Source organism: Mesorhizobium sp. WSM3868, from assembly GCF_002294785.1.
Classification (GTDB): domain Bacteria; phylum Pseudomonadota; class Alphaproteobacteria; order Rhizobiales; family Rhizobiaceae; genus Mesorhizobium.
In genome coordinates this window covers 112231-166277 of record NZ_NSGB01000012.1, presented here as the reverse complement: position 1 = coordinate 166277, position 54047 = coordinate 112231, and the positions used below count along the sequence as shown (strand labels likewise).

At 63.6% G+C, this 54047-nt stretch carries 65 protein-coding genes (2 of these 65 only partly in view); 25 read left to right on the top strand and 40 right to left on the bottom strand.

The genetic code is table 11. From position 1 onward, the window contains the following. The 4 genes from CK221_RS20010 to CK221_RS19995 all read right to left on the bottom strand — a co-directional run. Positions 1-163 carry the 5' end (the start) of an ABC transporter ATP-binding protein gene (locus tag CK221_RS20010; RefSeq protein ID WP_245430689.1) on the bottom strand. Its footprint begins 1610 nt before the window's first position, so only the first 163 of its 1773 coding nucleotides appear in the window; it begins with the start codon at positions 161-163; the stop codon falls past the left edge of the window. Further along, positions 160-1185: a glycosyltransferase gene (locus tag CK221_RS20005; protein ID WP_095778965.1), complete on the bottom strand. Its 1026-nt coding sequence runs from the start codon at positions 1183-1185 to the stop codon at positions 160-162. Before CK221_RS20005 ends, CK221_RS20010 begins: the two co-directional genes overlap by 4 nt. Before the next feature lie 112 nt (positions 1186-1297). Continuing rightward, on the bottom strand, positions 1298-2410 hold the full coding sequence (locus CK221_RS20000; RefSeq protein WP_095778964.1) for a glycosyltransferase: 1113 nt from the start codon (positions 2408-2410) through the stop codon (positions 1298-1300). Next, complete coding sequence (locus tag CK221_RS19995; RefSeq protein WP_095778963.1) at positions 2410-3561, bottom strand: acyltransferase; 1152 nt, start codon at positions 3559-3561, stop codon at positions 2410-2412. The genes CK221_RS20000 and CK221_RS19995 overlap by 1 nt, the downstream gene beginning before the upstream one ends. A gap of 588 nt (positions 3562-4149) precedes the next feature. Between CK221_RS19995 and CK221_RS19990 the strand changes: the two genes are divergently transcribed. The 3 genes from CK221_RS19990 (at position 4150) to CK221_RS29885 (ending at position 6922) form a co-directional block, all read left to right on the top strand. Further along, on the top strand, positions 4150-5028 hold the full coding sequence (locus CK221_RS19990) for a DMT family transporter (protein WP_245430688.1): 879 nt from the start codon (positions 4150-4152) through the stop codon (positions 5026-5028). Between the two features lie 234 nt (positions 5029-5262). Further along, on the top strand, positions 5263-5841 hold the full coding sequence (locus CK221_RS19985) for a hypothetical protein (RefSeq protein ID WP_348628407.1): 579 nt from the start codon (positions 5263-5265) through the stop codon (positions 5839-5841). Between the two features lie 592 nt (positions 5842-6433). Then, positions 6434-6922 carry a hypothetical protein gene (locus CK221_RS29885; RefSeq protein ID WP_095828736.1) on the top strand — a complete coding sequence of 163 codons (489 nt, stop codon included), beginning with the start codon at positions 6434-6436 and terminating at the stop codon, positions 6920-6922. 182 nt (positions 6923-7104) lie between these two features. Here CK221_RS29885 and CK221_RS19975 read toward each other — a convergent pair whose 3' ends face one another. Together CK221_RS19975 and CK221_RS19970 are read right to left on the bottom strand one after the other, a co-directional pair. Next, positions 7105-7749 carry a response regulator transcription factor gene (locus CK221_RS19975; RefSeq protein ID WP_066992920.1) on the bottom strand — a complete coding sequence of 215 codons (645 nt, stop codon included), beginning with the start codon at positions 7747-7749 and terminating at the stop codon, positions 7105-7107. Beyond that, positions 7746-9146: a sensor histidine kinase gene (locus tag CK221_RS19970; protein WP_067321944.1), complete on the bottom strand. Its 1401-nt coding sequence runs from the start codon at positions 9144-9146 to the stop codon at positions 7746-7748. The genes CK221_RS19975 and CK221_RS19970 overlap by 4 nt, the downstream gene beginning before the upstream one ends. A gap of 558 nt (positions 9147-9704) precedes the next feature. On the opposite strand from CK221_RS19970, the gene CK221_RS19965 reads away from it, so the two are divergent. Next, entirely contained in the window at positions 9705-9887 is a 183-nt protein-coding gene (locus CK221_RS19965; protein WP_095778960.1) for a hypothetical protein, read from the top strand. Between the two features lie 17 nt (positions 9888-9904). Here CK221_RS19965 and CK221_RS30350 read toward each other — a convergent pair whose 3' ends face one another. Together CK221_RS30350 and CK221_RS19960 are read right to left on the bottom strand one after the other, a co-directional pair. Next, entirely contained in the window at positions 9905-10063 is a 159-nt protein-coding gene (locus CK221_RS30350) for a hypothetical protein (RefSeq protein WP_164747355.1), read from the bottom strand. A gap of 445 nt (positions 10064-10508) precedes the next feature. Beyond that, positions 10509-10751 carry a hypothetical protein gene (locus tag CK221_RS19960; RefSeq protein ID WP_143749072.1) on the bottom strand — a complete coding sequence of 81 codons (243 nt, stop codon included), beginning with the start codon at positions 10749-10751 and terminating at the stop codon, positions 10509-10511. On the opposite strand from CK221_RS19960, the gene CK221_RS19955 reads away from it, so the two are divergent. Genes CK221_RS19955 through arsC form a run of 3 tightly spaced genes read left to right on the top strand, consistent with a single transcriptional unit; the run spans position 10737 to position 12189 of the window. After that, complete coding sequence (locus CK221_RS19955; protein WP_067321941.1) at positions 10737-11087, top strand: metalloregulator ArsR/SmtB family transcription factor; 351 nt, start codon at positions 10737-10739, stop codon at positions 11085-11087. The genes CK221_RS19960 and CK221_RS19955 overlap by 15 nt on opposite strands. Then, on the top strand, positions 11084-11782 hold the full coding sequence (locus tag CK221_RS19950; protein ID WP_095778958.1) for an MIP/aquaporin family protein: 699 nt from the start codon (positions 11084-11086) through the stop codon (positions 11780-11782). The genes CK221_RS19955 and CK221_RS19950 overlap by 4 nt, the downstream gene beginning before the upstream one ends. Then, on the top strand, positions 11779-12189 hold the full coding sequence (gene arsC / locus CK221_RS19945) for an arsenate reductase (glutaredoxin) (RefSeq protein ID WP_095778957.1): 411 nt from the start codon (positions 11779-11781) through the stop codon (positions 12187-12189). The genes CK221_RS19950 and arsC overlap by 4 nt, the downstream gene beginning before the upstream one ends. Before the next feature lie 178 nt (positions 12190-12367). Here the strand turns inward: arsC and CK221_RS19940 are convergent, their stop codons facing one another. Next, positions 12368-12550 (bottom strand): hypothetical protein, encoded by a 183-nt coding sequence (locus CK221_RS19940; RefSeq protein WP_066992937.1) that lies wholly within the window; start codon positions 12548-12550, stop codon positions 12368-12370. 204 nt (positions 12551-12754) lie between these two features. Here CK221_RS19940 and CK221_RS19935 point away from each other — a divergent pair, with 204 nt between their 5' ends. Both CK221_RS19935 and CK221_RS19930 read left to right on the top strand, forming a co-directional pair. Then, positions 12755-12904 (top strand): hypothetical protein, encoded by a 150-nt coding sequence (locus CK221_RS19935; protein ID WP_095778956.1) that lies wholly within the window; start codon positions 12755-12757, stop codon positions 12902-12904. Between the two features lie 166 nt (positions 12905-13070). Further along, positions 13071-13343 (top strand): PilZ domain-containing protein, encoded by a 273-nt coding sequence (locus tag CK221_RS19930; protein WP_095778955.1) that lies wholly within the window; start codon positions 13071-13073, stop codon positions 13341-13343. 20 nt (positions 13344-13363) lie between these two features. Here CK221_RS19930 and CK221_RS19925 read toward each other — a convergent pair whose 3' ends face one another. The 6 genes from CK221_RS19925 to CK221_RS19900 all read right to left on the bottom strand — a co-directional run bounded on the left by CK221_RS19925 (position 13364) and on the right by CK221_RS19900 (position 20043). Next, complete coding sequence (locus CK221_RS19925; RefSeq protein ID WP_095778954.1) at positions 13364-14242, bottom strand: arginase family protein; 879 nt, start codon at positions 14240-14242, stop codon at positions 13364-13366. 300 nt (positions 14243-14542) lie between these two features. Further along, positions 14543-14827: a photosystem reaction center subunit H gene (locus tag CK221_RS19920; RefSeq protein WP_095778953.1), complete on the bottom strand. Its 285-nt coding sequence runs from the start codon at positions 14825-14827 to the stop codon at positions 14543-14545. A gap of 100 nt (positions 14828-14927) precedes the next feature. Next, a complete protein-coding gene (locus tag CK221_RS19915; RefSeq protein WP_067321922.1) occupies positions 14928-15251 on the bottom strand; it encodes a DUF2934 domain-containing protein in 324 nt (107 codons plus the stop codon). A 97-nt stretch (positions 15252-15348) separates the two neighbouring features. Continuing rightward, positions 15349-16458 (bottom strand): mandelate racemase/muconate lactonizing enzyme family protein, encoded by a 1110-nt coding sequence (locus CK221_RS19910; protein WP_095778952.1) that lies wholly within the window; start codon positions 16456-16458, stop codon positions 15349-15351. Next, a complete protein-coding gene (locus CK221_RS19905) occupies positions 16458-18896 on the bottom strand; it encodes an FAD-dependent oxidoreductase (RefSeq protein ID WP_095778951.1) in 2439 nt (812 codons plus the stop codon). Before CK221_RS19905 ends, CK221_RS19910 begins: the two co-directional genes overlap by 1 nt. 148 nt (positions 18897-19044) lie before the next feature. Further along, positions 19045-20043 carry a L,D-transpeptidase gene (locus CK221_RS19900; protein ID WP_095778950.1) on the bottom strand — a complete coding sequence of 333 codons (999 nt, stop codon included), beginning with the start codon at positions 20041-20043 and terminating at the stop codon, positions 19045-19047. 393 nt (positions 20044-20436) lie between these two features. On the opposite strand from CK221_RS19900, the gene CK221_RS19895 reads away from it, so the two are divergent. Further along, positions 20437-20631, top strand: a complete 195-nt coding sequence (locus tag CK221_RS19895) for a DUF3606 domain-containing protein (protein ID WP_095778949.1) — start codon at positions 20437-20439, stop codon at positions 20629-20631. Between the two features lie 189 nt (positions 20632-20820). Continuing rightward, a complete protein-coding gene (locus tag CK221_RS19885; protein WP_066992962.1) occupies positions 20821-21078 on the top strand; it encodes a helix-turn-helix domain-containing protein in 258 nt (85 codons plus the stop codon). 248 nt (positions 21079-21326) lie between these two features. On the opposite strand, the gene CK221_RS19880 is transcribed toward CK221_RS19885, so the two are convergent. Continuing rightward, complete coding sequence (locus CK221_RS19880; RefSeq protein ID WP_095824617.1) at positions 21327-21545, bottom strand: hypothetical protein; 219 nt, start codon at positions 21543-21545, stop codon at positions 21327-21329. Between the two features lie 239 nt (positions 21546-21784). On the opposite strand from CK221_RS19880, the gene ligD reads away from it, so the two are divergent. Continuing rightward, positions 21785-23554: a DNA ligase D gene (gene ligD / locus CK221_RS19875; protein WP_095778948.1), complete on the top strand. Its 1770-nt coding sequence runs from the start codon at positions 21785-21787 to the stop codon at positions 23552-23554. A 289-nt stretch (positions 23555-23843) separates the two neighbouring features. Here ligD and CK221_RS31090 read toward each other — a convergent pair whose 3' ends face one another. Further along, positions 23844-23966 carry a hypothetical protein gene (locus CK221_RS31090; RefSeq protein ID WP_259979811.1) on the bottom strand — a complete coding sequence of 41 codons (123 nt, stop codon included), beginning with the start codon at positions 23964-23966 and terminating at the stop codon, positions 23844-23846. Between the two features lie 44 nt (positions 23967-24010). Next, positions 24011-24199 carry a DUF3606 domain-containing protein gene (locus CK221_RS19870; RefSeq protein WP_095778947.1) on the bottom strand — a complete coding sequence of 63 codons (189 nt, stop codon included), beginning with the start codon at positions 24197-24199 and terminating at the stop codon, positions 24011-24013. Between the two features lie 212 nt (positions 24200-24411). On the opposite strand from CK221_RS19870, the gene CK221_RS19865 reads away from it, so the two are divergent. Then, positions 24412-24921 (top strand): DUF892 family protein, encoded by a 510-nt coding sequence (locus CK221_RS19865; protein WP_095778946.1) that lies wholly within the window; start codon positions 24412-24414, stop codon positions 24919-24921. 51 nt (positions 24922-24972) lie between these two features. On the opposite strand, the gene CK221_RS19860 is transcribed toward CK221_RS19865, so the two are convergent. The 4 genes from CK221_RS19860 to CK221_RS19840 all read right to left on the bottom strand — a co-directional run bounded on the left by CK221_RS19860 (position 24973) and on the right by CK221_RS19840 (position 26823). Next, the gene (locus tag CK221_RS19860; protein ID WP_095778945.1) at positions 24973-25260 is read right to left on the bottom strand and encodes a DUF982 domain-containing protein; all 288 of its coding nucleotides are present in this window, start codon (positions 25258-25260) and stop codon (positions 24973-24975) included. Between the two features lie 21 nt (positions 25261-25281). Next, positions 25282-25581: a DUF982 domain-containing protein gene (locus tag CK221_RS19855; protein ID WP_095778944.1), complete on the bottom strand. Its 300-nt coding sequence runs from the start codon at positions 25579-25581 to the stop codon at positions 25282-25284. A 342-nt stretch (positions 25582-25923) separates the two neighbouring features. Beyond that, positions 25924-26229: a hypothetical protein gene (locus CK221_RS19850; protein WP_066992982.1), complete on the bottom strand. Its 306-nt coding sequence runs from the start codon at positions 26227-26229 to the stop codon at positions 25924-25926. 363 nt (positions 26230-26592) lie between these two features. Then, positions 26593-26823, bottom strand: a complete 231-nt coding sequence (locus CK221_RS19840) for a hypothetical protein (RefSeq protein ID WP_066992985.1) — start codon at positions 26821-26823, stop codon at positions 26593-26595. A 325-nt stretch (positions 26824-27148) separates the two neighbouring features. Here CK221_RS19840 and CK221_RS19835 point away from each other — a divergent pair, with 325 nt between their 5' ends. Further along, positions 27149-27481, top strand: a complete 333-nt coding sequence (locus CK221_RS19835; RefSeq protein WP_141245853.1) for a hypothetical protein — start codon at positions 27149-27151, stop codon at positions 27479-27481. A 54-nt stretch (positions 27482-27535) separates the two neighbouring features. Here CK221_RS19835 and CK221_RS19830 read toward each other — a convergent pair whose 3' ends face one another. After that, positions 27536-27721, bottom strand: coding sequence for a hypothetical protein (locus tag CK221_RS19830; RefSeq protein WP_066992988.1), 186 nt, complete (start codon positions 27719-27721; stop codon positions 27536-27538). A 256-nt stretch (positions 27722-27977) separates the two neighbouring features. Beyond that, positions 27978-29513 (bottom strand): FAD-dependent oxidoreductase, encoded by a 1536-nt coding sequence (locus CK221_RS19825; RefSeq protein WP_095778941.1) that lies wholly within the window; start codon positions 29511-29513, stop codon positions 27978-27980. 403 nt (positions 29514-29916) lie between these two features. Here CK221_RS19825 and CK221_RS19820 point away from each other — a divergent pair, with 403 nt between their 5' ends. Beyond that, entirely contained in the window at positions 29917-32004 is a 2088-nt protein-coding gene (locus CK221_RS19820; protein WP_245430687.1) for a GGDEF domain-containing phosphodiesterase, read from the top strand. Here CK221_RS19820 and CK221_RS19815 read toward each other — a convergent pair. From CK221_RS19815 to CK221_RS19800, 4 genes are all read right to left on the bottom strand, one after another. After that, positions 31928-32743, bottom strand: a complete 816-nt coding sequence (locus tag CK221_RS19815; protein WP_095778940.1) for an oxidoreductase — start codon at positions 32741-32743, stop codon at positions 31928-31930. The two genes, CK221_RS19820 and CK221_RS19815, sit on opposite strands and share 77 nt — an antisense overlap. A 78-nt stretch (positions 32744-32821) precedes the next feature. Then, positions 32822-34096 carry a beta-ketoacyl-ACP synthase II gene (gene fabF, locus CK221_RS19810; RefSeq protein WP_095778939.1) on the bottom strand — a complete coding sequence of 425 codons (1275 nt, stop codon included), beginning with the start codon at positions 34094-34096 and terminating at the stop codon, positions 32822-32824. 39 nt (positions 34097-34135) lie between these two features. Continuing rightward, the gene (locus CK221_RS19805) at positions 34136-34702 is read right to left on the bottom strand and encodes a TetR/AcrR family transcriptional regulator (protein WP_095778938.1); all 567 of its coding nucleotides are present in this window, start codon (positions 34700-34702) and stop codon (positions 34136-34138) included. Positions 34703-35112: 410 nt separating this feature from the next. Further along, complete coding sequence (locus CK221_RS19800; protein WP_095778988.1) at positions 35113-35844, bottom strand: GntR family transcriptional regulator; 732 nt, start codon at positions 35842-35844, stop codon at positions 35113-35115. A 187-nt stretch (positions 35845-36031) separates the two neighbouring features. On the opposite strand from CK221_RS19800, the gene CK221_RS19795 reads away from it, so the two are divergent. Next, entirely contained in the window at positions 36032-37045 is a 1014-nt protein-coding gene (locus CK221_RS19795) for an SIS domain-containing protein (RefSeq protein WP_095778937.1), read from the top strand. A gap of 46 nt (positions 37046-37091) precedes the next feature. Next, the gene (locus tag CK221_RS19790) at positions 37092-37904 is read left to right on the top strand and encodes a PfkB family carbohydrate kinase (protein ID WP_095778936.1); all 813 of its coding nucleotides are present in this window, start codon (positions 37092-37094) and stop codon (positions 37902-37904) included. 3 nt (positions 37905-37907) lie between these two features. Here the strand turns inward: CK221_RS19790 and CK221_RS19785 are convergent, their stop codons facing one another. From CK221_RS19785 to CK221_RS19770, 4 genes are all read right to left on the bottom strand, one after another. Further along, on the bottom strand, positions 37908-38879 hold the full coding sequence (locus tag CK221_RS19785; RefSeq protein ID WP_066993007.1) for an amino acid ABC transporter permease: 972 nt from the start codon (positions 38877-38879) through the stop codon (positions 37908-37910). Between the two features lie 18 nt (positions 38880-38897). Further along, entirely contained in the window at positions 38898-40178 is a 1281-nt protein-coding gene (locus tag CK221_RS19780; protein WP_095778987.1) for an FAD-binding oxidoreductase, read from the bottom strand. A gap of 49 nt (positions 40179-40227) precedes the next feature. After that, positions 40228-41055: a transporter substrate-binding domain-containing protein gene (locus CK221_RS19775; protein ID WP_245418747.1), complete on the bottom strand. Its 828-nt coding sequence runs from the start codon at positions 41053-41055 to the stop codon at positions 40228-40230. A 148-nt stretch (positions 41056-41203) separates the two neighbouring features. Next, complete coding sequence (locus CK221_RS19770) at positions 41204-42097, bottom strand: LysR family transcriptional regulator (protein WP_095778934.1); 894 nt, start codon at positions 42095-42097, stop codon at positions 41204-41206. A gap of 147 nt (positions 42098-42244) precedes the next feature. Between CK221_RS19770 and CK221_RS19765 the strand changes: the two genes are divergently transcribed. From CK221_RS19765 to CK221_RS19745, 5 genes are read left to right on the top strand one after another with little or no spacing between them, the layout of a single operon-like run. Then, positions 42245-43435 carry an MFS transporter gene (locus CK221_RS19765; protein WP_095778933.1) on the top strand — a complete coding sequence of 397 codons (1191 nt, stop codon included), beginning with the start codon at positions 42245-42247 and terminating at the stop codon, positions 43433-43435. Then, entirely contained in the window at positions 43432-43902 is a 471-nt protein-coding gene (locus CK221_RS19760) for a cyclophilin-like fold protein (RefSeq protein WP_095778932.1), read from the top strand. Before CK221_RS19765 ends, CK221_RS19760 begins: the two co-directional genes overlap by 4 nt. Positions 43903-43921: 19 nt before the next feature. After that, the gene (locus CK221_RS19755) at positions 43922-44317 is read left to right on the top strand and encodes a cupin domain-containing protein (RefSeq protein ID WP_066993021.1); all 396 of its coding nucleotides are present in this window, start codon (positions 43922-43924) and stop codon (positions 44315-44317) included. A 28-nt stretch (positions 44318-44345) separates the two neighbouring features. After that, entirely contained in the window at positions 44346-45362 is a 1017-nt protein-coding gene (locus CK221_RS19750) for a zinc-dependent alcohol dehydrogenase family protein (RefSeq protein WP_066993024.1), read from the top strand. A 9-nt stretch (positions 45363-45371) separates the two neighbouring features. Continuing rightward, the gene (locus CK221_RS19745) at positions 45372-46568 is read left to right on the top strand and encodes an arabinose transporter (protein WP_095778931.1); all 1197 of its coding nucleotides are present in this window, start codon (positions 45372-45374) and stop codon (positions 46566-46568) included. Between the two features lie 61 nt (positions 46569-46629). Here the strand turns inward: CK221_RS19745 and CK221_RS19740 are convergent, their stop codons facing one another. After that, entirely contained in the window at positions 46630-47154 is a 525-nt protein-coding gene (locus CK221_RS19740) for a hypothetical protein (RefSeq protein ID WP_143749071.1), read from the bottom strand. Positions 47155-47373: 219 nt separating this feature from the next. On the opposite strand from CK221_RS19740, the gene CK221_RS19735 reads away from it, so the two are divergent. After that, complete coding sequence (locus tag CK221_RS19735) at positions 47374-47976, top strand: cupin (protein WP_095778986.1); 603 nt, start codon at positions 47374-47376, stop codon at positions 47974-47976. Between the two features lie 96 nt (positions 47977-48072). Here the strand turns inward: CK221_RS19735 and CK221_RS19730 are convergent, their stop codons facing one another. Continuing rightward, a complete protein-coding gene (locus tag CK221_RS19730) occupies positions 48073-48432 on the bottom strand; it encodes a hypothetical protein (RefSeq protein ID WP_095778929.1) in 360 nt (119 codons plus the stop codon). A 149-nt stretch (positions 48433-48581) separates the two neighbouring features. Between CK221_RS19730 and CK221_RS19725 the strand changes: the two genes are divergently transcribed. After that, complete coding sequence (locus CK221_RS19725; RefSeq protein ID WP_095778928.1) at positions 48582-48872, top strand: DUF982 domain-containing protein; 291 nt, start codon at positions 48582-48584, stop codon at positions 48870-48872. Positions 48873-48890: 18 nt separating this feature from the next. Here CK221_RS19725 and CK221_RS19720 read toward each other — a convergent pair whose 3' ends face one another. Together CK221_RS19720 and CK221_RS19715 are read right to left on the bottom strand one after the other, a co-directional pair. Continuing rightward, positions 48891-49460, bottom strand: a complete 570-nt coding sequence (locus CK221_RS19720) for a DNA-3-methyladenine glycosylase (protein ID WP_095778927.1) — start codon at positions 49458-49460, stop codon at positions 48891-48893. Continuing rightward, positions 49450-50082: a TetR/AcrR family transcriptional regulator gene (locus CK221_RS19715; RefSeq protein ID WP_095778926.1), complete on the bottom strand. Its 633-nt coding sequence runs from the start codon at positions 50080-50082 to the stop codon at positions 49450-49452. The genes CK221_RS19720 and CK221_RS19715 overlap by 11 nt, the downstream gene beginning before the upstream one ends. A 134-nt stretch (positions 50083-50216) precedes the next feature. On the opposite strand from CK221_RS19715, the gene CK221_RS19710 reads away from it, so the two are divergent. Then, on the top strand, positions 50217-50663 hold the full coding sequence (locus CK221_RS19710; protein WP_095778925.1) for a hypothetical protein: 447 nt from the start codon (positions 50217-50219) through the stop codon (positions 50661-50663). A 127-nt stretch (positions 50664-50790) separates the two neighbouring features. Here the strand turns inward: CK221_RS19710 and CK221_RS19705 are convergent, their stop codons facing one another. The 4 genes from CK221_RS19705 to CK221_RS19685 all read right to left on the bottom strand — a co-directional run. Further along, positions 50791-51153 carry a VanZ family protein gene (locus CK221_RS19705; protein WP_095778924.1) on the bottom strand — a complete coding sequence of 121 codons (363 nt, stop codon included), beginning with the start codon at positions 51151-51153 and terminating at the stop codon, positions 50791-50793. Between the two features lie 193 nt (positions 51154-51346). Further along, positions 51347-52495, bottom strand: a complete 1149-nt coding sequence (locus tag CK221_RS19700; RefSeq protein ID WP_095778923.1) for an amidohydrolase — start codon at positions 52493-52495, stop codon at positions 51347-51349. Positions 52496-52928: 433 nt separating this feature from the next. Then, positions 52929-53390, bottom strand: a complete 462-nt coding sequence (locus CK221_RS19690) for a hypothetical protein (protein ID WP_095778921.1) — start codon at positions 53388-53390, stop codon at positions 52929-52931. A 3-nt stretch (positions 53391-53393) separates the two neighbouring features. Next, a protein-coding gene (locus tag CK221_RS19685; RefSeq protein ID WP_095778920.1) for a HigA family addiction module antitoxin crosses the window boundary here: on the bottom strand, positions 53394-54047 show its 3' portion. 483 nt of this gene lie beyond the right edge of the window; only the last 654 of its 1137 coding nucleotides appear in the window; its start codon lies beyond the right edge, outside the window; it ends in the stop codon at positions 53394-53396.

Below are 54047 nucleotides of genomic sequence, written 5' to 3'. Positions count from 1 at the left end.
CGCCATGTCCCATGATGATGCCGAGCAGCGGAATGATCAGCCCGATGCCGAAGCCTTCGAGCGCAGCACTGGCAAGCCCGAGCGCGACCACGACGGGCAGCAGGCCGAGCTGACGGCGGCCGAGCGCCCGCCGCAGCATCGCCAGTGTCGGATGCCCGCTCATGGCGCGCCGGCCTCCGCGCTGACCTCGGCGGCTTCCTGAGCGTGCGGCGGCTGCCGATCGGGCCGGCCGGCCAGCACGAGCGTCATCAATTTCGCCGCGCCCGCGAGGTTCATCAAAACGATCGGCCAGTGCGAGAGCCTGAGATCCTGGTCGAAGCGCGGGCCGCCGATCAGCTCGCGCGTGGCGGCACGCGCCGCCCAATAGAAATGGCGAAGCAGCCATGGCGCGCGGCGGAAATGCTTGAGACACAGCGCGCCATTGCCGAAATGATAGTCGCGGTGCAGCCGATCGATCGCCTTGCGGCCACGCCGGCCGTGGTGATGGAAGATCGTCATGTCGGGCACATATTCCACCGCCATGCCGGCGAGCATGGCGCGCACCAGGTAGTCGGTGTCTTCCGCCGAGCGCAGCGGCCCGCCGGCGCCGAAGCGTTCGTCGAAGGGGCCGATGCGAGCGGCGACGTCCCGATGCATGGTCATGTTGCAGCCGAGCACGAAGCCGCCCGGATGCACGGCGGGTGTCAGCCGCTGGCGCTCGTCGCAGCGCTTGATGGTGAAGGGCAGGTCGCGCGCATCGCCGAGTTCGACGCGGCCACCGCGGATCAGCCATTTCTCACCGCTTGCATAATGCCGTTGGAGGTCGGCGAGGTAGTTGCGGTCGAGCCTGCAGTCGTCGTCGTTGAAGACCAGCACGTGCCCGCGCGCCCGCGCCAGCCCCGCATTGCGCGCCGCCGCCAGCCCGGGCCGCGGCTCTGAGATCGCCGTAAGTGGAATGTCGGAGCTCGCGGCGATCCGGGAAAGATATTCCGCCGTGCCGTCGCGCGAGCCGTTGTCGACCACCACCAGTTCGGCGGCGAAGGCGGGATGCGCAAGACAGGCGGCACGGATCGAATCGATGCAGGCTTCAAGCACCGCCGCGCGGTCACGCGTGCAGACGATGAAGGAGACCTGCGGCCGCTGCCTGGGCCAGGGAGGCGCGGGCAAGGCCGGGTGCCTCGGCAGGGGATGGCGCGCGTCGTTCATGGAGAGGGCTCCGCGCTGAAGCTGCTGACCTCCCCGCTTGTCAGGGGAGATTGGCTTTCGCGCCGGCTTTCGCCGATCTCCAGCGCCGGCGAGTGGACGCGGCCAAAGCTGCTCATGCCGCCTCCATCCTGTAAGGCGCCAGCACCGATGCCGCCGGCGTGGATTTGAAGCGGTAGGCGAGCCTGTCGGCCTGCTTGCCGGCCCACATCGAAGCCTGGCTGAGCCACGGTGCCCAGGCCCCGGGGCGCAACGCATATTGCTCCCGGCGGCGGATCGCGTTCCATTTCGCCGCAAGCGTCAAAAGCTCATGCGTGAGCGCGGGTTGCTCCTCGTCGTTGACGAGCTGGTAGAGGAAATAGAAGAGGTTGAGCGCACCGGCCTCGAAGCTCGGGCGCAGCGCCGCGGGCAGCGCGGCAATCCGCTCTTCCAGCGCGCGAATGAAGGCCGCGGCCCCGGCTACCGTCGCGACGGAAACTTGATCGCCGATGGCGCGCAGGTCCTTGGTATCGTCTGTCAGACCCTCGCGCTCGAGGTTTTCGCCGACGATCCTGAGATGCGTGCGCCGCATCTCCTTCACATGCCGGCTGGTTACGCTGCCGGAATGCACGCGGTAGACCAGCAGGCTCTCCTCCATCAGGGCCGCCGGATAACGGTCGGCGAGCCGGCGGAAGAGGTCGAAATCCTCGGCATGCCGGTAGGCGGCGTCGTAATGAAGGTCGACCTCGCCGATCACCCGGCGGTTGTAGACCACGGTCGGGTGCATGAAGATCGTGAAGAACTTCGCGAGCACGGCGAGGTCGAGGCGGAACACCGGGTCGAACCTGCCGGGCGCGATACGGCCACGCACCAGCATGTCGACGATCGAGCCGCAGAAGCCGAGCTCGGGCCGCGTTGCAAACAGCGCCGCCTGGCGCGACAGCCGCCAGGGATAGGCGAAGTCGTCGGCGTCCATGCGCGCGACGAGCTCGCCTTGCGCGCTCGCCAGCCCCTCGTTGAGGCTGGCGACGAGACCGCGATTTTCGTGCGAAATAATGGATACGCGGCTATCCGCCCTGCGGCAGCGGTCGAGGATCTCCAGCGACCGGTCGGTCGAACCGTCGTCGATCGCGATGATCTCGAGCCGGCTGTAATCCTGCCGCAGGATCGATTGGATTGCAGCGCCGACATAGGGCTCGGCATTGTAGACCGGCAGCAGCACGGAGATGAGGGGAGCGGCGCCCGCCATCATCGCCTCGCCTCGGTTCGCTGCAGGTCGAGCGCGGACACGCTGGCCGGCGGGCCTATCCAGCTTGTCTCGCCCGCCATGCCCGCGCGCGACCGCGCGACATAGGGGAAATAGCGCTTGAGACTGTTGAGCGGCTTTTCGAACAGCGCCCAGGAGAGCGAGGCGACAAGCAGCGTGGCGGCGCCTGCGACCAGGAAGCGGCCAGGCCCTTGCTCCGAGACGTTGAGCGGGATCCAGGGCTGCGCCTTGACGGCGTAGGCGAGAAGGATCGGGTGGTAGAGATAGACGCCGTAGCTGATGCGGCCGAGGAAAAGCAGCGGTGGCAGTTCGGCCAGCTTGCCGAGCCTGCCGCCGAGGCCGTTGGAGCAGGCGGCGACGATCGCCACCAGCGGCACCAGCGGCAGCACCTGCACCAGCGCCCAGTGTCCCCACTCCCATGCCGAGTTCGCCGGTCCCGGATCGGACCAGACGACGAGCAGGAAAACGGCCGCGAAAGCCGGCCAGCCGAGCCGCATCCAGCGCGGCACATCGGCGCCTCTGGCGCGGCGCACGGCAAGCAGGGCGCCGCAGCCGAGCGCGTCCATCGAGGCAGGCGGCAACAGGTCCCGGGCGAGCGCCGGGTTGGCGGTGAGCGGCCAGTAGAAGCGGTAGGCGAACGAGAAGAGGATGACGCCGATCGTGATCGCCTCGATACGCCGGCGCGGCGCCAGAAGCACGATCAGCGGCCAGGCGAGATAGAACTGCTCCTCGATGCTGAGGCTCCAGAAATGGCAGAGTAGCCAGGGGTTCCAGTCGTTGCGCAGCGCATACCAGAAGTTCGAGAGATAAAGCGCATGCCAGGCAAGCGACGAGTTGGACTCTTCTAGATTGGTGACCCAGACCAGGGCCAGCACCGCGAAATAAGGCGGGAAAATCCGGATTATGCGCCTGGAGTAGAAGGCGCGCAGCGCCGGCCCGGAAGCGAATACATTGCTGTCACGCGCGTCCAGCAAAAGCCGGGTGATCAGGAAGCCGGAGAGCACAAAGAACAGCCGCACGCCGAGATGGCCGAGGAAGGAGGTGCCGTTCGGCGCAAGGAAATGCGCGTAAAGCACCAGCGTCACGGCCACTGCTCGCACTGCGTCAAGCTGGATGTCGCGCTGACCTGTCATTGGCGGGGTCCCCAGGTTCCGCCGTAAGATCCTGCGCTGGACCTGCAAAGCACGCCGGCTCTGCCTGTCGACGAATCTCCGTCCGGGGCGAGAGTGCCGTCCTTGGCTATCAGCGGAATGCCCATTCGGCTCAACGTAGCGGCATCCTCCACTGCCCATGTTGGTTAACATCTGTCTCGGCTTATGTTGCGGCGCAACACACAATGCTTACGGGTTTGAAATAAAGCTGTGATCGGGAAGGTTGCAGAACAAAGTTGTCCGCGGGCGATTTGGCCTATGGTCCTATATACGCATGGGCGTTTGGTCCGACTTTGGTAGTATTTATCGCCGAGGATGTTGGGGCTTGTCGCTGCAACCGGAGCGCGTGTTTCGGCCTGTATTTACAGTAACGCCTCACTTAGCTAAAGATTACTAAGCGGCGTTGTGAAAACTGTTTTGACTTTCACAGTCTTGCGCGGTGCAGCAAACCAGTCGCGAGACCTTAGAGGTCTTGTCCAACCATCCGGCCCGTTGCCTCAAGACAAGGGAAACGCCAGTCTCTATCTCCACCTCGGACTGGGCGCGGGGGATGGAGGAGAAGTGACGTCGATGCCGATCGCAAAACCGCAGGCGCCGCTGGGGGCCTTGCCCGTGCTCGGCCTGCTTGGGGCCATTCTTTCGGTGCAGGTTGGCGCCGCCTTCGCCAAGGGCCTGTTTCCGGTCCTTGGGGCCGAGGGCACAACGATGCTGAGGCTCCTCATCGGCGCGTTGATGCTGGCGGCAGTGCTCAGGCCATGGAAAGTGCTGCCGACACGAAAGGGATTGCCTTGGCTCGCCGCCTATGGCGTCACCGTTTCGGTGATGAACCTGCTCTTCTATGCCGCGCTCGAGCGCATTCCGCTGGGCATCTGCGTGGCGCTCGAATTCACCGGCCCGCTTTTTGTCGCCACACTCGGCTCGAGGCGCCTTCTCGACCTCGTCTGGGTGGTGCTTGCCGTCGCCGGCATCGTGCTGCTCTCGCCGTTCGCCGATATCAGCCGCGGGCTCGATCCGATCGGCGTGCTGCTTGCGCTTGCCGCCGGCGCCTGCTGGGGGCTCTATATCATCTTCGCGCAGAAGGCCGGCGCCGAGCTTGGCGCCCGCACCTCGGCCTATGGCATGGCGATCGCCGCGCTCGTCGCGCTGCCTTTCGGCTTCACCGCAGCCGAACCTTATCTCACCGACCCGCATGTCATGGGGGCCGCGGTTGTCGTCGGGCTGTTTTCCAGCGCGCTGCCCTTCTGGCTGGAGATGTTAGTGCTCGCCAGAATGCCGGCGAAAGTCTATGGCATGATCGTCTGCCTGGAACCCGCAGGCGCCGCGCTTACAGGGTTTCTCTTCCTGCACGAGAGCTTGAGCGTTTTGCAATGCGCCGGTATTGGCGCCGTGATTGCCGCCGCGTTCGGCGCGGCCGTGACCGCGAGAGCGCCGGTTCCGTCACCCTGTTGAGGCTCAGTGCATGTAACCCGAGGGCGCGGCGGTTTTGAGAGAGCATAGAACAACGACTCGCAGCTGCGCGAAGCGGTTCACGCGCTTATTCACGCCAGAAGAAGCCGTGCGCGCAACCGTGCCCGATCACATCTGGTGGTTGAGACAGGACTTAGGTCCGACATCGCTGCGAAAAAGGTCTGAAAAAGCAAGACAAGGGTCGTGGGCCACTTCCCCACGACGGGTTGATTAGGGATGCTGATGTTGCGACATTGCCGGTGGGGTAGTTCGGCCGAAGGGTCGGATGGCTGGCAAGGGGAGATTGGGATGCGCGTATCGCGCATGGGCTGCAGGCATGTCTTGCGGGCGCTTGTTGCGCTGGCGCTTGTTGTCGCGCCTTTTCATCTCTCCTTCGACGGTCCCGTCGTGGCCAAGGCCTATGCCGGCAAAGGCGGCAATGGCAACGGCAATGGCGGTGGGAACAGCGGCGGCGGAAACGGTAACGGCAACGGCGGCGGCAACAACGGTAACGGCAACGGCAACTCGGGCGGCAACAACGGAAACAGCAACTCGGGCGGCAACAACGGCAACGGAAATAGCGGCAAAGGCAAGGGCGCAACGAGCACTGCCGCCGCCGCCGATGTCGATGATCATGTGAATGCTGCGACCGGCGACAAGGTCGAGGTCGGTGCCAATAGCATCCAGGTCACGCACCGGAACGGAATGAAGGAGAGGATCGAGAACGGCCGTTTCAGGATGGAGGACAAGTTTGGTCGCACCATCGTCGAGCGCAAGGCCACAGTGGCCGATCTCGATCGCCTGAAGAGTTTGTGAGAGCGAGGTTCTATCTGGATTAGATCTTAAGGGGCCAAAAGCCAGCGCTGCAAAATCAGGTTGCCACCTTTTGCTTCGTCTCTTCGGTCCTGATCGTCTTACGACAGAACTCCCGCTGCTCACCTTGCCCCCGCCTTTTGGCGGGGGTACTTTTTGGGGGCCCTTGAGACGGCTGCCGGATAAGGCGGGCTCTTGGCGCATGCCCCCCGCAGTCCGGGAACAATTCATGCGCAAACCAAAGGATACGGCGCTTTTCCGCCCAGGAGGGTGTATGCGCCTTAGCATGCCGCGGTTCGTTGAGTGTCCGCGCCGTTCTCGCGTGCGACAGTCATAATGAATTGCTAACCGCTTTCCAAGCGATTTTGGTTAACGCGACGGCAGTCGCAGCCTCCAGTTGTGTTCCCGGGTGGTGCGACAATGGTCCCCAAGTGACTGCAAAAAGGTCCGACCGGAGATGGCATGGGTCGTGGGCCGCTTCCGTAACCTTACCAAAGCGTGAATCTTGTCTGGTCAAGACACCGGTTCTGCCTTGGCGGGCTGAGAGCGGAACTTCGGCAGGGCCGAGGCGGAACCGGCATGAACCAAGGACGGCATGCGCGAACCCGCCTCAAAAAGGTTTGTCCGCCTTACGCTGCGCGCCGCGGCCGCGCTGGCGCTTTTTGCCGCGCCTGGTCATTTCACGTCCAATAGCCTCGCCAAGCTCTTGGTGGCCACCGCTTATGCCGACAACGGCGGCGGCAACGGCAATGGCGGCGGCAACGGCGGCGGGGGCAACAGCGGCGGCGGAAACGCTGGCGGCAATTCCGGCAACAGCAATGCCGGTGGCGGCAATGCCAATGCCGGTCCTGGCAACAACAGCGGCAAAGGCAACACCAGCCCCGGCGGCAAGGCCGCCAGCCGTGTCAATGCGGCGACGGGCGACATCGTCGAGATCGACGGCAACAGGATCACCATCATCCACCGCAACGGCATGAAGGAAGAGATCGAGAACGGACGCTTCGAGATGAGCGATGCGCAAGGCCGCACCATCGTCGAGCGCCGGGCGACCGAGAAGGATCTGGCCCGTCTCCTAGGCTTGTGAGGGCCGAGAGAAGCTACCCCCTTTTCCCGCGCCTTCGCATGTCACCCCCGCCTTCAGAGGCGGGGGTGATTTGCTTTTGAAGTGACGGTGAATGGTGAATAGGGAACAGTAATCAACGAAACGCACTTCACCGAATGGGAACGCGCCGACGCTTCACCATTCACCGTACTTTCCACTATTCACTAATTCCTCTCTCTCGCTTCATGCATCAGCAGCGCCGCCTCCGTCCGATTGCGCACGTTGAGCTTGGCGAGCACTCGGGTCATGTGGTGCTTGACCGTCTTTTCCTGCAGCGACAGCCGCATCGCGACCTCCTTGTTGCTCAGGCCCTCCGCCACCAGCCCCAGGATCTCGGCCTCGCGGCCGGTGAGCTGGCTGAGCGGGTCGGGCTTGCGGCTGGTGGGCTGCAAGAGATCCGACAGCAGCCGGGCCGAAAGCGTCGGCGAAACGTAGCTCTGGCCGTTGGCGACGTCGCGCAGGATCTCGGCCAGCGACTTGGAGCCGACGCCCTTCAGCACATAGCCCCGCGCGCCCGCCTTCAGCGCCTGGGCGACATCGGCATTGGTCTCGGACACGGTGAGCATGACGATCTTTTGCTCAGGCGCCGCCGAAAGGATGCTGGCCAGCGCATTGAGGCCGCCGCCGGGCATGCTGATGTCGAGCAGCAGCACGTCGGGCGCGCTGGCGCGGACCAGCTTTTCGGCGTCCTCGGCGCTGGCGCCTTCGCCGACAAGCTCGAAGCCGCCGATCTCGCCGAGGCTGCGCGCCACGCCCTCGCGAAACAGCGGATGGTCGTCGACAATAGCGATGCGGATGGGTGCGGTCACGGCTGCTCCTCGACAGACAATGTGATTACCAGTCTCGTTCCCCCCGGGCCCGAAAGCGTCTCGAACTGCCCGCCAATGCTTTCGATACGCTCCCTGAGACCGGCGAGCCCGAGGCCTTCGCTTCGCGCAGGATTGAAGCCCGGACCGGTGTCCTGCACCTCGACCAAAAGCTTGCCGCCCTTCATCGTGGCCCTCACCTGCTGGCCCTTGCCCTTGCCGTGCCGGAAGGCGTTGTTCAGTCCCTCCTGCACGAAACGATAGATGCTGATCTTCTCCGAGGTGCCGAGCTCCGGCAAGCGCTCCGGCAGCGTCAGCAGCACTTTGGTGTCGGTGCGGCGCTCATGCTCGGCGACCGCCAGCCGCAATATGTCGGCCACCGCCTGCGTCTCGATCTGCGGCAGCACCAGGCCGTTGCAGATGCCGCGTATCTCGCTCATCGCTTCGCCCAGGGTCTTATGGATGCCGGCGATTTCTGCCTCGCGCTGCGGCTTGGGCGTGGCGGGGTCGACCAGCACCGGGCTGTCCATCCTGAGCGCGGCAAGCGCCACCAGCTGCGCCGGGCCGTCATGCAGGTCGGCGCCGATGCGCCTCAGGTAGCGTTCGTTGATGGCGGTGGCTCGCCGCGAGGCGCGCTGGACGCGCTGGCGTAGCGACGAGTTCTGCGCCAGCGCCTCCTGCAACTCGGTGACTTTGGCTTCCAGCGCGGCACGCTGCGTCTGGATGGTGCGGCTGCCGCGAAACACGATGCCCGACAGCAGCGCCAGCGAGGCGGCGGTGGCGCCGGCCACCACCAGCCAGGTCCATCTGAGTGCTGAGTTCAGCGTCTCCTGGAAATCGTCGGCGACTTCGTAGAATTCCGACACCGCCACCACTTCGCCCGACCAGGGTTCGCGCACGGGGTTGTAGATCTCGAACAACGGCGCGGTCACCGCTTTCTCTTCGCTGGTCTCAGGATCGTCGGCGAGGTTGTTGAATTCCGCCACGACATTGCCGGCAAAGGCCGAGATCAGATTGGGGTTGGGCGGAAACGTCTTGCCGATCAGCTTCGAGTTATCGGCGTAAAGCACCGTGCCGTCGCGCCGCCACAGCTTGAATGACACTAGCCTCTTGCCGAGCGCGCCCTGGCCGAGCGTCTCGTCCAGCGCCCGTTTGACTGTGTCGTCGAGCTCGCGGCTCTTGCGCAGGTCCGGCAGCAGCGGCGCGATCACGCTGTCGACATAGAGCGCCGTCGTGGTGGCGGAGTTGTGCATCACGCCTTCGCGGATTTGCGACGTCACCCAGAGGCCAACCACGAGCATCACCGCCAAAAGCCCGATGCCGCCGGCAATCACAAACTGCCAGGCCAGCGACAGCCCGCTCCAGATTTGCACAAGTCGCTTCAAGGTCTCCCTGAGCATTCGCGCGATTCACCCCACCACGGACAAAGAGTATAGGCCAGCCGCGGCAATTGCGACACCGACCTTGGTCCGGCCTTCAGGCGAGCGGTTAACAGCGCGGCCGTCGAGGCTGCAGGAACCGCTTCCAGGTGCCAAGAACGCCTAGTCCGGCCCCCGGCACAGATGCGGGCGGAACATTAGCAGTTTCTAAGTGTTGAGGTCTTTGCGAGGGCTCCCGAAAGAAACTTCGGCCTATGCCCCCTTGGCAGGCGCGTTTCCTGACCGCTGACACGTGGAGAGGACCATGAACAACATCATCTGGATCGTAGGTGCTATCGTCATCGTGATCGCCATTTTGAGTTTTCTGGGTCTGCGCTGATTCGAGCCGGGCCGCTCGTAGCGATGGCGGCGCGAATGAAACGTGCGGCGGCTTGGGGTGGCCTTGGCCATCCGGCTTTTCGGTCGTGCTCGCGGGTATGATCACCGCACTTGTTTTCAGGCGGATGGGCTGGAACGCAAAATAGGGCGACCGCGTTTTGTCTCGCTATGTCGAGGAGTTCTCACCTTCACAAGGCCGAGATGCCAGGCTTGGCCTCGATTGCCGAGGCGGAGCGCCAGGCGCGCGCCGAAAAGAACGCAAGGCTGAGGGATCTTCGTATGCATACATCGTGGCTGGTGCTCGATCCCAACGCGCTTTTCCTGGACGAGATCGACTGCTCGGCGCTGTTCGGTGAAGTGCCTGGCCTAAAAATCGTCGGCTAGGAGAGGTCTCTCGGCTGTCAGGCCGGCTGAAGCCGTCCGACCGGTGCCCCGCGCGAGATCGCTATCAGCCGCGCAACGGCCAATGGCGCCAAGAACATGAAAACCGTCGTGATGCCGAGGAAGATCGACCAAGCCAGATCGATCACGCTGTGGTCATAGCAGACTGCGAATTCCATGGCGCCTTACCCTTTTATCCACCCGGCTGCGCATCAGGTTGCCACGCATTGGGCCAAGCATGGTCCTCATTTTCAAGAAATACAAGAGATCGCTAATTTGGGTAGTGGGTCAGTTTGAAAGTCCATCCCAATCAGAATAGGCGCTTTCGCCTAGGCCCCGTCTGGAAATAGACGGAAACGGGCGTCACCGACAAGCTTTGGGAGAAGCGCGAACATCGTTGCGCTTGTCGAAGCCGAGAAGCCAACAGTGCGCGGCCCTTACAAAAAGCGCGTGACGTAAAAAGAGAAGGGCTCGCGGCGTTTAGGCGCGAGCCCTTTTCCTTGCTGAGAGCGACATTGTTGGGTGTGCTCTGGCGGTCGGATATTCATCACAATCACGGGTTTAGAGGAAGCTGGCGATCATTCACATTCGCTCAATAGAGCGTGATGGACGGGGGAGTTTGGGCTAACCCGCGATTTTAAACCGACCCACTATCCAAGTTGGGGTGGAAATTTCACCGGCCGCCCCGTCGTAACGAAACACCAGCGGCTTGTCTTGGTAATCAGCCAGCGTGTGGAGCAGATCGCCGATGATCGGGTCCGAGGATCCAATGGAGGAGCGGGGACGATATTTCTTGTCAGGAGTGAGCATGTCGGCTATGCCTCGTTTCAATATTTCAAGGATTGTTGAAACGTGGATGAGCGACAAGCCCTGATGGCCTTTGGTGCGCTGTCGCAGGAAACGCGGCTGAAACTGCTTCGGTTGCTGGTGGTTGCCGGGCCGGACGGCATCGCCGCCGGTTCGCTTGCCGAACAGGTCGAGGTCTCTCCGTCCAATGTCAGCTTCCATCTCAAGGAACTGGAGCGCGCCGGCCTGGTCGGCACGCGCCGCGACGCACGCTCGATCGTCTACAGCGCGGAATACGATGCGCTTTCCGCTCTGATCCGCTTCCTGATGGAGGATTGCTGCTCGGGCCGGCCGGAAATCTGCGCGCCGGCGCTCGCCGCCCCGTGCTGCCGGCCGGGCGAGGGGCCCCGGCAATGATCTCTTACGATCTGCCGCGACGTGCCGTTGCTGAAGCCCTGGGCGCCGGCCTGCTGGTGGCAACGGTGGTCGGTTCCGGCATCATGGCGGAGACGCTGACGCATGACACCGCGCTGGCGCTGCTCGCCAACACGCTCGCGACCGGCGCCATGCTGGTGGTGTTGATCACCATCCTCGGACCGATCTCCGGGGCGCATTTCAATCCGGCCGTCTCGCTCGTCTTCTGTTTGAACCGGTCGCTCCCGCCGCGCGATCTGCCTGCCTATCTCGCCGCGCAGTTCGCCGGCGGCATCGCCGGCACGATTGCCGCGCACCTCATGTTCGCCCTGCCGGCCTTGGAAATCGCGACCAAGCTGCGCGCCGGACCGCCGCAATGGTTTTCGGAGATTGTCGCGACATTCGGCCTGGTCGCTGTAATTCTCGCCGGCCTGCGCTTCGAGCGACGGGCTGTGCCATGGCTGGTAGGCCTCTTCATCACCGCCGCATACTGGTTCACCGCCTCCACGTCCTTCGCCAATCCGGCCGTCGCAGTGGCGCGTGCGCTCACCGACAGCTTTTCCGGCATCAGGCCGGCCGATCTCCCGGGTTTCATCGTCGCCGAACTGCTCGGCGCCTTGATCGGGCTGGCACTGATGGGATGGCTGCTGCGGCCCGAATCCATCGAGCAATCCGAGCCACTGAAAGCCAAGCCATGACGGTCACCATCTACCACAACCCCGCTTGCGGCACCTCGCGCAACACGCTTTCCATGATCCGCGCCAGCGGTGAGGAGCCGATGGTGATCGAATATCTGAAGGCGCCGCCGAGCCGCGAACGGCTACTCGAATTGATCGCGGCGATGGGCATCCCCCCGCGCGACCTGTTGCGGGAGAAAGGCACGCCCTACGCGGAGCTTGGCCTCGCCGATCCGAAATGGAGCGACGACGAGCTGATCGGTTTCATGCTCGCCCATCCCATCCTCATCAACCGGCCGATCGTGGAGACGCCCAAAGGCACGAGGCTCTGCCGGCCGTCGGAGGCGGTGCTGCCGCTGCTCGACAACCCCGTGCGCGAATTCATCAAGGAGGATGGCGAGAAGGTCGCCTGGTTGCCGCAAACCTAGAGCGCCAGATGCTTCATGAAGTAGATCGAGGCTCGTGGTTTGCGAACGGGTCGACAAAGTGATGCGGCACGACACCGACTTCTTGCCAGTTTCTGCATAAGGTCCGCCGCTATCGGAGCTTGGCGAAAGATTTGTCGCGCGGCGAACCCATGGCGGCGATCGCTACGCCGGCAGCCGATCAGGCGCAGTCCTTCAACTCGACCACCTCGACGCCAAGGCGGAAGGCCTGACCATCGGCATAGGAGCGCGCATATTGCTCGGCTTCGAAAGGGAAGGTCATCGTTGTGCCGTAGGCGGTGACGCGCACCGTCCACCTCTGGCCCTTGACGAGTTCAACGCCGTGAAGCTTGGCCGTCGCCATCTCACCCTCCTCCAGTCCGGCATGCTCGCGGACGCAAAGACTAACGCCGCGGAAGTCGTTTGAGTACAAATAATCCGACCCAATCGTGTCGCTACCGCGTCGATTCCGACATTCGGCGCGGCGCTTCCGTGAAATGGATCACGTTCGCTGCTGGAACCCTGGACAGGTCGAGTGGATTAGACTTACGAGCAGAGGAGGTGTCCCATGATCCGCAAGCTTAAGTCCGGCGACTACCGGCTCTATTCGCGCAAGGTGGATCCGAGGACCGGCAAACGCCGGAATCTCGGCACCTTCAAGTCGCGCGAGGCTGCCGAAAAGCACGAGCGCGAGGTGCAGTATTTCAAGCGGCATTAGCGTCTTGCGGCAACCTCGTTCGGTCCGGCGCCGCCTGTGCGGAAACGGGATCGGCGAGTGGGCAGTGATTAGAAAACGCTAACGGAACGGAAACACGTCTGCGCTAGGGTGGTGCGTCGGGCGAGGGAGTTTGAGCCCGCCGGGCAAGTTTCGGGACCAGTGCATCATGGCCACCTTTCCCCACTTAGAGCGCCGTCTTCATTCACGAGAATTCGTGCTGAAGGAGGCCACGATCGTCACCGGCGACGCCAGCATCAAGTGCTCCGTCCGTAACCAGCACGAGCATGGCGCCGAACTGCGGGTGGGGCCGCAGGTGGAATTGCCCGACCGTTTCACGCTCATTGTTTCCGATGACGACGCCGTCTATCGGGCCGTGGTGCGCTGGCGCCGCAACGAGCGCGTCGGCGTGCAGGTCTACAGCAATTCAATGAAGGGCTGACGCCAACGCCGGAGCCCCGCTCATGCGCCGATGAGCGGCAATTGGGCTAGCAACTTCCGTGTCTGGGTGGCGTCCCAGGAGATGTACTCAGTAATGGCAAGCCCGACGATGTCGCAGGCGCCCGCGACATCGCCGAGCAGCCGCAACACATGCTTCGGCTCAAGCCGGCCGCGCGGAACACCGGCAAGGAAGCCATCTCCAGCGCCGGGCTTGTTGAAGAGCATCGGCCGAAAGCTCTGCGGCCTGATGGCGTCGACGTCGAAGTGGATCGCTAGGTACTCGATGCCTACCTGCTCGATCCATTTCAGCACCGAGGAAGAGCTCTCGGCAAGCTCGGCCGATCCCGTGCGCCGCAGGCCCATGCGGACGAGAAACTCGTTTTCGGGCGGCGACCACTCGTCCAGCCCTGCATACATTACTTTCGTGGGGTCGACGGGAACGTCGACTTCGGCGAGGAAATCCGGATCACCTTCGCCAAGCAGCATTGCCAGCACCTGCGCATTGCCTTGATGGAAATCCTTCGGCGTCTGCACATCTGGATGGGCGTCGATCCAGAGCACCCCGACAGTGCCGCGATAGTGCTTGTTGAGGTAGGCGATGGGCGCGAGATCGACCAGGCAGTCGCCGCCGATCATGAGAATCCTATCCGGCCGATGCCGTTCGATGGCGGCTCGCGCCGCGCGCGCCTGATCGAGCAGAGCTTTCCTCGCGAGGATGCCGTCCTCGATCGCCGGCGCCGGACTGTCGCCGGGAGAGGGGACCGGCACGATCTCCTCCGGTCCTCGGGATGCGGGCAGCAGCCACGACAGCACTTTCGAACTGAGATGATACTCCTCGAGATTCCCGCCCTGCCATTGCGGCATATGCAGTCGCAGCGTTTTGCCGTTGGTGGCCGTCATCCTCGTTTCCAATCAGGTCCCGATTGCCGCCTTCAGGCGAGCGCCGCTCTCAGGAGGCTCGACCAAGCGGTCCGTTGTCAAGATTGACTGGCGCGCTGCGGGATCGAGGATGGCCGCCACCTTGAGGCAAGAGGCATCGCCTCAGAGTAGCGGCGCACGCTCGCCCAGTAGGCCCGGTGGGCTCGCCGAACTTGCGCTTCAGAACGCCTTCCCGCGCGGCACCACGCCGGAATGCAGCATGAGAAGGCCGGGATGAGGACGCCCCAACATGTGTCGGCTCTCGCCGGACCCTTCCCGTGCTCAGTCGTGATGCTCGGGCATCGACTTCAGCTGGTCCTTCGTCCATCTGGTCACGGCGTGGACGTCGCCGTCCTCGTCGCGCATGAAATCCAATTGGTTGGCGCTGACGGCGACCGGCTTGGCACCGATGCCGAGGAAGCCGCCGACATCGATGACGACCTGGCTGCCATGCATGTGGTCGACCGAACCGATCTTTTCGTCGTCCGGGCCGTAGATGGTTGCGCCTTCGAGAATGCTGGGAGTCAGTTCGGCGTTTGTCAGCCTTACGTGGTTGGTGTGATCCATGACAGGTCTCCTGTGGTTAGACAGGAGGAACTGTCGATGGCAACGAGGGTTCCGCCGACGTCGAATGCCGGCAACCGTCGCACGCGTCGTGGTTCCTGACCTACAGCCCTTTCCGTGCCCGGATGCTCCGCGCCGCCTGCTCGATCGCGGCGCGGTCGCTGCCCAGCCTGTCGAGCAACTCCTGCGCTTCTTGGGCCGATATGCCGGTGCGTATCGCAAGCGCCTCGACCGTCAGCACATCCGCGCTGTCGATCTCGCGCGTTCCCGGCAGCGCATCGTCTGCCGTGAGCGGCAGCGCCGCCTCGCGATCGATCTCCATCTCGGCCTGGCGCCAGTGCCGCTCATGGTCGCCATGCAAGCTGCCCTCGCGCTGCCAGAGCTCATAGGCACGCTGCCTGATCTTCTCGGTCCGATCATCATCCATTGCCGTTCCTCCCTTTGCGTGCCACTCAACGCGGGATGAGGCGGAACGATCCGCGAGACCCAAGAAGTGATCGGCTGGGCCAAAGCCTGGCCGGTTGTCAGGCTCCGTAAGTCGCCAGCGGATTGCCGAATATCCCGGCCTCGGGTTTCACGCCCAGGCCCGGCCGCTGCGGCACGGCTATGTGGCCCTTTTCGATCACGACCGGGTTCTTCCGGTCGAAATGCCCGTCGATATATTCTTGGGCGATCCAGGCCCCCTCCATCCGGCGCGGCTCGACCGTGGCAGCAAGATGGACACACGCCGCCGCGATGATGTCGCCGCCCCAGGCGTCGTCGCAGCTGTGCGGCAGCGAGCGAATGGCGCAAAGGTCGCGCACGGTTGTCATCTTCGTGAGGCCGCCGAGGCGCGTCACCTTGAAGCCGAAGCCGTCGGCGATGCCCATGGAGATCGCTCGCAGCACCGCGTTCTGGTCCTCGGTGCTCTCGTCGAGATAGACCGGATGCGTCACGCGGCCGTTCAGCGTAGCGACTTCATCCATGGTGTTGCAGGGCTGTTCGAAGACGAAGGGGATGGCGTGGCAAAGCCGGTCAAGATGGATTGCCGACGCGATTGTCAGGCCCCGGTTGCCGTCGACCGCGATGCGCGCCTTGTAGCCGACAGCTTCCCAGACCTTGTGCACAACCGCCACGTCTTCTTCCAGGTTGCGCCCGCCGATCTTCACCTGGAGGCGGGGATAGCCGGCCTTCACCTTGTCGGCGGCGATCCTCGCCGTTTCGTCCGGCGGACCTACGATCAGCGAATAATAGGCCGGCACGCGATCGGTCAGCGCGCCGCCCAGCAGCGTCGAGACCGGCACGCCGAGCTTTTGGCCGAGCAGGTCGAGAAAGGCCATGTCGAACGCGGCCTTGGCATAGCCATGTCCGTTCAGGCGCTCGTCCATCTGTTTTGCCAGCAGTCTGATCGAAGCGATCTCCGCACCGATGAGGCCCGGGGCGATTTCGGCGATCGCCGCGCGGGCGCCCAGCGCATGGTGCGGCTGATAGACCGGTCCGATCGGGCAGGTCTCGCCCCAGCCGGTGAAACCGTCTTCGGTCACGATCTCGACAAGCGTCGAGTCCAGCGACTCCACGTCGTCGCTGGCCATGCGGTAGACGCCGCCTTTGACGGGCAGCTGCGCCGAATAGACGTTGATCCGATCGACGCGCATCACATACGCGCCCTGGCCGAGGTCGGATCGTAAGGCGAGTCCGCGATCACCTCGGCGATCTTCCATTCCCCCAAAATGGCGACCTCGAGTTTGGTGCCAGGCTTGCTCAGACGCTGCGGCAGAAGGGCCAGCGCCACGTCATGGCCGAGCGCGTAGCCGTAGCCGCCCGACGTAATGCGCCCGACAAGTTCGCCGTCGATATAAAGGCCCTCGGAGGCAAGCGTGCTCGCGCCGTCGGTTTCGATCTTGAGCGTCACCGACCGGCGCTGGTCGTTCCTCGCCTTGTATTTCAGCACCGCCTCGCGGCCAGCGAAATCGCCCTTGTCGAGGCGGATGAAGCGCTCGAGCCCGCTCTCCAGCGCGTTGAGCTCAGGGTTCATGTCGCGATACATGGCGCGATAGGATTTTTCGAGCCTGAGCGACTCCAGCGCATGCAGCCCGACAAGCCGCATGCCGTGCTTCTCGCCCTCCTTGAGGATGGCATCCAGCAGCTGCCGCTGATAGGGCAGCGGATGATAGAGTTCCCAGCCGAGCTCGCCCTCATAGTTGACGCGCAGCAGCCGAACGTCGCTGGCCAGGGCGACGCTGCCGGTCGTCACGCTGAACCATGGGAACTTTTCGTTCGAAAGATCGACCTCGGTCAGCGGCTGCAGCACTTCGCGTGCCTTGGGCCCGACGACGGTGAAGCAGCCGCGATCGTTGGTGACGTTCTTCAGTGATACTCTGCCGTCGGCGGGCAGCAGCCTTGAAAGATCGTCGAAATTCCAGCGCTCGGCGCGCGGCGTCGAGATGAGGTAGAACAGGTCTTCTCCGAGCCGCGCCACCATGTACTCCGCCTGCACGCCGCCGCCCGCAGTGAGGTGATGCGCCAGCGTCACCTTTCCGACCGCCGGCAAGCGATTGGCGATGATCCTGTCCAGCCAGGCGGCGGCGCTCGGTCCGGATACCTCGAACTTGGTCATTGGCGTCATCTCGACCAGACCGACGGCAGTGCGCACCGCCTGGACTTCCTCGGCGACGAGGTTCCCCTTTGGCGTCCATCGCCAGCTATACTGGTCCTTGGCTTCGACGCCGTCGCGCGCGAACCAGTTGGGCATCTCCCAGCCATTGAGCACGCCCCAGACGGCGCCGAACTCGGTCAGCCTGTCATAGGAAGGCGCGGTCTTCTGCGGCCGGGCGGCGGGCATGTCCTGTCCAGGATATTTCTGCTCCGCATGTGTGCCCCAGGCCTCGCGGACCTTTTCGCGCGTCCAGGCCTTTTTGGCGTAGTCGCCGAAGCGGCGCGGATCGAGATCCGAGGTGTCGAGGCTGTTGCCGCCTTCGACGATCCGTTCCGACAGGTAATAGCCGATCGTACCGCCCCACAGGATACCGCCTGGCACGCCTTCGGCTAGCCAGACATTCGGCAGGCCCCAGGCCGGCCCCATCAAGGGAAGCTCGTCCGCGGTCATCTGGAACGGTCCGCGCACATTGGCCTTGATACCGACGCGCCCCAGCGCCGGCACCAGCTGCAGAGCCTGCTCCCAGTTCCACGACACCGCCTCGAAATCTTCTTCGACGAGGTCGGCGCCGAACCAGGAAGGGACGCCGTCCTCGGCGAACAGTTTCAGGTTCGCCGTGCGCTCGTAAGGCCCGAACATCAGCCCGTCGCCTTCTTCGCGCAGATAGCCCTCGAACCCTTCGTCGCGCAGGATCGGCATTTCGGGGCGGCCCTGCCTTTTCCGCTCGACGATTTCCGGCACCGCTTCGGTGATCCAGTACTGGTGCAGGATCGGGATCGCCGGGATATCGAGGCCGAGCAGCGCGCCGGTCTGGCGCGCATAATTGCCGGTGGCGGAGATCACGTGCTCGCAGGTGATGTCGCCCTGGTTGGTCTGGACGAGCCACTCGCCGCTTGGCGTCCGCTTGAAGCCGGTGACCTCGGTGTTGAGATAGACCTTGCTGCCGAGGTCGCGCGCGCCTTTGGCCATGGCGATGGTCACATCGGCCGGCGCGATGTGGCCGTCGTCGGGATGATAAAGCGCGCCGAGCATGTGGTCGTTGTCGAGCAGCGGCGCCAGCTGCCTCGCCTCGGCCGGCGTCAGCAACTCAGCGCGCATGCCCTGGACGTCGGCCACGCTCATATAGCTCTTGAATTCATCGAGCCGATCTCGCGAGTTGGCGATGCGCAGCTGGCCGCATTTGTGCCAGCCGACCGGCTGGCCGGTTTCGGCCTCCAGCCCTTCATAGATCTCGATCGTCTTCTTGATCATGCGGCCGACATTGATGTTGCGGGTATAGGACGGGATCAGGCCCGCCGCATGCCAGGTGGAGCCGGCCGTAAGCTGGGTCCGCTCGAGCAGCGCAACGTCGGTCCAGCCGCGCTTGGCCAGGCCGTAAAGGATGCCGGCGCCGACGCATCCTCCGCCGACGATCACCACTCTCGCATGTGCTTGCATCGAACCACCAATTCCAGATCGTTTTCAAAAGCGCGCCGCCGAAGCTACAGGCGACGGAAGACCGTGTAACGTTCCGAAAAACTAGGGGTAACGATAAATTGGGCTTATGCAGCGATCCCGCCTTGGCGGCTCGCTCCTCCCGGCGTTTTTACTGCGCCTGCCCGTCCTGCGCCGTCTCGTCCTTGAACTCGACTTTCGTGCCCGGCTTGACCATGGCGGCGAGGTCTTCGGCATCCCAGTTGGTCAGCCGAATGCAGCCATGCGAGTAGGTCGTGCCGATCTTGCCGGGATCCGGCGTGCCGTGGATGCCGTAGCTTTCGATCGAGAGGTCGATCCAGACCGATCCCACCGGATTGTTAGGTCCCTTGGCGATGGTGAAGGGCCGCTTGCTCTTGACCCCCTTGAAGGCGAATTTCGGATTGTAGTGATAGGTCGGATTGCGCACGACGCGTTTGACCTCCGCGGCGCCGCTCGGCGCCGGCTTTTCCTCGCTGCCGATCGAGGCCGGATAGACCGCAACCGGCTTGCCTGACGGATCGAGCGCGCGGACCTGGCGGGATGCCTTGTCGACCTCGATGGTCTCGATCTCCGCCGGGGCGTCGCCCCGTCCGAGATCGGGCACCACGAGGCTCACATCTGCCTTCCGGAACCCGACGCGCGGGTTTAGCGTCTTCAGCAATTGTTCGCTGATATGGAAACGCTCGGCCAGCCTCTCCCGCGCATTGCGATAGCCGAGGCGCTTCAGACGAGCCATCCGCTCCAGGCGGGTGGGGATGCGCCTGGTAAAGGGGCCGCGCACGTCCTTGACCGTGACCTCATATGTCACCAGAACCGGCTCGGCGGAGCTCGCCGTCAGCTTGTCCCAGGTCTCGCGTGTGAGCTTGCCGTCGGAAGCCAGTCCGTTGGCCGCCTGGAACGCCGCCACGGCTTTGGCAAAATTGTCGGAGAGGCGACCGTCGATCAGGCCCGGCGAGAAGCGGGCGCGATCGAGAAGGATCTGCGCCTTGAGAAGCATCGGACTGACGTCCTTCGGCTCGTCCTCGCTGAATTGCGCCTGATTGACCGCGTCGAGATCAAGCCTGGCCGCCTGAGCTCCGCTGCATGCGAGCGCGAACGCCACGGCAGCGACAACGAAGAGCCGGACCATCGACTTCACTCCCGGGTTACGACAGAAACCTGTCTTTATGACGCGGGCGTGCCGATCTGGTTCCTGTCGCAGCGCCGGCGTGCAAATCATTAGAACGTGCACCTTTGGGCGTACGATCTTGAATTTTATGCCGAAACCAGTTCCCAAGAGCGAAAAATGCTGGCATGATCATATAAGGGCCTATGCATTTTGTGATTCGATGGGCCCTTGCCTGGTGACCGGCGGCTCCCCAACGCCCCCCGCCCATGCCGCCGGTTACTTTCATTTGAGGCCTCAGCCCCAGGCAATGCCGTGGCCGACCCGATTCCGGCAAAACGCTAGCGCTTCACGCACATATTAGCGGTTTGGAACATTCCTGCCTTCCCGGTGTTCGTTTTGCCAGGAGGAGCAACCATGGCAGACGTCAAAACGAAGCGCGATTTCCGGGACCGCGACCGTGTGTCGGCGGACGACGATTATGAGGTTCGCTACTTTGCCAAGCAGCATCGCATCACGCCTGAACAGGTTCGGGACCTGATCAGCGAGCACGGCAACGACCGTAAGATTTTGCAACGTGAGGCAAGGAAGCTGGGTGACAAAGCTTTCTGATTTGGGGCCGCCGATCTTTGCCCGGTTGCGGGTCAGAGCAGCCGCCAACGAAGAGGACCAGTTCCGGACATGTCCCGCCTGCGGGCAGGCAGTGGACTGGGGCGATCTCCGGCAGGTGATCTGGCACGAGCAGCCGGGACACGCGAGGCTGGAAATTGACAGCTGAAAAGCCCTAGGGGAGACCCCTTGATGGATTTGACGCCAGAGGAGTCGCGAGCCGCGCGAGAACTCCTGCACTGGTCGCAAGTGCGCCTCGGCGCCAAGGCCAGCCTAGGCGAAGGGACCATTCGCGACTTCGAGAACGGGATCAGAATTCTGCGGGTCGAGAAACGAACCCGCATCCGTCGCGCTTTTGAGGCGGCGGGCGTCGTGTTCACGGCGAAGGGGCCCTCGCTTTCGGGCCTCAGGCCCGAAATGAATGGCTATCGCCATAAACAGCGCCGCTAAGCTAGTCCCACTGCCGAGCGCTGCTGGCAGCGAGCTAACTGTCCACGCAAAACCGGAGGTCGCGTCCTCCGTGAGGCCTGTGAGCACTCGTGGACGTTTGCTGGAGAGCTTCGACTTCAAGCTGGTTCAACCTCGACCAGGCAAATGAACGACGCGTATGGCTGACTTATTTGTAGGGCAGGACCGCGGCCGCGCGTTGCCGCGTTCCCGAAGGGGAAGTCAGAGATTCCTCGATCTTCGAGGCGGCATCAACTTTCCGGAAACCCGTATCGCAGCTTTTGGCCGGTGCCCGGCTGCTTGACAGCGTCAAGTCCCAGTCGGGTGTGTTCGTGCTTGGCAAAAGCTTTCGCGTCCGCTTCGGAACCGAAACCCTTGATGGTGACAACGCCATCCTCGATAACGCGCACGTAATACCTGTCTTCCAGCGTGTCGATCTCGACCGAATCCATTACGATTGACTTGTTCATTGACGGCCCACCTGAAGAAGATCCACCCCGCAGCCAAACGTCGCCGGCTAAGGATTGTTCCGCACTCAACTGATAAAACATCTGATCAGATAATCGGAGCACTCTGCGGGTCGGAGGGCAACGCGTTGCCTTTGCGAGGCCACGCTTGGCCAAGTCGGACAAACATACGATTTTACTAAAATGGAAGGAACTGATGGGACTGCTCCGGCTTGAGTCGCGGTTCCTGGAGTCGCGCGTGCATGACCAGCGGCAAAGACCGGCTTTCCTTCATCGAGTTCCAATCGCCCACCTTGGTCGAGAAAGCTCCCGAAGGCGGCGAATGGCTGCACGAGATCAAGTACGACGGTTACCGAACCCAGCTCATCGTGGAAGGCGGAACAGCGCGAGCCTTCACGCGCCGCGGCTATGACTGGTCGCATCGCTACAGGAGGATTGTCCAGGCGGCGGCAGGCTTGCCGGTGAAATCTGCGATCATCGATGGCGAGGCTGTCGTGATCGGCGACACCGGCCTGCCTGACTACCAGGCGCTGGAGCGCGAGTTGGGCAACCCAAACTCTCCGAGATTGATCTTCTATGCCTTCGACCTGCTGCACCTTGACGGCCGCGATCTGCGACAGCAGCCGCTGGTCGAACGCAAGGCAGCGCTCGAAACGCTGCTGAAGCACAGCGCGCCGACGCTGACCTATGCCGAGCATCTGGAGGTGAGCGGCAGGGAGATGTTCGATCATGCCTGCCGGATGGGCCTGGAGGGGATCGTGTCGAAGCGCGCGGACGCGCCCTACCGTTCCGGCGTGCAGACGAGCTGGGTCAAGGTCAAATGCATCAAGAGCGACACCTTTCCGATCGTCGCGTTCGTCGAGAAGCTTGGCGCTGAGCCGCGCCGGATCGCATCGCTCTACATCGGCAGGCGCGAGGGCGATCGGCTGCTTTATGCAGGCAAGGCTCAGAGCGGTTATACGCTTGAAGTGGCGCGACGCGTTCGCGAACGGCTCGATCCGCTGATCATCGGCAGATCGCCTTTGTCGGAGCCCATTGTGAAGCCAAAGGCGACCTGGGTGAGACCCGAAGTCCTGGCCGAGGTGCAGTTCAGCGGCGTTACCGATCGCGGGATTTTGCGCGAGGCCGTGTTCAAGGGGCTCCGCGAGGACCTGGTGGCCGTCCCGCCAAAGCCGCCGGCGCCGTCGAAACGAAGAGCGGACCGAGATCACGGCGTGCCGCGTGAGAATATCTTGCAGCTGCTGCCCGATGCGGTCTCGCCTTCCAAGGATCAACTCGTTCGCTATTGGAGTCTGGTCGCCGATCAGGCGCTGGTGCACCTCGGCCGTCGCCCACTGAAGCTCGTCCGTCATGCCTTCGGGGCAACTTTCTACCACAAGGGAATGCTGCCCGAGATCCCGGCAGCGGTGCACCAGCTGCGCGTCGAGAAGCGAGAAGGTGGGGAGGGCACTCGGGTCTGGGTCGACGACCTCGACGGCTTGCTCGGGCTGGTCGAAATGGATGCGGTCGAGCTCCACCCGTGGAATGCCACGGTGGATGACATCGAGCATGCCGACCGGATCGTGCTGGATCTCGACCCTGGTGAGGGCGTGGAATGGGCGCAAGTGACTGAGACCGCGCTGGCGCTGCGGGACATCATGGCAGCGTCAGGTCTGGAAAGCTGGCCGAAGGTCACGGGCGGCAAGGGCATTCACTTGTTGGCGCCGCTGGCGGCGAAAATGACCCACGACCGAGCGCGGCAGCTCGCCAGGTCGATTGCCCAGGTCCTCGCCGACGCAGAACCCCACCGCTACTTGCTGTCGGCCGCGCCGGCGGCCCGCAAGGGCCGCATCTTTATCGACTATCTTCGCAACGGGCGAGGCAACACGGCCGCCGGCGCTTTTTCGCCGCGGGCCCGCCCCGGCTTCCCCATCGCGCATCCCGTTACTTGGGTGCAGGTAGAGCGGCGTATCCGGCCGGATGCGTTTACCATGGACCATCCGTTCAGGGCGGCTCAGCGAAATGCGGCGTAGCGGGCGAGGCCCGTGAAGATCATCCCGAATCTGCGTTCTTAGTCATAGGCGATTGAATTTTCGGGCGGAACCAGTTTCCAAGAACGCAAATTGCTGGCATGATCATATAAGGGCCTATGCATATTTTGATTCGATGGCCCCTGTTCCTGGTAACCGACGGCTCCCCATCGCCCCCCGCCCATGCCGTCGGTTGCCTCATTTCGAAATCTCAAATTAAGGACGCAGCCCTGACCGGTCGAGCAGGGCTGTGGTACGCCGCAAGGTCTTTGGCCTTGTGGGCCGACGGCAATCACGAGCCGAACCAAAATAGCGCCAGAAGAGCCACAAAGATTGCGGCCGCGGCGACGGTGCCCCACATGAAGACCCTGCTGGTGCCACGCTGCTCCTCCTCGCGGGATAGGTTGTTAGCCATGTCAAGTCTCCTTCGCAGTATCTCCGCACAAGTGTGAACGCCCGTCAGCGGCTCGCCACCGCCCTTGCTTCGCGCTCCAGCGTCGCACGATCGTTTCCGTGCTTTTTGATGAGGTCGCGAGCCTCGGGGATTGTCAGCTGGAATTTCCTCGCGAAGTGGGCGACCTCATATTCCTCATCGCCTGACACGCGGCCGCGGTCGCGGAAATCGCGCTTGGTCGTGTCGTCTGCCATCGTTGTTCCTCCTGGATAGGAACAAAACCGCCTCCCTTTGGGAATGTTCCAGCCTCTGGGAGGTTGGTATGCGGACGCGGCTTCCGTCCTGTCAGCGACGCTTTTCGAGGAGCCGCGGGCCTGCTGCTCGTCATGCCCACTCCCGTCACTCTCGCCACGGAACAATCCGCAGTCCTTGTGGTTCGGGCGCACCCAACCAGGAGGAACAAACTATGTCTGAATCCCGCGAATGGCTGATCCAGTGGCTGAGGGATGCTCACGCAATGGAAGAGCAAGCCGAGACGATGCTGTCCGGCCAGCTGGGTCGGCTCGAGAGCTATCCGGACCTCAGCGAACGCATCCGCGCTCACCTCGCCGAGACCAAGGAGCAGGCGAGACGATTGAAGTCTTGCCTGGATGGCCTGGAAGAAGGTTCGTCAACACTGAAGGACGCAGGCGGAAAACTGACCGCAATGGCGCAGTCGATCAGCGGCGTGTTCGCCGGCGACGAGGTGATGAAAGGCTCTCTGGCCAGCTACACCTTCGAGCATATGGAGATCGCTTCCTATACGATCCTCATGGCTGCCGCTGAAGCCGTGGGTGAAGCCGAGATTGCTCGGGTCTGTGAGCAGAACCTGCGCGAAGAAGAAACGATGGCCGAGTGGCTGAAGGACAATCTTCCGCAGGTCACCGAGACATTCCTCGCCCGGGCCGATGCCGACAGCGACAGCGCCAAGCGCTAGTTCGCGTCCTACAGGTGAAACGAGGCGGCGTTGGCCGCCGCCTCGGTCACATCAAGCATGCTTCGGCTGGGCTGCCTTTCCAGTTGGGAGCGGAACTGCTCCATCCTCGATGAGGATGTCCTTCCGGCGGGCAAAGGCAACGAAGACGCCTCTCGCCGTTTCTGCGTCGATTTCGCCGGCCAAGGCGGCCTTGCAGGCACGCACCGCCGCCTTCTGCTCAGGGCTGTTGCCACACCAGTCGACGACGAACTGATAGGCATCTACGACAGTGTTCAGCTGACGCGGAAATCCCAGTCCGACCCAGACGCGGATCGGCTTTTCGAACGGTTTTGCAAGCATCGCGACTGCCTCCTTTTGCGGCTACGCAGCCACGCCGCTGCCTGGGCCCTTGCCGGTCATCCAAGGCAAAGTGACAGTCACGTCCTCGTGGATCTTGACCGACTTTGCGAAGCCGCAGAACGCGTCTCTGGCGGCCGTTAGCGGATAGTCGCTGTCGAATGCTCGCTGACAGGCACGCAGGGCGGTCTCGTAGATGGTGCCGCGTTTGTTCTTGGGCCATTCGTAGAGAAATTCCAGGGCGTCATCGAGGCAGGCGATTTCCTGGATGAGGCTGTTCCCGTTCTTCACGAAAACGGGGCTGTCAAACATCCGATCGTTCATAAGATCCTCCAAGTCGAACGAACAATTTGAGTTCTGAGACAGGCCGGAACCGGCAGCGATCCTGGCCTGGCCGCGATATGGGTTTGCGGTTTTTGGCCGTCAAGATGAGGGCGCGTGCGGGAGCGTTCGGCTCGGTGGGAACCTTCCGCGGGTCTTGCTGTTCGGTACGCAGCGGCGGGGCGAACCTTTGCTCCGAAATGAGGGCCGCCATCCGTGAGCGGGTCATGTGGCCGCTCTTGCGAAAACCCGCCCGCGCTCCTCCCCGGGCGGGTTTTTGCCGGAGCAATTCTAGAAAGCGTGACTCGGGTTTCCGTCCGGAACTGCCGGCAGGCACAGTCTTCCTTACGCCGGCCGCTGAACCACCGGTGGCTTTCGCGCGGGAGGCTTGCTGGTGGTCACCAGCCTGACCTTGTCGATGTCCACTGTAACCGGTACGCCGAGCTTCACGGTCACCCGGTCCCCATTGACGCGCGTTACATCTCCGACGAGCTCGATCGGCTGGCCTCTCTTCACAGTCGACGTGCGGTCGATGATCGAATGCGGCTGCTCATAGGAGGGAATCGACACGCTGACGCGGTCCTCCGTCACCCGCCGGCGAACCGTTGCGGTGATGGCGACCTCGTCTCCGACCTTGATGCCTCTTGCCATAGACGCAAGACTGGTGCGGTCGGCGGATTCGTCAAGCGATCGCTAATGTGATCTTTGGGCACTTTCCAGCGCGTGCCTTGGCACACGTGCAAGAAAACCGGATCTGGCTCGTCAACAGGCTACTTCCTACGCGACAGTGCCTTCGCCTCGCGAACGAGCGAACCCCAATTCAAGCCTAGGAAAGAAACAAGTTCCAAAGCCTGCGCTTCGGTAATGCCGATCTCCCGGACAAGCCGTTGAACAACAGATTCCTGTGACTGACTGTCAGATGTGAGCGCCATGGGGAGTCCCCTATGGCGGCGCAACGTTCAAGTCAGAAATTAGTTCCCGCCAATTCCGGGCTTGGCTGCCACCGGCGGTCCGTCATTGGCTGGAAGCGAGCTTCTGGATACGCCCTTTGTCCAGACGGAACACCCCCTCGGTGCCGCCCTGGCGCTCAAAGTCGGTCTGGAGTTCGTCCCACGTACCCAGATATTTGCCGCATTCGGCACAATGGATTTGGGTAGTGGGTTGAGCATCGATGGGGATCTGCAACCGGATCACACCGCAATACGGGCATTCCAATTTGTGATCCAGATACCTACCGGCGATCATCGCCCACCATCTCGCAATCGGCAGGTCTGCGCAAGCCGCCGATTCTTGTGCATGCCGCGAGGAGGCACAGCGATTCTGGGGCAGCGAGACGCAGCAACCAACGACTAAAAGCGCTTCGCCACGCCCTCCGACATCGCGCGCCCGCCCGTCTGTATCTTATGCAGAACGCGTTCATGACCGGCGAGACCATCCACAACGATGGCTGGTGTGAGCGGGCGAGGCAGAGGGCTGCCGTGCCGGGCCTTCGCGATGCAATGGCATTTTCGGCGCAACGCTAATATACATGACGCCCGAATGAGCAGCGCCTCCGCACACGAGGAATGCCATGCGAAGGGTCATCTTTACAGCCATGTGCATTGCCGCCGCAACAGGCGCCAATGCGCATGATTGGTACGAAGACAAGATTGACCCGGTAACGAAATTCAAGTGCTGCGGCAGTCAAGATTGCCGCGCCATCCCTCAGTCTTCGGTGCGGTCCAGAGCCGACGGCGGCTATACCTATTTGCCCGACGGATTCAACATCCCGCGAGATCGGGTTCAGGAATCGCCGGACGGCCAATATCATATCTGCGAAAACAACTACGTGATAACCAATCAGCCCTATTTGCGCTGCTTCTTCGCGCCGCGGTTCAAGGTTTCTCGGCTGGTCGCACGCTGAGGGGATGGCCGTTTTTCGGAAAGGTCCATCGACCGGCTCAAGCGGCGGCGTGAACTAGACGCCCGAGTGCCTCGCCCTGATGATTCTGGCTTCCCGCAACAGCGCAGGACGATCGCGTCCAACCGCTTTTATCAGCCTCCTGGCTTGCGCGTCCGAAATGCCTGTTTTCTGTTTCAGCAAAATGACGAGCTGCTTGTCGTCGATCCGGTTATGGGAACTGCTTTCGCCGGGTTCGGTCATTGTTGGATCCTCCTCCGACCGAACGGAAAGAAGCCCTGAAAGGTTTCATCGCGTTGTTGCTTTTCGTAGGCGATTGGTACCGCCGATCGCATGGCGGCAAATCAGCCTTCGCCAGGCCGTCTGAAACGGCAAAACGGCCTTTGGTCTTCAACTGCATCACATTTGCAGCGGTCGGCCGTTCCGGTCGGATGTCGGATTTGAGCGCATTGCAGACCGACGCCGGCCGCCCCGTGCTAACCGGACTCTGCATGCTTCATCAGGTAGCGCTCCGGCGTTCCATCTCCAATTCGGCCTTCAGGCTTTCGATGTCGCGAAAAATCGAGGCGACCGCCAGTGTGCGTCCCTTGCGCTTGAAACGCAGGAGGCAATCTTTGGCGGCGATGTCGCCTTCCACCGCGATCTCGTCCCATCGCTCCGCATGTCCAACGTAGTTGATCGGGACGTCATAATGCTGGCTCCAGAAGAACGGGACGGCAGTGTATTTCTCGCGCTGTCCGAGCATGTTCAGAGCAGCCGTCTGCCCCTGCCTTTCTGCGACCACCCAGTGCTCGACCCTGATGTTTTCGCCGGAGTGGGGATCGGGCCATCGCGCAATGTCGCCTGCCGCGAAAACGCCCGGCGCGCTCGTCTCCAGAAAGGCATCCACCATGATGCCGCGGTCGAGCCTGAGCCCAGCCTTTTCGGCAAGCCCGAGCCGCGGCCGCACGCCGATGCCGGCGACGATGAGATCCGCGGTCAGCGTAAGGCCGCTGCTCAGTTGCACGTTCGTGCCGTCGATCGCGGCCGCGGTGTCCTTGAGATGAAAGACGACGCCATTTTGCTCGTGGAGGCTGCGGATGAAGTCGCCCATCTGCGGCCCGAGGACCCGCTCCATCGGCCGTTCGTCGGGCGCGACGACATGAACTTCGATGTTCCGCGCACGCAGGGACGCGGCAACCTCGAGGCCGATGAAACTGGCGCCCAGCACGATGGCGCTGCGGGCCGTCTCGGCTTCCTCGATAATCGTGCTGCAGTCGGAGAGCGAGCGCAGCGTATGGACCTGTGGCTGATCGGCGCCCGGGATCGTGAGGCGGACCGGTTCGGCTCCCGTAGCAAGCAGCAAACGGTCGTAGGCAGTTCGGTTCCCGTCTGCGTGCACGATCTCGCCGGACCCGACATCGATGTCGGCGACGCTCGTCTTGAGGCGCAGATCAATGCCGTTCTTGGCATAGAAGCTTTCCCCGCGCAGCGGAACCCAATCCGACGGCGCCTTGCCGGCGAGGTAATCCTTGGAAAGGTTGGGGCGATCGACGGGCGGCGCCTCGTCGTCGCTGAGCATGACGATGCTGCCCTGATGGCCTTCACGACGCAGTCTTTCGGCGGCTGCGAAACCAGCCGCGCCGCCTCCGACGATCACGATTCTGCCGGCAAACTGGCCAGCTCCTCCGCTGCTGGGCTTTTGAGCCGCTCGCTTGCGCTTCTCGCCCACGAATATGCGATCGCCGCGCTGTTCCACCGACCAGCAGGCGAGTGGACTGAACGCAGGCGCACGCACGGCTTCGCCGGTGCGCAAATCGAAGCAGGCGTGGTGCCACGGACATCGAACGGTACCCTCCACGACAAGACCGTCGACCAGCGGCCCGCCATAATGCGTGCACGCCGCCCCGATTGCGAAGACCTCTGTCCCGCGGCGCACCAACAGCACCTGTTCATCGCCATAGTGACCGACCAGCTTTGCGCCATCGGCAAGGTCGGATAGCGCGATACCTTGGGCCAGATCCGGTCCGCTCGATTTAGAGTGGTCTTGAGCCATCTTCTTTCTCCCTGCGCTATTCGATTGGAGTCCGACCGAGCCAGACTGACTCCCGACGCTGGTTTGGGCAAATCAACGAATCGCCTGGCCTGCTTTGCGCCAGTCGATGAGCAAAGTTCGAGGCCCGTCGCGACATCGAAACCCATCCTTTGGTGACCGTAGCGGCCGACGAATGATTTGATGGAGTTTCCTCAGATCGGTTTCCAAAGGACTGACAGATTTTCGCAAGCTCCCGCCACACCGGGGGGGCGGGCCGGACTGTCGCGCTCGCCTATCCATGACTGATGCGCCGTAAGTCGCTGAAATCCTTAACGCGATTTTCATTCCGCTCGTTTAGCCACTAGGCATGAGAGATTCCGACCAGCCTGGCCCAGGTTCAGCCCTTCAGGGGCAAAGCGAAGCCGTGGAAGCGGGAATTCTGCGGGATCAGTTCGCTGACCTGAAGAAGGGCCTTTTCATCTCGATGCCCATCGGCACCGTTCTCTCGGCCCTGATCCTGGCCGTGCAGATGCTCTCGGGCGGTGGCCCGGCGGCGGTTCTGTGGTTTGCGGCGGTCACCATCATCAACGGCGCCCGCATAGGACTGGCGCTCGCCCAGCCGGAAATTGCCTTTGATGGGCCCGATAGCCGGTCGAGGCCGGTCGATGCGCGACTTTCCGTTTACGGGCTGTTGGCGCTGGCATCGGGCATCGCCTGGTCTTTTCTGGCCGTGCTATCGCATGGATACACCACCCCCCAGGCGCCGCTCTATCTGGTCGTCCTCGCCGGCCTGTCGGCCGGTTCGGTCACCTATGGTGCGTCATACGCGCCGGCTTCGATCAACTTCTTGACATTGCCGCTTCTGATCGCCGCAGGATGCGTGTTGGCGAAAGGCAATATCGAGAACTACGTCCTCGGCTTCACGGTCCTGCTTTTTCTTGGAGGCATGATCAGAAGCTCGCTGCTCGGGCAGGCTCGCTTCAAGGAGACGAGCCGCCTCAAATACGAAGCGCGGGCGTTCGCGGCCCGGATGGAACGAAACTCCAGGTGCGATCCGCTGACGAACTTGCTCAACAGGCACGGGCTCGAGCACGCAATCGGCGAGATGGGTTTTTCCGACGGTCCGTTCGTGACCATGCTGATCGATCTCGACGGCTTCAAATCCGTCAATGACACCTATGGTCACAATATCGGCGACGACCTGCTGGTCCGGGTCGCGCGCAGGATAGAGAACCACGCGCCGCCGGGGGCAACGATCGCGCGCATCGGCGGCGACGAGTTCGTGCTGCTCTTTCCCGCCGCAAGCTCGCAGCACTCGATAGACGAGCTTGCGTCCTTGATCATCGCGGCCATCGCCAATCCGGATCCGGCATTGAAATCGGTGCGTGTCGGCGCCTCGATCGGGATCTACGTATCGGAGACACCGCGACTGACGGAGATGCTGCTGCGCGCCGACTTCGCGCTTTACGCGGCCAAGCGCAGCGGCAGGAACGAATACTGCCTCTTCGATGCCGAGCTCGATCAAGGGCTCGAACGCAAGCACTGCATCGAGCGCGACCTGCGCGCAGCCATCGAGAGAGGCACGCTTTGCTCCTGGTTCCAGCCCATCGTTCGGCTGGACACGCAAGCGGTCGCCGGCTTCGAAGCGCTGCTGCGGTGGCAGCACCCGGTTCACGGCGCCATTCCCCCGCCGGAGATCGTGACAGCGGCACGCGAAACCGGTCTGCTTTCCTTGCTGACGGAGAAGGTCTTTCTCAATTGCTGCTCCATGATCGAGGAACTGGCGAGGAAAGGGCGCCAGGATGTGCGCGTTGCGATGAATCTGTCGCCGCGTGAACTCGAGGCAGGCAATGTCGACGATATGATGCTGGACATCCTGAAGACGAGGAATGTCCCCGCGGCCATGCTCGAGATAGAGATCACCGAAGAGGCGCCCGTGGATCGCGCCCGGGTCGACGAAAAGCTGGAACGCCTGGCGGACGCGGGCATATCGATCGTGCTGGACGATTTCGGCACCGGCTTTTCGACCCTGGTTTCGCTGAAGGACAGTCGGATCCGCAAGATCAAGATCGACAAGGACTTCGTTCGCGATCTGGCCAAGTCCGTGGAAGATCAGGCGCTGGTCAAGGCGGTCATTGATCTCGGACGAACGCTTGGCATAGAGGTCATGGCGGAGGGGGTCGAAACGGACGCCGATCGCCTGATCCTGCGCTCGCTCGATTGCATGATCGGGCAGGGCTTCCTCTTCTCGGCAGCGCTTCCCATGCACGATGCGCTGGCCTTCGAGCCGAGGCATTTCGACACCTCTGCCGCCGCAAGGGCCGCCTGTGATCCCGGGCAACTCCCGTCGCAGCGCCGCCTAAGGGGGTGGGCGGCTGCGGCTGCCCAACTCCTGTGTCAGAGAGCCTCGAAAGACCCTGTCGGCGACTTGGATATCAGGCCGGCAGGCCGTTTTGCTTTCGCAGGCTCTTGTCGAAGGCGGATTCGGGAACGAAACGGCGCAGCAAGCTGATCTGGCGAGCCATTTTTCCGGCAGCATAGCGCCTCCGTGGAACGGAGGCGGTCGCCGCTTGCAAGACCGTCTTGGCCACGATCTCGGGCGCATCGCCTGTCTCGATGGCTTTCCGCAGAACCACATCCATGCCGGCGCGCGCGGTGCCATAGATGTCCAGCAACTGATCGGGCCTTGCGAGATTTTCTTCAAACGACGTGCGGGTGTAGGCGGGCTCGACCAGCACCACGCGAATTCCGAACGAGCGCAGTTCATGGTCCAGCGATTCTGAATAGCCTTCGATCGCATGCTTGGTCGACGCATAGAGAGCGGAATAGGGAGCCGGAATCAGGCCCAGCACGGAACTCAAATTCACGATTCTGCCGCTCCGTTGGCGTCGCATTGTCGGCAGCACCGCGTTGGTCATCCGGATGACACCAAAGACATTGACATCAAACAGCGCCTGAGCCTGCGCAGTCGAGGATTCCTCCGCGCCGCCGAGCAGGCCGATGCCGGCATTGTTGACGAGCAGGTCTATGCGTCCGGTTTCGGCCAGCACCTCTTCGACCAGCTTCGATACGGACGCGTCGTCGGTCACGTCGCCGGTCAGCATGGTAACGCCGTCGGACTGTTCGGAGATCGCGCGACGGCTGGTTCCGAACACGCGAAAGCCCGCGTTCCGGAGGGCTGCGGCTGTTGCGCGCCCGATGCCCGAGGATGCGCCTGTGACGAGGGCGACGCCAGGATTGGTCTTTTCCATGAGATCACTTTCTTGCGGCTGGAGTGGGGAAATCGGAAGGCCGAAACAAAAGCCTCAGCCAGGGAGCGGCTCGACCGTTCATGCCTGTCCGTCCCAGCGCCGGAACAGCGCGCTGGCGTTCACACCTCCGAAGCCAAACCCATTGGAGATCGCGTAGTCCATTTCCATTGGCCGGGCTTGGTTCGCGACGAAGTCTATGCCGTCGCCGGCCGGATCGGGCGCGCCCAGATTGAGGGTTGGCGGCGCCACCTGGTCCCTGAGCGCCAATATCGTGAAGATCGCGCCGAGCCCGCCGGCAGCGCCGAGCAGGTGTCCGGTCGCCGACTTGGTCCCGCTGACGGCGATCGAGAAATCCGCGCCGAAGACCCTTTTGATCGCTTCGATTTCTCCCAGGTCGCCCACCGGCGTGGAGGTCGCATGCGCATTGAGGTGGCGGATGTCGCGTGGCGAGATGCCGGCCTGGGCAATCGCGATCTCCATCGCACGTCGCGCGCCATCGCCGTCCTCGGGGCCGGAAGTGACATGATGGGCATCCGCCGTGGTGCCGTAGCCGACGACCTCGGCGAGCGGTTTCGCGCCGCGAGCCAGCGCATGGCTCAATTCCTCGATGACCAGGATGCCGGCGCCTTCGCCCATGACGAACCCGTCCCGCGACATGTCGAACGGACGAGAAGCTTGATCGGGGCGGTGATTGAAGGAGGTCGAAAGCGAGCGTGCCGCTGCGAAGCCGCCCAAGCTGACGGTGTTCATGCATGCCTCGGTGCCGCCGCACAAAGCGATATCGGCCTCATCGGCGCGGATGATGCGAGCCGCATCGCCGATGGCCTGGATGCCGGCGGCGCATGCGGTTACCGGCGCGCCGATGTGGCCTTTGAAGCCGTAGCGGATCGAGACGTGGCCAGCCGCGAGGTTCACCAGGAAAGACGGCACCGTAAACGGTGAAAGCCGCCGAACGCCGCGCTGGTCGACGGTCCGTACCGCCTCGGTGATGGCGGGAAAACCTCCGACACCGGAAGCGATGATCGTCGCCGTGCGAACCCGATTCTTTTCCGAGGGCGGTTTCCATCTCGCCTGGGCAAGCGCCTCTTCCGCAGCGGCCAGCGCGAACAGGATGAAGCGGTCGACCTTGCGCTGATCCTTCGGCGCCAGGAAAGCGTTCGGATCGAGGCCGGCTTGGGGATCTTCCTCCAGGGAAGGGACCACGCCGCCGATCTTCGCCGGCAAATCTTCCACCACCTCGTCCGCGAGCCTGCGGATACCAGAGCGGCCGGCCAGGAGACGCGACCAGGACGTCTCGACATCCGCCGCAAGCGGCGTGACCGCGCCCATGCCCGTTACAACAATCCGTCGCATCTATTCTCCTATCAATCCCAGTCGTCAGTCCCGCGCGGTTCAAGCCGTGACTGCGTCGCGAACCTGTTCGGCCGCCGCATCCAGAAAGGCCTGAGCGAGGTCGGGATCGTTGACGACGCGCGACAATGTCAGCGCGCCGACCATCGTCGAAAGAATGGCCATGGCCTTGCTGTTGGGCTCTTCGCCAATCAATCGGCCGATGATTTCGAGATACTGTTTGATGCCGGCTTCGAACGACCCTTTCACCTCGGCCCCCTGTCTCGCGGCATCCGAGCAGAGCGCCGCGACCGGGCAGCCGTCCATCCTTTGCTCGCGATGGCCCATGCTGAGGTAAAATGCCATCACCGCCCCAAGCGGATCGCGGGGATTGGCTGCGGTCGCCGTCGCCCATCGGGCAGCCGTACTCTCCACCGCCCGTCTGGACGCCTGTGCGACCAAGTCCTCCTTCGACGCGAACTGCTTGTAGAAGGCGCCTTGGGTCAGCCCGGCACCCTTCATCAGATCCTTGAGGCCGATGCCGTCGAACCCATGTTCCCGAAAAAGGCGGCTGGCCACGTCGATCACGGTCTGCCGGTTCTTCTCAGCCTGAATGCGGCTCACGCGCATGATCGGCCTCCATATTTAGATTGCGTACGAAATCTATATGCCATTTAGAGACTGAGCGCAATCTAATTAAGGATCCGGGATAGGCGGCTCGTCGGGGGCTCAGGTTTGCTGCAGGCCAGATGCGCCCGCCGACCGGGATTCCGTGAGCTTCTCCTTGCCGGGCCACCGCGAACAGCTCTACGCGCTCTCGAGATCCGGTGGGGAGGTGATCCACCGGGGCCGACAAGCATCTGCGCGCCAACACGCTGCCGGGCTAACCGCCACGCAGCGTGCAACTGCCGGACGGTGGATCTCAGAGCGTTGGCCAGGACCTAAGAAAAGACGCGTGAACCAGAGGACCTGTTCGAAGGCTATGCGGCAGCGCCCCAGCGAACACCGCCGTCGCCGGCCCGATTCGCCGGCGTTGGGCGTCACCGCCGTGCGAAGCTGAAGGCGAAATGGCTGCCGCGATGATAGACAGCGGCATAGACGACCGGTGTCCCGGTCGCATCGAAACAGGTTTCAGTAATGAGCAGCGCCGGCCCAAAATCGCGCAGGTCGTTGCGTTGCACGATTTCGTCCGGCAGCGTCACGGCTGAAACCGAGGCGGCCGACATACGCGGCTGATGGCGGTTTTTCTCCAACAGCGCGAGCAGCGAACCACTCCATTCGATGTCGAAAAGGCGGCCGGGCAAAAGGCCGCGCGGCACGTAATCCAGCGAGTAGATCAGGGGCACGTCGTTGTGCAGCCGCAGCCGTTCAAGCCTTATGACGCGCTCTCCGTCGGCCAGCCGCAATTGCTGCCGGATCACCGGATCGGGCGTTTCCTCGGCGATAGACAGAACCTTGTTAATGGTGTCGTAGCCATAATGGCGTGACATGTCGGTCACGCTTTCGAACATCGTGATCGGCCGGTCGACCTGCACGGCAGAGTTCGCCGTGACAAAGCGGCCGAGGCCGTGGGTGACGGAAATGGCGCCGTCCTGTTCGAGAAGTTTCAGCGCTTCGCGCAGGGCAGGGCGCGAGATGCGGAAGCGCTGCGTCAACTGCGACTCGGTCGGCAGCCGGTCGCCGGGCTTGAGCCCCTCACTTCTGATCAGGTCGGCAAGGCGGTCGCGGAGCTGGACCGCCAGTGTGCGCGCATCGCGAAGCGGCTCGTCCAAGTCCTTTATCCCCATTGTGCCAACTCTCCTTTTGCTGTCGGACAATCGCGGCTAGGTCAAGCGGGGCATGTCGGTGGCGCCTCACTTGCTGTATATGAAAATGGACCGGAGCCGGTCCGCAAGATTTCTCTTGAAATGCGCTTATGAAGATGTCAGTTGTCTTACAACTGAAGCGACCGAGGGAACGATGCTCAATTTGGACGAAGCCCGGTTTGTACGCATTCAATCGGGGGCGGTGGCCTTGCGGGAGCGCATCGAAACCGCGGTTGCGCAATGTCTCGCCGGCGGGGCACAAAACATCTTCTTCCTCGGCACCGGGGGCGCGGCGATTCTGATGCATCCGGCCGCGCAATTGCTGCAGCGCCGGTCCGGCTTTCCCGCCTTCGTCGATATCACTGCCGAGCTGCAGCTTGCCCAATCCGTGCACCTGACCGAGAAGTCGATCGTCGTGCTGCCTTCGCTCTCGGGCACCACCAAGGAAAGCGTGGCGCTGCTGGCTAGGATCAAGGAGGTCGGAGCGACGGTGATCACGCTGGTCGGGCATGAGGAGACGCCGCTCGGCAGGGGCGGGGACCACGTCTTCGTCAACTTCGCTGAGGATGACACCTCCTGCGAGTCCTTCTACCTCCAGTCGCTGTTCATCGCGCTTTCGGTGCTCAAGCATCGCGGCGAGATGGCCGAATCCGAACGGATTTTCGCCGAGCTGGCGCAGTTGCCGCGATTGCTGCTGGAGGTGAAGCGGAGCTATGAAAAGCAAGCCGCCGACTTCGCCCAAAAACTGGCCGCCTCCGACTATCACATCATAACCGGCGCCGGGAACGTCTGGCCGCAGGCTTGGTATTACGGCATGTGCATCCTGGAAGAGATGCAATGGATCCGAACCCGTCCGGTGCATGCCTCCGATTTTTTCCACGGCACGCTGGAGCTGGTGGAAAAAGACGTGAGCGTTGTTGTCTTCAAGGGCGAGGACAGCGCCCGGCCGCTGGCCGAGCGGGTCGAGAATTTCGCAGCTAACTACACGGACAAGACGACGGTGCTCGACACGGCCGCCTTCGAACTGCCCGGGATTTCTGCGGACGTGCGCGCGCTGGTTTCGCCGGTCGTGCTGGCCACCGCCCTCGAACGCGTCAGCGCTCATCTCGAGGTGATCCGCAACCACCCGCTGACGACGCGCCGCTACTATAAACGCGTAGCCTATTGAGCGCGTGCCTTTAGCGGCAGCGCTTCATGGCGTAGCAGAGGGGGATATGACGGCTCAATTTCGATTTGCCGCCGTCGGCGACAATTGCACTGACCGCCTCGGCTTGCCGATCGGGCGCTCGCTGGTCGGCGGCAACGCGCTCAACGTCGCCGTCCAGCTCGCCCGGCTTGGCAATAGGAGCTTCTATTTCGGTGGCGTCGGCCGCGACGCCGAAGGCGAGCGCACCCGCGCCGAGCTCGAAGCCAATCGGGTCGTGGTCGACCACCTGCGCGTCGGCGACCGCAACACCGCCTGGACCGACATCAAAGTGTTGCCGTCAGGTGAGCGGCTGATCGCCGCCGAGGATTTCGGCGCCTGCGCCGGATACGCGCCGCACGAGGCCGAACTTGCGATCCTGGAGGCGATGGATCACGTCCATATCGGCTGGCTGGATGACGGCGGCGCCTTGCGCAGGCGCCTGTCGCGGGCAGGCGTCAGCGTCTCGCAGGACATTTCGGTCAACGCCGATCCGGCCAATCTCGGCGTCGAGGGCCTGAGCATAGCCTTCTGCTCGACCGGCGAACCCTATGGTGCCGCGGCGATGGCGGCGGATCTTCTGTCGCGCGGCGCAGGCTGCGCCGTCGTCATGCGCGGTGCCGAGGGGTCGATGGCGTTCACTGCCCGCGAGCGCGCCGAGACCGGCATCCGTCCGGTCGAGGTCGTCGACACGACCAGCGCCGGCGACAGTTTCATTGCCGGCTTTCTCCACGCCTGGCTGGCCAAAAAGCCGCTGTTGCAATGTCTCGAAAGCGGCCGCGATCGCGCCGCGCTGACCTGCTGCCATCTCGGCGGCTTCCCCCAGGAGGGAATGCCGCACTGAAGTTCAGCGCTTCAGCGAGCGCCCGAACCGTTCCTCGATGCGGGACTGCAGGAATTCGAGCCCGATCGACAGCAGCCAGTAGATCATCGAGGCGGTGATCAGCATCTCGATGTGCCGGAACTCGGTCTGGCCCTGCGTGCGCGCCAGATACATGATCTCCCATACGCCGACCACCGAAATCAGCGAGGAATCCTTCAGCATCGCGATGAATTGGTTGCCGGTCGGGGGAACGATGACGCGCATCGCTTGCGGCAGGATCACCAGGAACATCGTCTGGTTGGGGCTGAGGCCAAGCGCGGTGGCGCCCTCCGTCTGGCCGCGCGGAATGCTTTCGATGCCGGCCCGGAAAATTTCGGTCATGTAGGCGCCGTAGCAAAGCGACAGCGCCATGATGCCGGCGGGCACGGCCCCGATCACGTAGCCGACCTGCGGCAGGCCGAGATAGATGATGTAGATCTGCATCAGCAACGGCAGCCCGCGGAACAGCGAGGTGTAGAACGTTGCCAGGCCATAGACGACGCCGTTCTTGGAGAGCTTGGCTATGGCGCCGATGAAGGCGATGACCGTGGCGATGGCGATCGAAATGGCGGAGATGTAGAGCGTCGTCACCACGCCCTGCGAGACGAGGAAGCCGATCTTCCTGGCAATGAAAGAGAACGACAGGTCGAAGGAATAGAAGAACAGCATCAGCAGCACGAACAGCTCGATCCACACCGCAACGATCTGCTGTTTGCGCCCGAGTTGCTGCAGGGCTTTCCAGTTGGCCGCCGCGATCAGCGCGATCAGCACCGCCGAAACGCCCCGCGCTGCCGCGGGATTGGCGGCAAGCCATTCGAGGGAGCTCGGAACCAGCTTGCCGATCCAGTCGGCTTTGATGCCAAGCCCGTAGAGGCCTGCAGCGAACGCGGCGAGCGCCAGGCACATGCCGATGCGACGCGCGGCGTCCGGATAATTGAGCAGCAGTCTGCCGATCACCTGTCGATCTCCCTGTGGTCAGCGGGGGCGTTCGCGCCACCAATCCTGCGCCTGTAGCTTCCAATAGGTGAGTTGCGCCGCGGCAAGCCCGACCGGCCCGCCCGCCCAGGTCAGTCCGAACCGTTCGAACAGCCGGTAACGGTCCGACTGGCCGAGTATCGCCTCGGCCACCACCTTGCCGGCCATGGCGGTGGTGTTGATGCCATGGCCGCCAAACGCCGTGAGATACCAGACGCCTGGCTGCAGCTGTCCGATCTGGGGCATCAGGTGCCGGGCGTAGGCCATCAGCCCCGACCAGGCGAGTTCGGTCTTGAGCGCAGCGAGCTGAGGATAGGTTCCGACCATCTCCCGGCGCAATTCCCTGGCCAGCGCCGCCGGCGAAGCGGCCCGCGTGGTGATGCGCCCACCCCAGAGCAGCCGCCGCCCGTCTTCCACGGCGCGGTAGTAGTCGCCGGCGCGGCGGCTATCGCCTATGCCGTCGGTCGTCGCGATGGCGCTGGCGATGAGCTCCGGGGCCTCCTCGCTCAGCATCACATAGGTCGCAATCGGCAACATGGCCCGCCTCAACTGGCCGAGCAGCCGTCCTGTGTAGCCGCCGGTGGCGAACACCGCCTGCCGCGCGCGTACTTCGCCGTTTGCTGTGCGCATGGTCTTTTGCGGGCCGTCGAGTCTCGCCTCGACGGCGCTCGACGCCTCGTGGATCCTGCCGCCCAGCCGCTCGATCTCCTCGGCGACGGAGCGCAGATAGTTGAGCGGATGAATGTGGAAGGCGTTGGCGTCGCGCAGGCCCTGATAGTAGCGCTCGGACTGCAGCACCGCGCGCACCTGGTCACGCTCGAGATATTCGAGCGGATAGTCGAAATCCCGCGCCAGCCGTTCGGCGTGGGCCTTCAGTTCGGCGCCGCCGTCATGGCGAAGCACGCCGATAATTCCGGGGCGAGGCTTTGCCGTCTTGATGTCGAGATCCTTGATCGTCTGGCGCACGAATTCGACCCCTTCGATCGACAATCGGTGCAGCTTCTGTGCCGCCGCGGTGCCGGCCATCGCGGCGATATTGTCGCTGCCGGTGGCGAAGCCGGGGCTGACGAAGCCGCCGTTGCGGCCCGAGGCGCCGAAGCCGACGCGCTCGGCTTCGAGCAGGACGACTTCGCGCCCGGCGCGGGCCAGCTGCAGCGCCGTCGTCAGACCGGCCAGTCCGCCGCCGACAATGACCGTGTCGCATTCGGCCAGACCGGCCAAAGGTGGTCTGACCTTCTCGTCGGCAAGCGTGCGGCGATAGTAAGTATCGGGATAGGTCATGATGAATCGCATGAGAGCGGGCGGCCTTGAAAGCCGCCCGCGAAGAACGTCAGTCGGCGCTGTAGTTCTTGCCGTACCATTTGGTGGTCAGCGTGGCGAGCGTGCCGTCCTTTTTCATCTCGTCGATGATGCCGCCGACCTTGGTGGTCCACTCGGCGTCACCCTTGTCCGCGATCACCACCAGCGGCTCGCGGAAGGCGTAGTCGCCCTCAAGGATGCGCAGCGGATACCCGTTCTTTATGGCGTTCTGGGCGGTCTGCTCGGGAGCGATGACTGCGTCGAGCCGCACGCCGTCCCCAAGTCTCAAATCGTCGAATGGCAGCATGGAATCGGCAAAGGTCCGTATCTCGCCGGGTTGCAGCTTGTATTCGACTGGCGGAAGGCCGGGAGCGTCGATCTCCAGCTGACGGCGGATGAAATCTTCCGAAGTCGTGGCGGTTTCGACACCGATCACCTTGCCGTTCAGGTCGTTCACGGACTTCGCCTTGCTGTCCTTGTGGACCACATAAACATAAGGGCTGTAATAATAGATGCCGGCGAAATCGATCACCTTGGCCCGGGCCTTGGTCGGCGTCACCGAGCCGACGCCGAGGTCGTAGCGGCCCTGCCAGTGGCCGCCGGTCATTGTGGCCCAGTCGGGCGTCTCGAAGCTGACCTCCACGCCCAGACGCTTGGCGATCTCTTTCGAGACGTCGATATCAAACCCCACCAACTGGTTGCTTTCGTCGAGAAAGCTCTGCGGCGGCCAGCCGCTGTTGGTCGCGACCACCATGGCCTTCTTGGATGTGACGCGATCCAGGGTTTCTCCCGCTCGCGCTGCCGACACGAATGCGAGCGCGCCGGCAGCCAGCGCGAAACAAGCGATCAATCTCCTCACGAAACCTCCCTCTCGTATGTAAGATGTCTGACAACGCAATTGTCCGGAAGGGGCAGGGCGAGTCAAGCATCTTTTGTCGGGCATTGCCGAGTTCAGCCTGCAATGGGCGTCCAGGCGCTGGGCGCTCGTGCCGCCCCCAGCCCCAGGCTCAACTCCGATGCCGAAGCGCCTCGACGACGACTGCCATCGCCGGAGAAAGCTGCCGCCGGCTCGGATAATAGAGGTGATAGCCCGGAAAGGGCAGGCTCCAATCATCGAGCACGAGCGTCAGCCGCCCGTCCGCGATGTGGCGGCTGACGAGGTTTTCCGGGACATAAGCGATGCCGTAGCCGCTTAGCGCCGCATCGATCATCGGCAGGGTCGAGTTGAAGGTCAGCTGGCCATCGACCCGGACCCGAAGCTCGCGGCCCTTCTTCTCGAACTCCCAGGCATAGAGCCCGCCAAACGTCGCCTGCCGCAGGCCGATGCAGTCATGCCCGACGAGATCCTGCGGTATCCTCGGGACTGGGCGGCGGGAGAAATACTCCGGCGAGGCGATGGCCACCAGCCGCCAGTCGGGGCCGATCCGCACCGCGATCATGTCCCTGTCGACGCTCTCGCCAAGCCGCACGCCGGCGTCGAAGCGCTCCTCCACGATGTTGCGCATGCCGTTGTCGCTGTAGAGCTCGACGCGCAAGTCGGGATAGTCGCAGAGCATCGGCTCGAGCTTCGGCCAGACCGTCGTCTGCAACGCATGGTCGGACAGCGTGATGCGTACCGTGCCAGCGGGCTTGTCTCGGAAGGCGACCAGACCCGCGAGATCGGCCTCGATCTCCTCGAAGCGTGGGGCGAGCGACTGGTAGAGCCGCTCGCCGGCTTCCGTCGGCGCCACGCTTCGCGTCGTGCGCGTAAGCAGGCGAACGCCAAGGCGGGCTTCCAACTGCTTGATGGTGTGGCTGAGCGTCGACTGTGACGTGCCGAGTTCCGCTGCTGCCCTGGTGAAGCTGCGCTCCCGGGCGACAGCCAGGAACCACAGCAAATCTTTCATGTCGCCGCGCTGCATGTTGAACCTCCTGGTCGATTTATATCACAGGTCGATAAGTCCATACGGATTATCGGCTCTAATCGAATTGGTTGCACTGCAATATCTTCCGGGCAGGTCGCGGCGGCCGTGGCGATTCCGGCGCCCCGCTTGCAAGGATGCCCACGAATGGAAACCACTTACGACACAAGGCTTGTCGAAGACCGCGCCATGCGGGGCGCGGTGCTCTCGATGGCGCTTTGCGTTTCGGTGCTCATCGCCTCGGAGTTCATGCCGGTCAGCCTGCTGTCGCCGATCGCGACCGATCTCGGTATCACCGAGGGTCGGGCGGGCCAGGCGATCTCGATTTCGGGCATTTTCGCTGTCGTGACCAGCCTGCTGGTCGCCGGTCTGACGCGCCGCATCGATCGCAGGCTGGTCGTCACCGGCTTCACCGTGCTTCTCATCGCGTCCGGGCTTGCCGTCACCTTCGCCCCGAACTACGCGTTCCTGATGGCCGGCCGCGCGCTGCTCGGCATGGCGATCGGCGGCTTCTGGTCGATGTCGACCGCGATCGTCATGCGCCTCGTCCCCGAGGAGCAGGTCCCAAAGGGCCTCGCCATGCTGAACGCCGGCAACGCCGTCGCGGCCACCATTGCCGCGCCGCTGGGCAGCCTGCTTGGGGCCTATGCCGGTTGGCGCGGCGCGTTCTTCCTGGTCGTGCCGCTCGGGTTCCTGGCGCTCGTCTGGCAGTGGCTCAGCCTGCCACCGCTCCCGCCGCGCCGGCGAAAGCGGCCGGGCAACAGCCTGGCTCTTCTCGGCCGTCCTCCGGTCGCCATCGGCATGGCATCGGTCATGATGCTGTTCATGGGCCAGTTCGCGCTCTTCACCTATCTGCGTCCCTTCCTCGAAAGGGTCACCCAGGTCGACGTCGCGACGCTTTCGGCGATCCTGCTGGTCATGGGGCTCGCGGGCGTCGGCGGCACCTGGTGCATCGGCCGGCTGCTGCGCGCGCGTCTGTTCAGCATCCTGATCGTCATTCCGCTGGTCATGGCCGTGCTTGCGCTCGCGCTCATCGCCCTCGGCGCAATACCCCTTCCCACGGCCCTGCTGCTTTTCGTCTGGGGTTTCTTCGGCACGGCCGCGCCCGTCGGCTGGGGCACCTGGCTCAGCCGCACGCTGCCTGAAGACGCGGAGGCCGGCGGCGGGTTGCAGGTGGCCGTCATCCAGCTTGCCATTACCGGCGGCGCCGCGATCGGCGGCACGCTTTTCGACACGGTCGGCTGGTGGGGAGCCTTTGCCTTCGGCGCGGCGCTGCTTTGCGGATCGGCGCTCGCCGCGTTCGCCGCATCGCGCATGGGCGGGAGGGCCGTGCCATGACGACCGACCGTCCCACGCTCAGCCGCCGCATTTTGCTCGGCGCCGCGCTCGCATCAACGCTCCTGCCGCGGCGCGCCCGCAGCCAGCAGGGCAGGGGCCCGGCCAGCCAGGAACCCGCCGACATGAAGATCAGAATGACATTCGATGGCCGAACCATGACGGCCACGCTCTACGACAATCCTTCGGCACGCGATTTCTTTTCCATGCTGCCGCTCGATCTCACGATCGACGACTACGCGCATAACGAGAAGATCGCCTATCTGCCGCGCAAGCTGACCGAAGAGGGCAGCGGCCCGTTCGGCAACGAGCAGCCCTATGACCTCTGCTATTTCGTGCCCTGGGGCAATCTGGCCATGTTCTACGCCGACTACCGCCATCCCGGGCTGATCAGGCTCGGCCGCTTCGACGGGGGCGAAGAGGCCCTGCACATACGCGGCGAGTTCCCGCTGCGCATCGAACGCATGTGAGAACGCAAAGGAGATCACCATGGACATTCTTCGCGCTGGCACGAGGCCGTCCGGCAAGGGGCCTTCCGACTGGTTCACCGGCACGGTCCGGATCGATCCGCTCTTCAATCCCTTCGATGCCGCGCGGGTGCAGGGCGCGCAGGTCACCTTCGAGCCCGGCGCCCGCACCGCCTGGCATACGCATCCGCTGGGGCAGACGCTGATCGTCGTCTCCGGCCGTGGCCGCGTGCAGCGCGAGGGCGGGCCGATCGAGGAGATCCGCCCCGGCGACGTCGTCTGGTTCGCGCCCGGCGAGAAGCATTGGCACGGCGCGTCGCCCGAGACGGCCATGACCCACATTGCCCTCCAGGAGGTCAAGGACGGCAAGGTCGTGGACTGGCTGGAACATGTCAGCGACGCCGACTACCGCGCCTGATCACCGATCGAACGAAAAGGAAAGCAAAATGCTCGCAACTGTTCTTCATAAGCCCGGCGATATCCGCTGCGAGGAAATCGAGGACCCGAAGATCCTTCGCCCGACGGACGCCATCATCAAGCTCTCGGCGAGCTGCATCTGCGGCTCGGACCTGTGGCCGTATCGCGGGCTGCAGCCGATCGATCGCCCGATGCATATGGGCCACGAATATTGCGGCATCGTCGTCGAGGTCGGCGCGGAAGTGCGCAACGTGCGCCCCGGCCAGTTCGTCGTCGGCTCCTTCTGCCTCTCCGACAACACCTGCCCGCATTGCCGCTTCGGCTTCCAGTCCTCCTGCGTGCAACGCGAGTTCATGTCGGGCGCGCAGGCGCCTTACGCCCGCGTGCCGCTGGCCGACGGCACCCTGGTGGCGACTTCCGAGGTTCCGCCGGCCGACCTTGTGCCTGACCTGTTGGCCGTCTCGGATGTGCTCGGCACCGGCTGGTATGCGGCGGATGCGGCCGAGGTGCGCCAAGGATCGACGGTTGTCGTCGTCGGCGACGGCGCCGTCGGCCTGATGGGCGTGCTCGCGGCGAGCGAGATGGGCGCGCAGCGCATCATCGCCATGAGCCGGCACGAGAGCCGCCAGAAACTCGCGCGCGAGTTCGGCGCGACCGACATCGTGGCCGAGCGCGGCGAGGAAGGCATCGCCCGCATCAAGGAACTGACTGCGGGCGTCGGCGCGGACTCGGTGCTGGAATGCGTCGGTACGGCCGAATCCTTCGACCAGGCGCTGGCCTGCTCGCGCCCCGGCGGCACCATCGGCTATGTCGGCGTGCCGCATGGCGTGAGCTTCGACGGCCAGAAACTGTTCTTCGGCCAGAAGCGCATGCTCGGCGGCCCGGCGCCGGTGCGCCGCTTCCTGCCCGAGCTGATGGAGCGCGTGCTCAAGGGCAGGATCAAGCCCGGCAAGGTTTTCGACCTCAAGCTGCCGCTGACTGAGGTCGCCGAGGGCTACCGCGCCATGGACGAGCGGCGCGCGATCAAGGTCATGCTCGAGGTCTAGGCGCCGGCGATGGTCGCGACGGGCACTGCAGCCGATGAAAGCCGGACGATGGCGAGATTGCTGCCGATCATGGCGGCGGTCTTTGCCGGCTTCCTGCTCATCGGCCTGGCGTTGCCCGTCCTGCCGCTGCATCTGCATGACAGGCTCGGCTTCGGCCCGTTCGCCGTCGGGCTGGTGACGGGCAGCCAGTTCGTCGCCTCGCTGCTGTCGCGCATTGGTGCCGGAAACTATGCCGATCTGCGTGGCGGCAAGCGCGCCGTCGTGGTCGGCCTTGTCGGCGCCGCGCTGGCCGGGCTTATCTATCTCGGCTCACTGGCTTTGCTCGCTCAGCCGATCGCGTCCGCTACGGTGCTCTTCGTCGGCAGGGCGGTGCTGGGCGCGGCCGAGAGCTTCATCATCACCGGCGGCGTCACCTGGGGCCTGGCGCTTGCCGGCGGACAGAACTCCGGCAAGGTCATCGCCTGGATCGGCATGGCAATGTTCGCGGCGCTGGCGCTCGGCGCGCCGATCGGGTCCACGCTCTATGAAGCCCGGGGCTTCGCCGCGATCGCTCTCGCCACAATGGTCCTGCCCCTTGCAACACTGCTCGCCACTCTGCCGATGCGCGGCGTCAAGGCCGCCAGCAGCGCTGCGCGGCAGTCCTGGACGAGCGTCGCGCAAGCGGTTTGGCTTCCGGGCGTCGGAGCGGCCCTCAGCAGCCTCGGCTATGGCGCGATCCTGTCCTTCGCAGCACTGCTCTTTGCCGAGCGCGGCTGGCATCCGGTCTGGCTTCCCTTCACCGCCTATGCGGCATCGCTGATCGCGGCAAGGCTGTGCTTCGGCCACCTGCCGGACAGTCTCGGCGGCGCCCGCGTCGCCGCCATCTTCGTGGTGGTCGAGGCGGCGGGCCTTCTATCGATCTGGCTGGCGCCGGGGCCGCTCGTCGCGGTAATCGGAGCGGGCCTGACCGGGCTTGGCTACTCGCTGGTCTATCCGGGCCTCGGCACCGAGGCGGTCGCCCATCTCCCCGCAAGCAGCCGCGGCCTTGCCATGGGACTCTACACCGTCTTTCTCGACGTGGCGCTCGGCTTCGGCAGCCCGGGGCTCGGCCTGATCGCCGCGTCCGCCGGGCTGCGGTTCGTCTTCCTCGCCGCCGCCGCGGCGGCACTTCCGGCTTTGGCCATCGCGCTCTTGCTTCGCCGCAGGTCAGCCCGGGCAAGGATGTAACGGCAAGCGCGCCGCCGCTAAGCCGTCTCTGCAGGTCGTCAGATCGGCTCTTCGGTCAGCCTCAGTGCCGGGGCACTTCGGCCCACAACCGGGCGGCAAAGCCGCGCTTGTCGAGCACCCAGGTCTCGCCGGTCACCACCGCCTTGCCGTCCAGACATTTGTAGGAATAGAGCGCGTCGTGACCGGTCGCGAAGGCTGGCACGACGTCGGCATTCGGGTTGGTCCTGCAGAATTCGTCCGCGCCGGGATTGTCGCGCGCGGCGTTCATTTTGGCGCAGGGCAGGTTTGCCCCGACGAAGCAGGCCAGCACCTTGCCGTTCATGCAGCTGTAGTTGGCCTGCGCCTGCAGTTCCGATTCCGCCGGCGCGCCCTTGGCGTCCGGAAAGAGCTTCCTGAACGCCTTGACCGTGCCGCCGTAGAGCTCGTGCGAGTAGGCGCGGATCGTATCGTCGTTCTTCACCTGGCGGCACAGTTGATGGAGATTTTGGGCCTTTGCCACGCTGCCTGAAGCGAGCGCCGGGAAGTCGGATGCCGCAAGCACCACCGAAACGAAAACGCCGATGGTCGAAAGGCAAAATGCACGCATTTTGAACTCCTCGGGAAGGGCGCGCGGCCATTGCTGGCGTCGCGCATGGACGCCGGCAACCTCCCACAGCTTGACCGCTGCGATGCCGGGAAGCAATCCGGGTCGCTCGTGCCGCAAGCGGGCGTCGGCAACCTCTGGAACCAAGGCTGTCCCCACGGGTTGAGTTCGGTCGGCCGAGGTCGCAAGGCGTTGCAAGCGGCACTTATGGAGGACCCGGCTTTGAGCATTGTCGAGAGCATCAAGAAAGCAGCCGAGAAGCTCACCGGGATCGCAAGACCGGGCACGTCCAGGCTCGCGGATCTGGTCAGGCAGAGGAAGGCCAATGCCTTCCGCTTCAAGGACGACGGCCTTGTTCCGAACCATCCGTCGTGGCCGCTGATCGTTTACCGCGGCGCCGTGACGTTGCCGGATGATCTCGATCCGGCAGCCGTCTTCGAGGAGCTATTCAAGGCGAATGGCTGGGGCGACAGCTGGCGCAACGGCATCTACGACTATGTCCACTACCACTCGCGCATCCATGAGGTGCTGGGCATTGCGCGCGGCACGGCCAAGGTGCGCTTCGGCGGCGACAAGGGCCGCGCGCTCACGGTCAAGGCCGGCGACGTGGCGGTTCTGCCGGCCGGCACCGGTCACCAGCGGCTCTCGGCTTCCGACGATTTCCTCGTCGTCGGCGCCTATCCGCGCTCCGGCACCTATGACGAATGCACCAAGCCCGAGCAGCACGCGGAAGCGCTACGCATGATCCCGAAGGTGAGCCGGCCGCGCAAGGACCCGGTCTATGGCCGCGACGGACCATTGCTGAAGGCGTGGGGCGAACGCTGAATGCAAGCATCTCGCCATCAAGCGAGGCCATCCCCACCTGCGCCTTCAACAAGAAACAGCGGCCGCCGATTCGAAGTCGCAGCGGCGCGCTTTCGCCTACGGATACTGCGTCTTCTTCGGCGCGTAGGTTGCCGGATCGAAATCCAGCTCCTTGGGCAACGGCTGGCTGGAGCATTGCAGGTGCACCTGGCGGGCAAGAAGCCGTCGCTGTTGCTGCTCATGCTCCTTCACCGCCGCCACCATCCCCATGCTGTACGGGCCGAGCAGCACGCCAAAACCCCAGCCGGGATGCTCCTTTTCGCGCACGTCGTAGTCCGAGGCCGCAATGCGGGCCTGCTGGCATTCCGGCGAGGCCCATTTCGGGTCCTGCTGCGACAGCTTCGCTCCGTAGTCGACCGGAGAGGTCACGCATCCAGCCAGCGCCGCGCTGAGCGCGAGGATCATTGCGATTCGCATCCACAAGCCTTTCCTAATGTGCGGGCGAGAAAACACACACGGAGGCTTCGGGCAAGCATCCGTCGACGGGAACCAAAATCGCTTTCGAGCTGCAACCGGCCTGCGGGACGCGCGTTGTCGAAGCAGCTTACGTCATGGAGCCCACACACATGCCCGCCAAGCGTTTCTCTCAGCCCGTCGCAATCTTCGTCGGGCTCGGCTTTCCGCGCGAGATAAACACCGTCTTCGAGGCCTATCAGTTTCTCGACGAATGGACGGGCAGCCGCAGCCCGACCTACGCGACGACCGTCGCGCTGTGCCGGGCGGCGGTCGCGGGTGAACAGGATGCCGAAGCCGCACGCGTCGCCTTCGAAGCGTTCGCCAGGTCGCGCGGCATTCTCGCTGCCGAAGCGATGGAACTGGCCGCGGCGCGTGCCGCGCAGGAATGGATGGCGGCGTGATCGATCGCTATCGATCTCTCAAAACTTCCGGCTGACATAAGACGATCCGCCGAGGCCGAACCGCCACTGCGCCTCCACGCCCTTCGTGATGCCGATCCTGCGTCCGCTCAAAATAGCGGCCGCGTTGGTTTCCGAGGCGGCAAACTCGAAGGGCGGCGCGATGAGCGACAGGCCGTTATGCGAGCCGTCGACGCCCATCGCCTGGCAGAGCTTGCCCGGGCCGGAGCAGAGCAGCCTGTCCTCGTCGGTTCCCCGCCTGTCGCGCATGGCGGCGATGCCGGATTGCGGCTGGATCGCGCGGATCAGCACCGCGCTGCCAGGCAGGCACACCGCATTCAGGCACCAATGCAAGCCGTAGGAGCGATAGACATAGGCCGTGCCGGGGGCGCCATACATCGGCGCGTTCCGCGGCGTGCGGCCGCGATAGCTGTGCGAGGCCGGATCGTCGGGGCGATAGGCCTCGGTCTCGACAATGATGCCGCCGACGCCGGCGAGGCCGAGCCGCGCGCCGATCAAGGCGCGCGCCACCGTGACGGCTTCGCGCGCGAAGAAATTGTGGTGCTGGTCGGCGTGAGCGCTAGGCGGCATGGCGGTCAACGCTCGTCAGATAGGCCATGATCATCCTTCGGCACTGGCCCATCGCGCGTTCGCCGGCGACGCTGACCGGGTGGCGTTCGATGGCGCGGTGGACCACGTTCTCCAGGAGCGTCTCGATGAGCGCCGCCGCATCGCCCAAATCGAGGTCGGGCGCGATCTCGCGGCGGTGCCGCGCCAACTGGCTTTTGATGATCGTCGCGATCCGATCCCCGACCTCGCGGACCTTTTCCGCGCGATAGCGCGGCGCAAGCTCGTTCAGTGCCCGGTGCAGCTTCGGGTCATGCGGATGCGCGGCCATCGCCACCTCGATCATGGCGCCGACGGTTTCTTCGAGCGAACCGTGCGCGCGCTCTGCGACGGCCTGGACGAACGCCACCGACAATTTCTCTGCGTAATGGTCGACGACCGCCGCCGCCAGCGCCTGCTTGTTGGGGAAATACTGATAGAGCGAGCCGACGCTGACGCCGGCCCGCTCGGCCACCCGGGCGGTGGTCAGGGCTTCGAAGCCGACATCCGTCAAAAGCTGAGCCGCGGCTTGGACGATCGCTTCAAGGGTTGCTTTGGCGCGCTCCTGCCGCGGGATTTTGCGTTGAATTACCTCCCATTTAGCCAATCGCCCTCACAAGCGGTCCAAAAGCGAATACAAAACATGACGAAAACGTCACATATTCACTGGAGCATTGCAAGCGAGGCATCGCGGTCCAGCGGGGCGGATCTTCGATGCGGGCAAAAGCTGGAGACAAGACCATGCTCTACTCAAGCATTCTCGATATCCATGCCTTCGGTATGACGGCGGCGGCCGTGCTGTTCATGGCGGCTGAGTTCTTTCTGGTCGCCGGCGGCGGGGGATCGGCTACAATGGCGCGGTTTGCGTTCGGCGCCAGCCGCTTCGGCAACCTCCTCGCCATGCTCGGCATGCTTGCCGGCATAGCGCTGCTCTATCTCGGCGGCTGGTCGCTTACGACGCCGTGGCTGTTGCTCTCCTTCGCCCTGATCGCAATCATGATGGTGGTCAGCCGCCGCTTCGTGCAGCCGTGGCAAGCGAAGTTCCAGGCGGCCGTTGCAGGCGGGACGCGCGCGGAGCTCGGCGCGCTGGCCGGCGACCGCAAGGCGCTGATCGGCCGGGTCGCCGTGATCGCGCTGTTTGCGCTGATTGCAGCGGTGATGATGCTGAAGCCGGACCTGCTCGCATAAGCGCCGCAAGCGTTCGGCGAGCACGCCGCGCGCCGGTCCGATCAAATCATTCACCATCCCGGATGCCGGTGTGGATCAGGCGGTCCACCAACAAACCTCGAGCGGGTTCCGCGCGGCGTGCCGGGATTCAAATCCTCGGACCTGCCGAACGATCGACGGCCCTGCTCGCGACGGCAAACACAATCCGCGCCAAGGCAATCCCGATGAGCCCGGCCGCCGCTTTCACGAGCGCATCCTGGAGCCGGGCATGCCGGCCGGGATCAACCGCCTGCAGCAGTTCCAATAGGCCGGCCGCGGCACAGACAAACAGCATTGCGTGCATCAGGCGGGCGCGGAATCCGAAGGCCAAGGCAAGGCCGAACAGGGCATAGGCGAGAGCGCGTTCCATGTTCGCTTCACCGAGGTGCGGGCGCATTTGGACGGGTGAGAGGGTGGCAAACGTGATGGCCGCCAGCAGCACGAGCGCGGTAAAACGGGAGATCGAGGTCATTCCCCGCTCATACAAGTGGAAAGCCGGCATAACAATACAGGGCGCTACGCGGCACACGCAAACCGCCGGCGAAAGCTGTCCGGCCGTCCCTGCGCACCATGTCAGTTCAGCGTTTCGTGGGAAAGGGTGAACTTGCCCTGTCTCTCTGTTCCGACGCAATTCCGGCCGGAGAATGCGCCTCCTTTTCAGCCGCTCACCCCAGCAGGTTGCGCGCCGCGCGCATGAAGATCTTCGAGCCGATCGGGATCAGGTCGTCCGGGAAATCGTAGTCGGGATTGTGCAGCGCCGGGTAGCGCTCGCCGGCGCCGAGGAAGAACATCGCCGACTTGGCGCTATGGCCGAAGATGCCGAAATCCTCCGAGGCGCGCATCGGCAAGGCTGCCTCGCCGCGCGACACGCCTTCCTCGTCGAGCGCGCGCTCGAGATGCTCCACCGCGTCCGGCGCGTTGACGCTGGCCACGAAAATCTCGTGGTAGTCGTGGCGGACGGAAAGGCCGTGTTGGGCGGCGATTCTTGCCGCCAGCGCTTCCGCCGCTGCAACCAACTCCGCCATGCGCTCGTCGCGGCGGGTGCGCAGGGTCGCCCACACCTCGGCGTAGCCGGGCGCAATGCCGAACACCGCTTCGCCCATCGAGCAATGGGTGACGGTGACCATAGCGAAATCGTCGTCGGCGAAAATGCCGCGCCCGAGCGCCGGCAATTGAGGCATCAGCTCACTCACCGCCAGCATCGGCGAGCTGCCGGTTTCGGGCATGGAGGAATGCGCGGTCTTGCCTTCGAGCACGATCCGCATGCCGCGCGAGGCGCAATTCACCACGCCGGGTTTGAGCCTCACTTCGCCGAACGGCACGCCCGGCAGATTGTGCAGCGAGAAGGCGAAGTCAGGCTGGATCTCGGAAAAGCGTGGATCGGCGACGACGCCGGCCGCGCCATTGCCGGTCTCTTCCGCCGGCTGGAACATCAGCACCACGCGGCCGCGCGCCGGCCTTTGGCGCCCGAACTGGCGGCCGAGCGCAGCCAGGATCGCTGTGTGCCCGTCATGGCCGCACATATGCGACTTGCCCGGCACCTGCGAGGCATGCGCGACGCCCGAAAGCTCATGGATCGGCAGCGCGTCGAGCTCGGAGCGAAACAGCACCGTCGGCCCGGCTTGCCCGCTGTCATAGACCGCCGCCACGCCATGGCCGCCGAGCCCGGTCAGTACCTTGTCGGGCCCGGTATCGGCGAGGAAGTCGACGACCTCCTTCGCCGTCTTCTCCTCTTCGTTGGAGATTTCCGGCTGCCGATGCAGCTTGCGCCGCCATTCCGTCAGCTCGACCAGGTCTCGGTTGGTCAGGGTCACGTCCGTCTCCGCGTGGTTTGCAGCTCACACAAACACAATAGGGTTCTGCTCGCGCCGTGCCATGCCGATCAATTCAAATAGTCCATGGGCGAATTCGCTGGGTAGTGGGTCATTTTGAAATTCCGCCCCGATCAGAATAGGCGGTTTCGCCTACGCGCTGTCTGGAAATAGGCGGAAGCGCATGCCATCTTCAAGCCATGACAGAGAAGCACCCAAAGCGCCCGCGCGATCCTAACCAGTTGGCCAAGTCGATTGTCGATTTGGCGACTGGTGACGCGCCTGCCGAAGAGGACAGCAAGAACAAGGCCGCTGTGGAGCTTGGCCGGCGTGGCGGAAAGATTGGAGGCCGCGTGAGAGCCGACCGCATGTCGGCAGAAGAACGGGCCGAAGCAGCGCGGCTAGCTGCATCGGCCCGCTGGAGAAAGCGTGGCGACTAGGCGGCTTCTGCTGCCTCGATTTCCGCCAAGTCCATCGTGAAGTCGAAATCCATCTGGATAGGCTCTTCGTCCGACCTCGCATCATTGTAGCTATCGACATCAACCTTCAGCTGCCGAACGTCACCGACGATTCCGCGACGGCGCTGCTGGAATGACATCTGCATGTGATGCCGTGGGGCGGTTCGAATGTCATCCCACAAGACCATCTGCTGGCGGCCAGATTTGATCGTGGCGGGATGCAGCTTCCGAACCTTCCTTCCGCGCTTATCGGTGATGTACTCTTCGCGCATGGCCGACTGTAGATCTTCGGCGCATTTAGAGATGGCCGCCGACTCCGGCAGTTCCCATCGTCCCGTTCGGATAGCCCAAGCGGCCATTGTTCTGGTGCCCGCCGGCCACGGCTCGCCGGACATGCGGTACTCTGCAACGATTTTCTGCATCTGCTTGCTGTAAGTCATGCTTCAAATCTCCTTCAGATGCGGTGTAACCCCATACCCATCGGTCATAGCCGTACGTATGAGGACATGCCGCACCTTGGCTTGGTACTGCTTGAATAGGTCCCATCTGTTGAGGTGCTTTTGTATTTGCCCGGCCACGATGCCGGGATGGCGCTTCACTAATTTCGAAAATCCGATCAACCCTGGTTTGGAATAAATCGGATCGTGCCGACGAATGAAGCTTTCCATCTTCAGTTTCGGCACACAGAAATCCGCCGCCGCCGCATCGGCTGCACGTTCGGATTCATCGGTTAGCCGATCATCATCTTCGAAGTTGTCGATGACCGGATTATCGCGGCCTTCAAGCCGCAAAATGTGTTCGATCTCATGCCGCAGATTGAACCAAAAGCGGTCGATCTGATCGCCGCCCTTAAGGGACAGGGCAATGACTGGAGACCTGTTTTTGTCCAGCCAGAAACACACCCCATCAATGCGCGAACCGGGAAGCGGTTCGACGACCAAGAACCGCACCCCGCACTCATGCAAGATACGTGGCACATGGCGAACCTCCTCCGGGTCAACCATCAAGGCTTCAAGCTGGACAAGCGCATCGCGCAGTAGCGTTTCCGAAAACTTCGGCACTACCATCGCTTCAGCAAGGCGCTTCACCCGAATGAG

Coding starts and splice junctions, on each gene's coding strand:
- CK221_RS19705 (WP_095778924.1), bottom strand. CDS start 51,153: ATGACCTCGATCTCCCGTTTTACCGCGCTCGTGCTGCTGGCGGCCATC.
- CK221_RS19970 (WP_067321944.1), bottom strand. CDS start 9,146: ATGCTCAGGGAGACCTTGAAGCGACTTGTGCAAATCTGGAGCGGGCTG.
- CK221_RS19905 (WP_095778951.1), bottom strand. CDS start 18,896: ATGCAAGCACATGCGAGAGTGGTGATCGTCGGCGGAGGATGCGTCGGC.
- CK221_RS31090 (WP_259979811.1), bottom strand. CDS start 23,966: ATGGCTAACAACCTATCCCGCGAGGAGGAGCAGCGTGGCACCAGCAGG.
- CK221_RS19925 (WP_095778954.1), bottom strand. CDS start 14,242: ATGACGGCCACCAACGGCAAAACGCTGCGACTGCATATGCCGCAATGG.
- CK221_RS19990 (WP_245430688.1), top strand. CDS start 4,150: ATGCCGATCGCAAAACCGCAGGCGCCGCTGGGGGCCTTGCCCGTGCTC.
- CK221_RS19840 (WP_066992985.1), bottom strand. CDS start 26,823: ATGATCGCCGGTAGGTATCTGGATCACAAATTGGAATGCCCGTATTGC.
- CK221_RS19750 (WP_066993024.1), top strand. CDS start 44,346: ATGCTCGCAACTGTTCTTCATAAGCCCGGCGATATCCGCTGCGAGGAA.
- CK221_RS19930 (WP_095778955.1), top strand. CDS start 13,071: ATGGCCACCTTTCCCCACTTAGAGCGCCGTCTTCATTCACGAGAATTC.
- CK221_RS29885 (WP_095828736.1), top strand. CDS start 6,434: ATGCGCGAACCCGCCTCAAAAAGGTTTGTCCGCCTTACGCTGCGCGCC.
- CK221_RS19690 (WP_095778921.1), bottom strand. CDS start 53,390: ATGACTTACAGCAAGCAGATGCAGAAAATCGTTGCAGAGTACCGCATG.
- CK221_RS19985 (WP_348628407.1), top strand. CDS start 5,263: ATGCTGATGTTGCGACATTGCCGGTGGGGTAGTTCGGCCGAAGGGTCG.
- CK221_RS19805 (WP_095778938.1), bottom strand. CDS start 34,702: ATGCGCGTGAGCCGCATTCAGGCTGAGAAGAACCGGCAGACCGTGATC.
- CK221_RS19915 (WP_067321922.1), bottom strand. CDS start 15,251: ATGGATGATGATCGGACCGAGAAGATCAGGCAGCGTGCCTATGAGCTC.
- CK221_RS19745 (WP_095778931.1), top strand. CDS start 45,372: ATGGTCGCGACGGGCACTGCAGCCGATGAAAGCCGGACGATGGCGAGA.
- arsC (WP_095778957.1), top strand. CDS start 11,779: ATGACGGTCACCATCTACCACAACCCCGCTTGCGGCACCTCGCGCAAC.
- fabF (WP_095778939.1), bottom strand. CDS start 34,096: ATGCGACGGATTGTTGTAACGGGCATGGGCGCGGTCACGCCGCTTGCG.
- CK221_RS19850 (WP_066992982.1), bottom strand. CDS start 26,229: ATGGCAAGAGGCATCAAGGTCGGAGACGAGGTCGCCATCACCGCAACG.
- CK221_RS19855 (WP_095778944.1), bottom strand. CDS start 25,581: ATGAACGATCGGATGTTTGACAGCCCCGTTTTCGTGAAGAACGGGAAC.
- CK221_RS19760 (WP_095778932.1), top strand. CDS start 43,432: ATGACGACCGACCGTCCCACGCTCAGCCGCCGCATTTTGCTCGGCGCC.
- CK221_RS19765 (WP_095778933.1), top strand. CDS start 42,245: ATGGAAACCACTTACGACACAAGGCTTGTCGAAGACCGCGCCATGCGG.
- CK221_RS19780 (WP_095778987.1), bottom strand. CDS start 40,178: ATGACCTATCCCGATACTTACTATCGCCGCACGCTTGCCGACGAGAAG.
- CK221_RS19920 (WP_095778953.1), bottom strand. CDS start 14,827: ATGGATCACACCAACCACGTAAGGCTGACAAACGCCGAACTGACTCCC.
- CK221_RS20005 (WP_095778965.1), bottom strand. CDS start 1,185: ATGAACGACGCGCGCCATCCCCTGCCGAGGCACCCGGCCTTGCCCGCG.
- CK221_RS19965 (WP_095778960.1), top strand. CDS start 9,705: ATGCCAGGCTTGGCCTCGATTGCCGAGGCGGAGCGCCAGGCGCGCGCC.
- CK221_RS19895 (WP_095778949.1), top strand. CDS start 20,437: ATGGCAGACGTCAAAACGAAGCGCGATTTCCGGGACCGCGACCGTGTG.
- CK221_RS19880 (WP_095824617.1), bottom strand. CDS start 21,545: ATGAACAAGTCAATCGTAATGGATTCGGTCGAGATCGACACGCTGGAA.
- CK221_RS19940 (WP_066992937.1), bottom strand. CDS start 12,550: ATGGCGACGGCCAAGCTTCACGGCGTTGAACTCGTCAAGGGCCAGAGG.
- CK221_RS19870 (WP_095778947.1), bottom strand. CDS start 24,199: ATGGCAGACGACACGACCAAGCGCGATTTCCGCGACCGCGGCCGCGTG.
- CK221_RS19725 (WP_095778928.1), top strand. CDS start 48,582: ATGCCCGCCAAGCGTTTCTCTCAGCCCGTCGCAATCTTCGTCGGGCTC.
- CK221_RS19885 (WP_066992962.1), top strand. CDS start 20,821: ATGGATTTGACGCCAGAGGAGTCGCGAGCCGCGCGAGAACTCCTGCAC.
- CK221_RS19790 (WP_095778936.1), top strand. CDS start 37,092: ATGACGGCTCAATTTCGATTTGCCGCCGTCGGCGACAATTGCACTGAC.
- CK221_RS19825 (WP_095778941.1), bottom strand. CDS start 29,513: ATGGCTCAAGACCACTCTAAATCGAGCGGACCGGATCTGGCCCAAGGT.
- CK221_RS19950 (WP_095778958.1), top strand. CDS start 11,084: ATGATCTCTTACGATCTGCCGCGACGTGCCGTTGCTGAAGCCCTGGGC.
- CK221_RS20000 (WP_095778964.1), bottom strand. CDS start 2,410: ATGGCGGGCGCCGCTCCCCTCATCTCCGTGCTGCTGCCGGTCTACAAT.
- CK221_RS30350 (WP_164747355.1), bottom strand. CDS start 10,063: ATGGAATTCGCAGTCTGCTATGACCACAGCGTGATCGATCTGGCTTGG.
- CK221_RS19995 (WP_095778963.1), bottom strand. CDS start 3,561: ATGACAGGTCAGCGCGACATCCAGCTTGACGCAGTGCGAGCAGTGGCC.
- CK221_RS19770 (WP_095778934.1), bottom strand. CDS start 42,097: ATGCAGCGCGGCGACATGAAAGATTTGCTGTGGTTCCTGGCTGTCGCC.
- CK221_RS19935 (WP_095778956.1), top strand. CDS start 12,755: ATGATCCGCAAGCTTAAGTCCGGCGACTACCGGCTCTATTCGCGCAAG.
- CK221_RS19795 (WP_095778937.1), top strand. CDS start 36,032: ATGCTCAATTTGGACGAAGCCCGGTTTGTACGCATTCAATCGGGGGCG.
- CK221_RS19720 (WP_095778927.1), bottom strand. CDS start 49,460: ATGCCGCCTAGCGCTCACGCCGACCAGCACCACAATTTCTTCGCGCGC.
- CK221_RS19860 (WP_095778945.1), bottom strand. CDS start 25,260: ATGCTTGCAAAACCGTTCGAAAAGCCGATCCGCGTCTGGGTCGGACTG.
- CK221_RS19900 (WP_095778950.1), bottom strand. CDS start 20,043: ATGGTCCGGCTCTTCGTTGTCGCTGCCGTGGCGTTCGCGCTCGCATGC.
- CK221_RS19710 (WP_095778925.1), top strand. CDS start 50,217: ATGCTCTACTCAAGCATTCTCGATATCCATGCCTTCGGTATGACGGCG.
- CK221_RS19865 (WP_095778946.1), top strand. CDS start 24,412: ATGTCTGAATCCCGCGAATGGCTGATCCAGTGGCTGAGGGATGCTCAC.
- ligD (WP_095778948.1), top strand. CDS start 21,785: ATGACCAGCGGCAAAGACCGGCTTTCCTTCATCGAGTTCCAATCGCCC.
- CK221_RS19755 (WP_066993021.1), top strand. CDS start 43,922: ATGGACATTCTTCGCGCTGGCACGAGGCCGTCCGGCAAGGGGCCTTCC.
- CK221_RS19835 (WP_141245853.1), top strand. CDS start 27,149: ATGCGAAGGGTCATCTTTACAGCCATGTGCATTGCCGCCGCAACAGGC.
- CK221_RS19730 (WP_095778929.1), bottom strand. CDS start 48,432: ATGCGAATCGCAATGATCCTCGCGCTCAGCGCGGCGCTGGCTGGATGC.
- CK221_RS19910 (WP_095778952.1), bottom strand. CDS start 16,458: ATGCGCGTCGATCGGATCAACGTCTATTCGGCGCAGCTGCCCGTCAAA.
- CK221_RS19830 (WP_066992988.1), bottom strand. CDS start 27,721: ATGACCGAACCCGGCGAAAGCAGTTCCCATAACCGGATCGACGACAAG.
- CK221_RS19815 (WP_095778940.1), bottom strand. CDS start 32,743: ATGGAAAAGACCAATCCTGGCGTCGCCCTCGTCACAGGCGCATCCTCG.
- CK221_RS19740 (WP_143749071.1), bottom strand. CDS start 47,154: ATGCGTGCATTTTGCCTTTCGACCATCGGCGTTTTCGTTTCGGTGGTG.